Origin of the sequence: Pseudomonas fluorescens (assembly GCF_019212185.1) — a bacterium.
Lineage (GTDB): Bacteria > Pseudomonadota > Gammaproteobacteria > Pseudomonadales > Pseudomonadaceae > Aquipseudomonas.
The window spans coordinates 292501-350171 of record NZ_CP078138.1; the positions used below are offsets into that span (position 1 = coordinate 292501).

Below are 57671 nucleotides of genomic sequence, written 5' to 3' on the forward strand. Positions count from 1 at the left end.
TAGGATGATGCGGTAGAGGAGCGTTCTGTAAGCCTGTGAAGGTGAGTTGAGAAGCTTGCTGGAGGTATCAGAAGTGCGAATGCTGACATGAGTAACGACAATGGGTGTGAAAAACACCCACGCCGAAAGACCAAGGTTTCCTGCGCAACGTTAATCGACGCAGGGTTAGTCGGTCCCTAAGGCGAGGCTGAAAAGCGTAGTCGATGGAAAACAGGTTAATATTCCTGTACTTCTGGTTATTGCGATGGAGGGACGGAGAAGGCTAGGCCAGCTTGGCGTTGGTTGTCCAAGTTTAAGGTGGTAGGCTGGAATCTTAGGTAAATCCGGGATTCTAAGGCCGAGAGCTGATGACGAGTTGTCTTTAGACGACGAAGTGGTTGATGCCATGCTTCCAAGAAAAGCTTCTAAGCTTCAGGTAACCAGGAACCGTACCCCAAACCGACACAGGTGGTTGGGTAGAGAATACCAAGGCGCTTGAGAGAACTCGGGTGAAGGAACTAGGCAAAATGGCACCGTAACTTCGGGAGAAGGTGCGCCGGTGAGGGTGAAGTACTTGCTACGTAAGCCCACGCCGGTCGAAGATACCAGGCCGCTGCGACTGTTTATTAAAAACACAGCACTCTGCAAACACGAAAGTGGACGTATAGGGTGTGACGCCTGCCCGGTGCCGGAAGGTTAATTGATGGGGTTAGCTAACGCGAAGCTCTTGATCGAAGCCCCGGTAAACGGCGGCCGTAACTATAACGGTCCTAAGGTAGCGAAATTCCTTGTCGGGTAAGTTCCGACCTGCACGAATGGCGTAACGATGGCGGCGCTGTCTCCACCCGAGACTCAGTGAAATTGAAATCGCTGTGAAGATGCAGTGTATCCGCGGCTAGACGGAAAGACCCCGTGAACCTTTACTATAGCTTTGCACTGGACTTTGAATTTGCTTGTGTAGGATAGGTGGGAGGCTTTGAAGCGTGGACGCCAGTCTGCGTGGAGCCATCCTTGAAATACCACCCTGGCAACTTTGAGGTTCTAACTCAGGTCCGTTATCCGGATCGAGGACAGTGTATGGTGGGTAGTTTGACTGGGGCGGTCTCCTCCTAAAGAGTAACGGAGGAGTACGAAGGTGCGCTCAGACCGGTCGGAAATCGGTCGTAGAGTATAAAGGCAAAAGCGCGCTTGACTGCGAGACAGACACGTCGAGCAGGTACGAAAGTAGGTCTTAGTGATCCGGTGGTTCTGTATGGAAGGGCCATCGCTCAACGGATAAAAGGTACTCCGGGGATAACAGGCTGATACCGCCCAAGAGTTCATATCGACGGCGGTGTTTGGCACCTCGATGTCGGCTCATCACATCCTGGGGCTGAAGCCGGTCCCAAGGGTATGGCTGTTCGCCATTTAAAGTGGTACGCGAGCTGGGTTTAGAACGTCGTGAGACAGTTCGGTCCCTATCTGCCGTGGACGTTTGAGATTTGAGAGGGGCTGCTCCTAGTACGAGAGGACCGGAGTGGACGAACCTCTGGTGTTCCGGTTGTCACGCCAGTGGCATTGCCGGGTAGCTATGTTCGGAATAGATAACCGCTGAAAGCATCTAAGCGGGAAACTAGCCTCAAGATGAGATCTCACTGGAACCTTGAGTTCCCTGAAGGGCCGTCGAAGACTACGACGTTGATAGGTTGGGTGTGTAAGCGCTGTGAGGCGTTGAGCTAACCAATACTAATTGCCCGTGAGGCTTGACCATATAACACCCAAGCAATTTGACTACTCGAAAGAGCATCAGATTGCGGTGTATGAAGACGAAGACACCGAAAGTTTGCAGTACACAAATTGATCACATACCCGATTTGCTGAAACGTCGAAAGACGGTTCGGTACCCGAATTTCTTGACGACCATAGAGCATTGGAACCACCTGATCCCATCCCGAACTCAGCAGTGAAACGATGCATCGCCGATGGTAGTGTGGGGTTTCCCCATGTGAGAGTAGGTCATCGTCAAGATTAAATTCCGAAACCCCTATCTGCGAATGCAGGTAGGGGTTTTGTTTTAGTAGAAGTCACCAATTTTACTGGCACGTTGTTTCACAACGGATCAGTCACAGAATTTCTTGACGACCATAGAGCATTGGAACCACCTGATCCCATCCCGAACTCAGCAGTGAAACGATGCATCGCCGATGGTAGTGTGGGGTTTCCCCATGTGAGAGTAGGTCATCGTCAAGATTGAATTCCGAAACCCCTGTCTGCATTGCAGACAGGGGTTTTGTCGTTTCAAGGCCGAAAATTTCCCCACCCTCCAAGAAGAACCCTGTCGAGCGCTCTAGCGCAGCGATCCAAGGGGTTTTCAAAGATTGCATAGATCCCAACACAAAAGCCTAAGTTTTCCCGGGTTGGTGCCGAAAGACTGTGGGAGACATGCGCGCACCAAAGTAGAGCAGCCCCAGAGCGGCCTATGAGCTCATTCGGAACGCATCCCTACTCTTTGCATGAGAAGTCCCCTGACATGAATCTCAAGTTCAGCCATAAAATCCTCCTGGCCGCTTCAGGCGTAGTGGTCTTGGCATTTGCCTTGTTCACCTTGTACAACGATTACCTGCAGCGCAAGACCATCCAGCAGAACCTGGATTCCTCGGTCCAGCAGGCGGGCGCACTGACCGCCAGTAGCGTGCAGAACTGGCTCAGCGGGCGCATTCTGGTACTCGAAAGCCTGGCGCAGAACGTCGCTCACCAGGGCGCCAGTGCTGATCTGCCAGGGCTGGTCGACCAATCCGCCTTCACCTCGAACTTTCAGTTCACTTACGTGGGTCAGGTCAACGGTGCATTCACCCAGCGCCCCGACGCAAAAATGCCTGATGGCTACGATCCTCGCCAGCGTCCCTGGTACAAGCAGGCCGTCGCTGCCGATCGCACCATGCTCACCCCACCTTACATGGCGGCTGTAGGCGGGTTGGTAGTGACCATCGCCATGCCAGTGAAAAAACACGGCGAATTGCTCGGCGTGGTGGGTGGTGATTTGAGTCTGGAGACCCTGGTCAACATCATCAATGCGGTAGATTTTGGCGGCATCGGCCATGCATTTTTGGTCAGTGCAGACGGCCAGGTGATCGTCAGCCCGGATAAAGCCCAAGTGATGAAAAATCTTAAGGACATTTACCCGGGTGCCAATGTGCAGATCGGCCAGGGCACTCAGGACGTGCGACTCAATCAGCAAGAGCGGATTCTGTCCTTTACCCCGGTCAACGGCTTGCCCAATGCGAAGTGGTACATCGGCCTGTCGATCGATCGGGACAAGGCCTACGCTGCGTTAGGACAATTCCGTACCTCAGCATTGATTGCCATGTTTGTCGCCGTGAGCGCGATTGCCGTGCTGCTCAGCCTGTTGATTCAGGTACTTATGCGGCCGCTGACCACCATGGGCCGCGCCATGCAGGATATTGCTCAGGGTGAGGGCGATCTGACCCGGCGCCTTGCGGTGCAAAGCAAAGACGAGTTCGGTGAGTTAGGCGGTGCTTTCAACCAGTTCGTAGAGCGTATTCACGCCTCGATCAGTGAAGTCTCATCCGCCACGCGGCAGGTGCATGATCTGTCACAACGGGTGATGGCATCGTCTAACGCCTCGCTGGTCGGCTCTGATGAGCAAAGCGCGCGGACCAACAGTGTCGCCGCGGCTATCAATGAGCTGGGCGCTGCCACCCAGGAAATCGCCCGTAACGCCGCCGATGCCTCGCAACACGCCAGCGGTGCCAGCGATCAGGCAGATGATGGGCGGCAGGTGGTGGAGCAGACCATACGGGCGATGACCGAGTTGTCGCAGAAGATCAGCCTGTCTTGCACGCAGATCGAGACCCTCAACGCCAGCACCGACAACATCGGGCATATCCTCGACGTGATCAAGGGCATCTCCCAGCAGACCAACCTGCTGGCCCTCAACGCAGCGATTGAGGCGGCACGAGCCGGGGAGGCCGGGCGTGGCTTTGCCGTGGTGGCAGACGAGGTACGTAACCTCGCCCATCGCACCCAGGAGTCGGCGGAGGAAATCCACAAGATGATTACCTCGCTGCAGGTGGGTTCGCGCGAAGCGGTGTCGACCATGAATGCCAGCCAGGCTTCCAGCGAGCAAAGCGTCGAAGTGGCGAATCAGGCAGGTGAGCGGCTGGTCAGCGTCACTCAGCGCATCACTGAGATCGACGGCATGAACCAGTCGGTTGCCGCCGCGACCGAAGAGCAAACCGCCGTGGTCGAAACCCTCAACGTCGACATCAATCAGATCAACCTGCTGAACCAGCAAGGGGTGGCCAATCTCAACGAAACCCTCAAGGATTGCGACGCACTGTCTCTGCAGGCCGGGCGCCTGAAGCAGTTGGTGGACAGCTTCAAGATTTGACGGATTTCTGTCCTGCCGGCTCAAGGCTGTTGAGGTAGCGTGTGATGACCTCAACAGCACGGTTCAGGTGATGTGTCAGCTTCGCGACGCACAAGTCGATGTCACGGGCTTGTGCGATGCGCAGCAGCTCGCGGTGATCGTCCTGAGTGAGTTTGCCCAGGCCCATGGCGCCAAGGTTGAAACGCAGGAAGCGTTCTTCCTCCCACAGTCCTGTTTCGATCAGGCTCAACAGCCTGCGATTGGGCGCTTTGCGATACAGGGCCATATGAAATAGACGATTGAGGCGACCGATTTCGGCATAGTCCGTCTCCTTGTCCAGGCAGTCGATGTGCCTGGCGGCTTCAGCGAAATCCTCTTCATCGAGCAATGGGATCGACAGTCGCAACGCCTCGCACTCCAGCAGGATGCGCAGTGCATAGGTCTCGGCGGCATCCCCTTCGACCAGCGGTGCCACTACCGCGCCTTTGTGGGCAACCACATGCAGCAATGATTGCGCTTCCAGTTGGCGCAAGGCTTCGCGCACCGGCATGCGACTGACGCCAAACAGGTCTGCCAGGTCTTGTTGGCGCAGGGCCATACCGCAGGGCAGGCGACCATCGAGAATGGCCGAGCGCAATGTTTCTTCAATTACCGCGCGCGCCAAATGCGCGGGGATGGGGCCGCTGACCGTAATGCTACTGAGAGGGTTGGGCTTTTGCGCCACGACAGCGGTCTCCGACGGCAATAAATTGGATCCAATGCACACTAGTGGCTGGATAATGGCTTGTCAAACGGCTGCGACAGCGCCTTTCCCGGACGATTTATGCGGCTCACTCCTACTGTGAATAAACACCTCGCGTTTACTCTGTGAACGCCTGATAAGTTTAGCTCGCGGGGGGGCTGATTGCAGTGTGCCATTGTCTTTTGCCAGTCCAGGCTGCACCATCCATCGATTGTCCGTCGCCCTTCGGAATCACTGCATTGCTGGCACGTTTTGCTTTCCCTCGGACCTTGCGTTGGCTGTGCTCGGCACTGCTGATTGGCATCGTCATGCTGGGTGCCTTGCAGGCCGACTGGGACTTCTCGCTGATCAGTCGGCGCGCTGAAGCGTTATATGGTCCATTGGGGGACGGCAAGCAGCGGATCGACGCCTGGCAGCATCTACTGGCCACCCAAAAGCAAACACCGGAGCTGGAGCAGCTCAAGGTCGTGAACCTGTTCTTCAACAAGCAGATGCGTTATGTGGAGGATATCGACCTGTGGCGTCAGGTGGATTACTGGGAAACACCGATTGAAGGGTTGTGGAAGGGCGCCGGCGACTGCGAGGACTATGCCATTGCCAAGTACTTCAGCCTGCGTCACCTAGGGGTATCCAGTGACAAGTTGCGTATTACCTACGTCAAGGCCCTGCGCCAGAACCGTGCGCACATGGTCCTGACTTATTACGCCAGTCCCGACGCCATGCCGTTGGTACTCGACAGCCTGGTCGACACGATTTTGCCCGCCAGTCAGCGTACCGACCTGCTGCCGGTCTACTCCTTCAATGCCGAAGGGCTATGGCTGTCAGGCAAGGGTAACCAAAAGGTTGGCGACACCAAGCGCCTGTCCCGTTGGCAGGATGTGTTGAAGAAAATGCAGGCCGAAGGATTTCCGGCCGAGACGACTCACTAGGAGCATGCACGCGGATGTCTTTGTTCAAACAGTTGTTGATCGCTATCTGCCTGTTTCTGGTGGTGGCCTTTACCGGCAGCTTCATGGTCAGCCTGGAAAGCTCGCGGACCCAGTACGTCAATCAACTTCGTTCGCACGCCCAGGATGCGGCCACGGCCCTGGCGTTGTCACTGACGCCGAACATCGACGACCCGGCGATGGTTGAGCTGTTGGTCAGCTCGATCTTCGACAGCGGTTATTACGCGAGCATCCGAGTGGTGGACCTCAAGACCGACACGGCCATCGTCGAGCGCAGCGGGGCGCCTGACGTCAGCACGGTGCCACAGTGGTTCGTGCGCCTGATAGGCCTGGAGCCGGCGGGTGGCGATGCCTTGGTCAGTCGTGGCTGGGAGCAGGCGGCCAGGGTCGAGGTGGTCAGCCATCCGATGTTCGCCGTGGCCAAGCTTTGGCAGAGCGCCTTGGGTAGCCTGGGCTGGTTGCTGCTGTGTGGGGCGGTCAGTGCGGTGTTGGGGGCGTTGTTGTTGCGCCGCCAGCTCAAGCCGCTGGACTACATGGTCAAGCAGTCGCACGCCATTGCCCGGCGCGAGTTCCTCAGCCTGCCCGAGCTGCCGCGCACCCCCGAGCTGCGACGGGTGGTGCAGGCGATGAATCAGATGGTGGAAAAGCTCAAGGCGTTGTTCCAGGAACAGGCCGAGCGCAGCGAAAAACTGCGTGCCGAATCCTACCAGGACAACCTCACGGGGCTGGCCAACCGGCGTTATTTCGAGATGCAGCTCAATGCCCGCGTAAGCAATGCCGAGCAGGCCAGTTCAGGCTATTTGCTGCTGCTGCGGGTCAAGGACCTGGCTGGGCTCAATCAGCGCTTGGGCGGGCAGCGCACTGACCAGTTGCTGCAGGCGGTCGGTGAACAACTGACGCGCACCTGTGCCAAATACCCGGAAACCCAGAACCTGATTACGCGCATCCGCGGTGGCGAGTTCGCCGTGTTGGCGCCGGGCCTCGTCCGCGAAGAAGCCCTGCAACTGGCGCAGGGTCTGGACAGTGCCTTGGCCAGCCTGCACGCCACCGGCGCAACGGATGTGGCATCGGTGGCGGCAATCGGCCTCGCGCCGTTCGCCCATGGCGATACCCCGCAAGCGGTCTTGACCCTTGCCGACCAGGCCCTGTCACAAGCGGAAGGCGAGGGTGAGTCGAACTGGGCCTGCCTGGATCACCAAGCGGCGGCGACGGTCGCGGATGACCACCATACCTGGCACAGGCTGCTTGACCAGGCGCTCAATCATCAGCGCTTCCAGCTGTACTTCCAGCCTGTGGTCGCCAGCCAGGATCCGCAGTTGGTACTGCATTACAAAGTGTTGTCGCGACTGCTCGATGAGCAGGGCCAGACCATTCCAGCAGGACGTTTCCTGCCATGGCTGGAGCGCTTTGGCTGGACCGCGCGCCTCGATCGCCTGATGCTCGCAGGGGTGTTGCAGCAAATGGCCGGGCATAGCGAGTCGCTGGCGTTGAACCTGTCGGCGGCGACCCTGGCGGATCCGCAGGCGCTGAACAAGGTGTTCGAGATGTTGCGTCAGCATTCGGACCTGGGATCGCGCCTGACCCTGGAAATCGGCGAGGAGCAATTACCCGATCAAGCGGTGCTCGAACAGTTGACCCAGCGTCTGCGGGAGCTGGGCTTCTCCCTCAGTCTGCAGCGCTTTGGCGGGCGTTTCAGCATGATCGGCAACCTTTCGCGGCTCGGTTTGGCGTACCTGAAAATCGATGGCAGTTACATCCGCGCCATTGATCAGGAAAGTGACAAGCGCCTGTTCATCGAAGCCATCCAGCGCGCCGCCCACAGCATCGACTTGCCGCTGATTGCCGAGCGCGTCGAGACCGCAGGTGAGCTGCAGGTGATTCGCGAGATGGGGCTGTTTGGCGTGCAGGGGCAACTATTCGGCGAGCCGAAACCCTGGCAGTGAACGTGACGCAGGGCGCCCCCTCATAGAGCGAGGGCGCACCAGGCGTCAGATCAGACCTTTTTCGTCTTCATTGATCAGATGGCTCAAGCCGCCCAGAGCTTCACGCGCCTGGGTGCGGTCCATCAACTTGGCCTGTGCCGCCGGCGGCAGGTCGGTGACGCGAATCACCCCTTTGCTGGTCAGCACCTGAATCAGGTCGTCGAGTACCCGGATCATCTCCAGGTCACTCTGCTTGAGTTGCTTGAGACTGGTTTCCACTACTTCGTTGCTGAACCAGGTCTGGATATCGTGGTGGTTGGCGGGCAGTGTTTCCGTCGCCTCGGCGTAAGGCGCCGCCTCCACGCGCACCAGCGAGCCCTGTGCATCACGTTGCACGTAGAACATCGAGAATCCCTCATGAATGAACCAGCGTCGCGCCGTTGGCAGCATAGGCCAACGCAGGCGAGTATGCGGTGCTTCGCGGCAATCGTCACTCAAACACCTGGAGACCGCCCTTGCGAGCGGTCTCCACGGGCCTGATCAACTGTTGTTATGGTCAATCTTGATGGTTGGATCGAGACCGACCACCAGTGAATTGACACTCTGACCCGACCAGTTGTTACCTTCCAGTTTGATCGTCACGTCGGCGTTGGCAATGCCGCCAGCGGCATTGAGCTTACCTTCGGAACTGACCTGCAACGTCGACACCCCTTCAACCGTGGTGATCTTCAGGAAGTTGTCGATGGTGCTCGCCGACTCGCCCTGCAGCAGATCACGCAGGTCAATGCGATCGCCCTCGCTGGCTTTGAAGTCCTTGATCACGTCGTTGCCGGTATCACCTTGACGCCAGACAAAGGTATCGGCACCCGAACCGCCGATCAGAATGTCATTGCCTGTGCCGCCGATCAGGGTGTCGGTGCCGGTGCCGCCGAGCAGGATGTCATTGCCCTTGCCACCGTCGATGTAGTCGTTGCCGCCCTGGCCGAAGATGATGTCGTTACCGGCACCGCCCAGCAGGTTGTCGATGCCGTCGTGCGAGCCGGACACATCGAACGTGTTGTAGTGTTCGGTGATGTACTGGTGCACGGTGCTGGCGGTGACTTTGCTGATATCGACCTTGGTTTCCTGGGCAACGAACGCCTGCATCGCCTGGTAACCCTCGCCGGCAATGCCGTTGAAGCTCACCAGGTCACCGAAGATGATGTCGTTGCCATCGCCGGCATTGACCGTGTCGGCACCCGGCAAGGTCGCCTCGGTGTGACCGAGGATGGCATTGGCCAGATTGCTCGGATCGATGTTGGTTTGCGGCTTGCCATCGGTGTCGAACGGACTCAGGTCGGAAGTCTTGATGGCACCGTTCAGGCCGATCGCTTCGACCGATGACAGTTTGCTGAGCAACAGGAAGCTGCTGCTGGCGTTAGAGGCTGTACTGTCGTCGGTGTAGCTGCCTCCGCCATAGGTGGAGGAAATTTCATAGGTGCCGTCACCCTGCGCGCGAATGGTGCCGATGGTGCCGTCTTTTTCCCAATTACCGTTCGAGTCCTCGACCCACTTGTTGACCCTGCCGCTGCTGGTAATCAACTGACGGCTAATGCCGCCCAGGGTGATGTAAGCGGTATCGCCCAACTTGTAGTTATTGACGTTGAGGTAGTCATCCAGTCTGCCGTCAACGGCTTTGGAGTTCTTGTAATCCACCACGATCGGGTTGGTCGACTCGTTACCCTGGTAATAGGTCGGCTTACCGTCAGTGATGAAGTAGGTGAGGTTGGTGGCGCCGGTATTGCCCTTGGCAACCGTGCTCTGGAAGAAGTTGGCCGTGGTTTTGAACACGTCCTCGTAGTTGGTGGCGCCACCGGACGCCATCGATCTGACGACCGCCTGCAGTTGATCCAGCGCGCCGGAATCATTCAGGTTGACGGTGACAGTGGTGTTCACCGTGTCATCGAAGGTCGCCAGGAAGATGTTGACCGTCCCCGACGTGTTCGCCCCAAGGCTGGCTTTGAGCGCGCTGAACATCTGGATCAGCGAGTTTTTCGCTGCCGAGATCGAGCTATCCATACTGCCGGAGGTGTCGACCATGAATGCAATATTGTAGTTCTTGCCCTGAACCACGTTCAGGCCAGCGACGTCGGCAACGATGATGTCGTTGCTGTCGGTGCCCGTAATATTGTCGTCTTTGGTCGTACCCACCATTGGGTTGTACGTCGCCGGGAAGATGGTCACCGGCAGCGTCGCCGAGGTCGGCGCCGAGCCGCCCAGCGATTCGGTCGAAGTCGACGTCACCGTCAGGTTGAACGAGGTGCTGAGGTACGGCGGCGGGGTGATGGTCAGCGAGCCGAGACTCCAGCCAGTGACATTCGCCTCGCCATTGCTTGCGGTAGCGGTGAAGGTGTGACCCGCGCCATCGCTGAGCACGGAGCCAGCCGGAATCCCGCCGATCTTCACGCTCAGACTTTCCGAGCCGTCACGGTCGGTCAGTTCGGTGGTGATCGCCGACAGTTTGATGCTGCCGCCTTCCGGCCCGGTGTTGAGCTTATAGCCGTCGTAATATCCCTCGCCATTGTTGCCATGCAGGTCGGAGACTGTCACGCCGGCGTTGATCAGGTCGTTGACCCCGGTGTAGATCGGCACGCCGGCATTGTTCAGGTTAAGCGTCGGACCGTTGTCGACTTTGAGGTTGACGTCATAGCTGCCCGGGCCGCTCTGGTTGTGGTGGTAGATGTCCAGGGTGTAGTAGCCGCTGGTGGTCGGCGTGTACGAACCGCTGATCGAGCCGCCGGCACCCCACAGGGCGCTGGCCACGTTTTGCCCGCCAATGGTGATCAGCAGGCTGTCGTCGGCGCTGCCGGTGAAGGTGTAGACCTTGCCGGCCTCGAGGTAGATCAGGCCCGAGGTTTTCGAGGCGATACCCGCTGTCACGCTGCTTTCCTGCACATCGCTCACGGTGGTTTTGCTGTTGGCGGTACCCGCCGCGTCGATCACCGATTTCAGGGTATTGGTCGGCGCACCGCTGCCCGCACCGTTGTACCCGGTGTTGAGGGCGGTGAGGCCGGTCCAGGTCTCCTTGATCAGGCCTGTCGAGTTGACGTTGGTACCGGCGATGCTCAGGGTCGGCGCATCGGCTTGCGGGGTGATGTCGACTTTCAGGGTCGCTTCGCTGCCCAGGTTGAAGCTGTCTGTTGGCTTGAACTTGATCTGCGCATAGTCCGCGTTCTGGTTGCCCACACCGTTGCCGCCGTAACCGTCGACACCCGATTCGTTGAGGGCAGGCTTGAACGTCAGCTTGCCGGCCTGAATATCAGCCTGGCTGATGGTCTGGCCTGCGGTGACTGCGACACCGTTGAACAACAGGCTGCCATTGGCCGGCAGTCCTGTAATGGTGACACCCAGCGGGGTATCGCCATCGACGTCGCTGACATTGAAATTGCCCCAGTTCAGGGTCAGGGTCGTGTCTTCGACGCCGGTGACCGCACCGCCAGTGGCCATCGGCGCGTGGTCGATATCGAGGATGTCGGTTTTGACGCTATCTTCGCCCACCACCAGCTTTTCAAAGCCGCCGCCACTGAACGAATCAATGGTGACCTTGAAGTTTTCGGTGCCTTCGACCACATGGTCAGCGATGGTCCTGATGTCGAAGTTGACGCTGCTGGCGCCGGCCGGAATCTTGACCTGGAGCACACCTTGGTAATCGCTGCCATTGGCCGCGGTGCCGCTGTACTTGAGGTTAACCGTCACCTCAGTTTGCGACTTGTTCGTCAGGTTCAGCGTGTAGTGCGCGTTTTGGCCCTCAACGACCGACTTGTCACCGCTGATGCTCAGGACGGTCTGGTCGGCTTCTCCCGCCGGTTCGTCGCTGACGGTGACGGTGATTGGCGTTTTGTTCAACACCAGGTTTTCGTAGTTGTGAGTGCCAGTCACCTCTTCGATTTTATTGACCACGCTCACCGGCTGGTTGGTGTAAACGTTGTCCTTGGTCGTTGCGGTGTAGCTACCGCTGGCAGAACCTGCTGGCACGTTAATGAAGTTACCGTCGCTGAGCTTGAAGGTCAGGCCTCCGTGGTTCTTCAGTTCCAGGCCATTGGTGTTGGTCAGGGTCACGGTATAGGTGACCTGCCCACCTTCGGCGACGGAGGTTTTGTCCACGCTCAGGTTGGCTACGACATCGCTGGTGGTGTCGTTGATCTGCACCACACCCGGCACTTTGCTCAGTTGCAGGTCTTCGAAGACCTTGCCCGGAACGCTGGCGCCGGTGATGGACACACTCAGCGGACCGCCGTCCAGGTAGACATCTTCGCCCTGGATCGGGGCGGTGTAGATCGCCGAAGTCTGGCCGGCCTTGATGGTGACGCTGGCGTCGCCGCTCAGCCTGACGACCAGATCATCCTTCAACACTTGGTTGATGCTGACGGTGAAGGTCGGGTTGGCGTTTTCGAACACAGGGCCGTTGCCGGCGATGCTGACTGTCACGGTGTCGGTGGTGTCGTTGATCTGCACCACGCCTGGCACTTTGCTCAGTTGCAGGTCTTCGAAGACCTGATCCTTCACGGTTGCGCTGTCGATGGTGACGCTCAGCGGACCGCCGTCTTTGTAGACGTCATCGCCCTGGATTGGCGCGGTGTAGATCGCGCTGGTATCACCGGCTTTAACGGTGACGGTGCCGCCGTTGCTGAGTTTGACGGTCAGATCGTCCTTCAACGCTTGGTTGAGGGTGATGGTGAAGGTTGGGTTGGCGTTTTCGAATACGTCGCCGTTGCCTTTGATGCTCACGGTGACGGTATCTGTGGTGTCGTTGATCTGCACCACGCCTTCAAATCGCATGTCTGTTGAGAAGTGCGGTGAATGGTGAAGTCTTGGGTGGACGTTTTCGAATACGAACCGCCAGTTAGCCATTTGATGCTCACGGTGACGGTAATCTGTGAGTGTCGTATGATACCTTCCCCACGCCTGGCTCTTTGCACCAGATTGCAGGTCTTCGAAGACCTTGCCTGGACATTAACAGCTCTAAGCGCCTGTCGGAGACGGGTCAGGCACCCGTGAGCCGCCATCTTTTGTAAGATCGTCACTCTCGTGCCACTAGAAATTTGGTGGCGTCTGATAGATCGCGCTAGGTCTGGAGCGCGGCCAGTTGAGGACATGGAAGCAGCTGCCAGTTGAACCAGACAGCGCTCCAGAATTCTCTGACGACCAGGAGTCATCCTTCACCACAACACCTGGACTATTCTGATGGCTTGACGAGGTGAAAAACGTCCGGGTGCTCGTATTTTCACGACAATACGTAGCTCGCCGAGCGTTAAACCAGGCGATGCTGACGGTCACAGTGTCGGTGCGGTGAGAAAACATTTGACATCATGACACCAAACGCCCCTGGTTCTTTGCTCAATAGCAGGGATACATATCTGCGAAAAAGTACGCAAATGAGGTCCCTTCACAAGTTGTGAGCGTCATTGCGGTGACTAGTAACCATCTCAAAGATTAATTCGGCACGAGAGTCCGTCTTTCTTTGTTAATAGACGTCGTCGAGCCCATAGACTAGAGGCGCGGTAATGAGATCGCGCTGGATCGCCAGCTTTAAACGGTTGACGGCACTTGCCGCCGTATGCTGACACAAAGCTTTAGATCGGTCATAAAATCAATCCTTCCAACGCCTGTTGAGGTGTCTGCATGGTAAGGAAGGAGCCGTCGGGTTGGCGCTTTCTCTTTTCGAACACTGGACCATGGCCAAATATAGCGAATGCTTCACGGTTTACGGTGTCGGAGTGTCGTTGATCTGCACGACACCTGGTTCTTTGAGCTCAACTGCAGGTCATTCGAAGAACCATGCCTGGCACAGCGAGCGCCCAATCAGTGAATTATGTAAAACGTGTCAGGCACCAGAGGATCCAGCCGGGTGCCGCCGTCTTTGTAGACGTCGTCAATGCGCCCTTGATCGGTGCGCGTATAGATCGCCGAGTATCACATCGGCTTTTGAACGGATGACGTGTGCCTAGTAAAGAAATGCCGTAACTCAGCGTCATCAAACTTGACGGTCAAATCATCCTTTCTAACGCCTGGTTGTTTGAGGTGATTAGAGATGTGTAAATAGGGTGGATTAAGAGGCTTCGAGTAATTTCGAACCACAAGTAGCCATTGCCGCAAGCGATGCCTGATGGTCACGGTTGAGTCGGTGGTGCTCCGTTGATACCGCACCCAAAGGCCCGGTTCTTTTCAGCTACAGATTTTGCAGGCTTACGAGACCTGATCCTTAAACATCCCAGCTTCGGTGATGGTGACGCGCTCAGCGGGCCGCCGATTCTTTGTAGACGTCATCCAGATCACGCCTTGGATATCGGTTTAGCGGTGTAGATCGCGCTGGTACGACCCGGCACTTTGACAGGTGACATGGCTGCCACCGTTGCTCAGCTTGTGACTGGTCAGAATCATCCTTCAACGCCTGGTAGAGGTGATGGGTGAAAGGTCGGATTGGCGTTTTCGCGAATACGCCGCCGTTGACCTTTGATGCTCCACTCATAACAGTTCGTCAACGGTGTCGGTGTGTCGTTGCACATGCACTTTGTACAGACCCACGCCTGGTTCTTTGACTCAGGTACTGCAGGTCTTGAAGACCTTCGCCTGGCACAGAACAGGCATCCCGGTGACGGGTCAGGCTCAGCGGGCCGCCATCTTTGTAGACCGTCATCCGCCTGGATTGGCGCGGTGTAGAATCAGCCAAGTACCGCCGGCCTTTAGACGGTAACTGTCGTACCGCCGTTGCCTCAACTTGACGGTCAAATCACCTTCATAACGCCTGGTTCGAGGGTGATGGTTGAAAGTGATTCGCGTTTGTGTCCGAACACAGGCAAATGCCAGCGATGCTGACCGGTCAACGCGGTGTCGGTGTGTCGTTGATATCTGGTACGAACACCTGCGATTCTTTGTCTCAAATGCACGAGTTCTTACGAAAGACCTGATCCTCACGGTTGCGCTGTCGATGGAGACAGCTCAGCGGCAAGACCGCCGTCCTTGTAAGACGTCGTCCGCCCTGGACTGGCGCGGTGTTAGACCAGCTCGAAGTCTCACACAGGCATATTAACGGAAACCAGTAACCGCCGTTGCCTCAACTTGCGACGGTCAACTCGCGTCCTTCAAACGCTTGGTTGAGGGTGCGACAGAAGGTTGGTTGGCGCGTTTTCGCACACAATCGTCGCCTGTTGCCATTTGGATGCTCACGTGACGGTATCTGTGGTGTCGTTGATCTGCACCACGCCCGGTTCTTTGCCACAAGCTGCAGGTTCTTCGAAGACCTGATCCTTAACAGTCGCTTCAGGTGATGGTACGCTCAGCGGAACCCGCCGTCCTTTGCGCGTAGACGTCGTCTCCCTGGACTGGCGTCGGTAAAGATCAGGCGCTGGTATACACCAGGCTTGACGGCGTACCGTACCAACCATTGCCAGACTTGAAGGTCAAGTCCCGTCGGGCGAGAGCTCTGTTGATGCTGACAGGAAGGTGAGATTGTGGCGTTTTCGAACACAGGACCATCCTGCGCCAGCCGATGCTGACGGTGACGGCTATCTGTGGTGTCCCGTTGATCTGCACGACACCTGGATTTCTTAGCTCAGTTGCCAGATATCTTCCGAAGGCCGTGAATCCTTCACCGGAATGCGCTAGTCGAATCGGCATGACGCGTCAGCGGGCCGCCGTCTTTGTAGACGCGTCGCCTTGGATCGGTGCGGTGTAGATCGCGCTGGTATCACCGGCTTTAAAACGGTGACGGATGGGCCGCCGTTGCTGATTTGACGGTCAAATCATCCTTCAACGCCTGGTTGAGTGTTATGCTGAAGTTGGATTGGCGTTTCGAATACATGACCGTTACCGGCGAATGCTGACGTCACGGTGGGTCGGTGGTGTCATTGATCTGCAACCACGCCCGGTTCTATGCTCAGTTGCAGTCTTCGAAGACCTGGTCCTTTCAACGTTGCGCTGTCGATGGTGACGCTCAGCGGAGCCCGCCGTCTTGTAGACGTCATCATCGCCTTGGATCGGTGCGGTGTAGATCGCGCTGGGAGCACCGGCTTTGACGGTAAACCGTACCGAGCATTGCATCAGCTTGATGGTCAAATCGTTCGGCGAGAGGCTCTGTTTGATGGCTGACAAGTGAACGACGGGTTGGCGTATATTCGAACAACGAGGATCCTGTTACCTGGAGATGCGACGACAATCGGTTCCCGTGGTGTCGTTTGATTCTTTGCACACTGCCTGGTTTCTTTGCTCAGATAGATTGCAAGATCTTCGAAGACTCTGAATCCATTCACGGATAGCCGCTGTCGAAGTGTCGATCGCTCAGCACGGACCCGCCGTCTTTGTGCGTCAAGACGTCGAGTCGCCCTGGATTGGCGCGGTAGTAGATCGCGCTGGATATCACCGGCTTTAACGTACAACGGACAAAAGTGCCGAGCCGTTGCTTGTGTTTGAGAACGGTGAGGTACATCCATTCAAAGCTCCTTGTTCGAATGCGACATTGAAGTTGGGTTAGGCGTTTTTCCGAACACAGAGCCCGTCATGCCAGACGGATGCTGACACGGTGACGGTGTCGGTGTTCGTTGATCTGCAAACCACGCCCGTTTCTTTTGCTCAGTTGCGCAGGTCTTCGAAGACCTGGATCCCCCCACTCACACCAGTGGGGACGTCGTGTGATAGTCAGGGCAACACAAGCGGCCGCCGCGTTCTTTGTAGACGTCGTCGCTTGCGATCGGTGCGGTAAAGATCGCCGCAGGTATCCACCGCTTTGATCGTACCCAGTACCGCCCATTGCTACAGAACTACTGATGGTCAAGTCGTCTGCGAGAGCTCATGTGATGCTGACAGTGAAGGTTGAATATGGCGTTTTTCGCGAATACGTCGCCATTGCCAAGCGATGCTGACCTGTCACGGGTGTCCGGTGGTGTCGTTGATCTGCACCACGCCTTGGTACTTTGCTCAGATTTGTAGGCGATCTTCGAAGACCTTGCCTTGCACAGAATCATCGGTGACAGGTCAGGCTCAGAGCGGGCCGCCCGTCTTTGTAGACGGCTTCGTCGGCCTTGGCGATCGGTGCGGTGTAAGATCGCGAGCGCCGGTATCACCGGCTTTAAACACGGTGCGGAGCCGCGCCGTTGCCTGGAGTCACATGACGGTGAGTCATCCTTCAACGCCCTGGTTAACTTCTGAAAAAAACCCACTCAATGAAACGTCGGGTTTGGCGTTTCGAACACTGGACGCGTTGCCAAACGATGTGACAGTGACGGTGTCGCGGTGGTGTCGTTGATCTGACACTACACCTGTTCATTGCTACCCAGTTGCAGATAATCTTCGAAGGCCTGATAATCCTTCACGGATGCTGCGCTGTCGATGGTAACGCTCAGCGGCCGCCTCTTTGTAGACGTCTCGCCTTGAACTGGGAGGCGGTATAGATCGGCGCTAGTTTCGCCAAGCATTTAAACGGTGACGGTGCCTGCCCGACCTCAACTTGACGGTCAGATCATCCTTCAACACAACGCTGGTTCTGAGGGTGATGGTAAAAGTCGGATTGAGCGTTTCGAACACAGACCATTGACCAGCGATGCTCCACCGTCACGGTGTCGGTGTGCGTCATTTGATCTGGCACCACATATCAACGCCATGGCTCAGAATGCTCAGTTGCAGGTCTTCGAAGACCTGGTCCTTAACATCGCTTCAGTCAGATCGGCATGACGAGCTCAGCGGACCGGCCGTCTTTTGTAGACGTCGTCGCCCTGGACTTTGGCGCGGTATAGATCGCGCTACAGTATCTACCCGGCTTGAACGGTGACGAGTGACCACCGTTGCCTGATGTTTGACAGGTTCAATATCATCCTTTCAACGCCTGGTCTTGAGGTGTGTGATGCCCTGAAAGCTATTGCCATTGGAGGGCGTATCGGCCAACACAGGACCCATTGCAAGGCTCAAGTCGATGCTGAGCTGTCACGGTAGTCGGTGTGTCGATTGATCTGCACCAACGCCTGGCTGACGTTTGCTCAGCTTGCAGGTCTTCGAAGACCTGGTCCTTCACGGTTGCGCAGTCGATGGTGACTGCTCACAAGCGGACCGCCGATCTTTTGTAGGACGAGTCGTCGACCTATGGATCGGTGCGCGTTGTAAGGTACGCCGAAGTATCCCACCGGCTTTGACGGTGACGTGTGCCAACCGTGTTGCATCATCTTGACGGTCAGATCGAGACAATTCAACGCCTGTTTGAGCGGTGACTGGTGAAGTTGGGTTGGCGTTTCAGAATACGGTCGCCGTTAAAAAATCCGGGATCCTGACTGACGGTATACACCAGTGGTCGTGGTGTCATTGAATCTGTACGACACCTGTAGTTCCTTTGACTCCAAACAGCAGGTCTCTCGAAGACCTGATCACTCTCAACGGTTGCGCTGTCGATAGTAACGCACAGCGGGCCGCCGTTCTTTGATAGACGTCCGACGCCTGAAAACTGGTGGCGGTAATAGGATCAGCGCTGGTATCACTCGGCTGTTAAACGGTAACACGAGTCTTGCCGCGCGTTGCTACACATTGACGGTGAGCGTCATCTCCTTCAACGCCTGGTTATGCTAGACAGGTGACAGGTTGGGTTGGCGTTTATTCGCAACACTGTGAACCATTGCCAAAGCGATGCTGTACGTTCACGGTGTCCGGTGGTAGTCCATTGAATCTGCACCGACGCCTGGCTCTAAATAGCTCAGTTGACAGGTCTTCGAAGACCTGGTCTTCAACGTTTGCAGAGCTTTGCTCACCGAAGGTGTCGCTCAGCTGGACCCGCTCTGTCTTTGTAGAGCTGCCTCGGTCGTCGGCCCTGGATCTGGCGCGGTATAGATTTCTGCCGAAGTCTCACCGGCTGTTTGACGGTGACGGTGCCAACCGTTGCTGAATTTGACGGTACAAATCATACCTTCAACCGCCTGGTTAGAAGGGTGATGGTGAAGGTCGGTCTGGCTGATCTCTAACGAACGACAGGACCAATTGACACTCAACAATGCTCACCGACCACGGTGTCCATCGGTGCTCGTTGATACTGCACGACACCTCTGGTTTCTTTGCTCTAGTTTGCATTTCTTCGAAGACCTTGCCTGGACACACGCTCGCGTCGGGTGACGGTCAGGCACACGAGCCGCACTAGCCGTCTTTGTAGACTCATCGCCCTGAGATCGGTGCGGTATAGATCGCCGAAGTCTCCACCGGCTTTAACGGTGACAGGTGCCAACGGCCGTTGCAGAGCTTGACGGTCAAATCATCCTTCCACACCCTTGGTTGAAGAGGGTGATGGTGAAGGTCGGAGATTCTGGCGTTTTCGAGCCCCACACTGGAACACATTGCCATCGAATGCTGACGAGACGGTGTCGGTGGTTCCCGTTGATCTGCACCACGGCCTGAGCTCTTGCTCAGGTTGCAGGTCTTCGAAGACCTAATCCTTAACAGCGCTTCGGTTGATGGTAACGCACAGCGGCCAGCCGTCTATTGTAGACATCGTCGCCTTGGACTGGCTGCGGTATAGAGATCCGCTGCTGGTTTTCGCCACTTTAACGGTGACCGGTAGCCACCGCACTGCGCCTTGAGTTTGACGGTCAATCGTCCTTCAACGCCTGGTTCTGATCTGACGGTTGAAGGTATGACATTCGGCGATTTTCACAAAACACTGGACCATTGCCAGCGAATGCTGACTGTGGACCGGTGTCCACAGTGTCGTTGACATCTGCACTCACAGCCTGGTTCTTTGCTCAGACTTCAGTTGCAGGTCTTTCGAAGAACCTGATACCTTCACGGTTTCGCTGTCACGATACGAATACACGCTCAGCGGACCGCCAATCTTTTGTAGACGTCGTCTCCCCATTGGAACTTGCGCGGATTATAGATCGGCCGAAGATCAATCACTACCTACTTTCTTTGAACGGTGACGGGTGACCGCACCGTTGGGTAGAGCATTTTAGACGGTCAGATCTATCCTTCAAAAACCGCCTGGTTGATGTCTGACATACCGTGAAAGGCGTATGGATACGCGTTTTCAAACACAGGACCATTGCCAGCGGATGCTGAACGGTCCGACGGTGTCGTGGTGGTCGTTGATCTGCACGACACCTGGTTTCTTTGCTCAACTACAGGTCTTGCGAAGACCCTGGTCCTACACATTGCTGTCGGTGATAGTCAGGCTCAGCCGGGCCGCCCGTCCTTTGTAGACCGTCTGTCGCCTTGAAGCTATACTGTGGCGGTATAGATCCGCTGGTATCACCGCTTTAACGGTAACCGTGCCGCCGCGTTGCTATTCAGCTTGACGTGAGGTCAAATTCCTTCTCACACGCCTGGTTGATGCTGACAGTGAAGGTTGGTAGGCGTTTTTTCGAAACACTGGCTGCTGGACCATTGCCAGCTGATGCTGACGGTCACGGTGTCGGTGGTGTCATTGATCAGCAACCACGCCCTTGCAGCGACTTGTGCTCAGATTGCAGGTCTTCGAAGACTCTGGTCCTTCACCGATTGCGCTGTCGCGATGGTGACGCTTCAGCGGACCGCCGTCTTTGTAGACGATGAAGTCGTCCACACTGGAATCGGTGCGGAGTATTAGATCGCCGAAGTACTCACCGGCTTTGACGGTGACGGAGTGCCGAGCCGATGTTGCTGATTATTGACGCGTACAAGAATATCGTCCTTCAACGCCTGAGTTGAAGGTGATGCGAGTGAAATGGTTGGGTGGCGAGTTTTTGGAACTACGTCCGCCGTTACACTGCGATGCTGACGGTCACCACGTGTCGGTGGTTCCATTGATCTGTACGGACACCTGGTTCGTTTGCTCAAACGCAGGTCTTCGAGACCTATCCTTCACGGTTGCCGCTGTCGATAGTAAACACCATCAGCGGGCCGAACCGTCATTTAGTAGAGACGTCGAGTCGCCTTGAACTGGGGCGACGGTAAGAGATTCGCGCTGGATATCACCCGCCTTTAACGGTAACCGTGACCGCCGATGCACAGCTTGAACGGTGAGGTCAACCTTCCTACGCCTTGGTTGAGTGCTGACAGTGAAGGTTGGTATTGGGCGTTTTCGAACATGCAGGTACCATTGCCAGCTATGACTGACGGGATCTGTCACGGTGTCCGAGTGGTTTCATTGATCTTCACCCAACGCCTGGTCTTTGCTCAGCTGAAAAGTTGCAGTCTTTCGTAACCTGGTCCTTTCACAGTGAGCAGTCGGTTGATAGCATCTAGGCTCAGCGGGCCGCCCGTCTTGTAGACGGTCAGTCTCCCCTGGACTGGCGCGGGTATAGATACGCGCGCTAGGTATCACCGGGCTTGACGTGACAAGTCGTGAGCCACCGTTGCTCCAACTTACGGTCAAGTCGTCGGCGAGAGCTCTGTTGATGCTGACAGTGCGAAAGGTGTCTGCGATTGGCGTTTTTCGAATACGTCGCCGTTAGCCATAGCGGCGGATGCTCACCGTACACAGTTCGGTGTGATCGATTGACAATGTCTGCACCACGCCTGAGTTCTTTGATGCTCAGTGAGCAGATCTTCGAAGACCTTCTGCCTGGCACAGAGGCAATCGGTGACGGTCAGGCTCAGCGGGCCGCCGTCTTTGTAGACGACGTCGCCCTTGGATCGGTGCGGTGTTAGATCGCGGCTGGTATCAACGGACCTTTGATACGGTCAGGCAACGGTGCCACGATTCTGAGTTTGCGACGGTCATGTCATCGCAATCAACGCCTGGATTGAATTGCTGACGGTGAACGTCGGGGGTCTGGCCGTATATACGAACACAGCACTCATTCGCCAGCAGATGCTGACGGTCACGGTGTCGGGTGGTGTGCGTTGATACTGTTACGACAACCTGGTTTCTTTTGGCTCAACTCGCAGGTCACATCGAAAACACTGATCCTTCACAAGTGGCGTTGGTGATAGTCAGGAGGCTTCAGGCGGCGCCGCCATTCTTTGTAGACGTCCTCGCCCCGGAACCGCGCGGTGAAAACATCGCCGAAGTATAACCGGCCTTTGACGGTAGACGTGCCACCGTTGCTAGTTTGACGGTAGAGGTGTCATCCTATCACGCCTGGTTGAGGTGGTGAATTGGTAAGGTTCTGGATTCGCGTTTTCGAACCACAGAGGACCGTTGCCTAGCGATGCTGAGCGGTGACGGTTCTGTGGGAGATCTTTGCATCATCGCACCACGGCCTGGGCTTCTTTGACTCAGTTTGCAGTACTTAACGTAAGTACACCTGATCCTTCACGTTGCGCTAGTCGATAGTAACGCTGCAGCGGGCCGCCAACTCTTTTGCGATAGATACGTCCGTCCTTGCCCGGAACTGGCGCGGTATAGATTCAGATCGCACACACGAAGAATCTACCGGCTTTGACGGTGAGACGGTGCCCACCGTGCTCGAGTTTGACTGTCAAGATCATCCTTCAACGACCTGGTTGATGGCTGACGAAGTGAATAGGTTGGATTCGCGTTTATCAACACATGGACCATTGCCAGCGATGCGACGGTCTCTGGTGTCGAGTGAGGTGTCGTTGATCTGCACGACACCTGGTTCTTTGCTCTAAAGTAATACAACACACAGTGTCTGACGAAAAGACCTGGTCCTTCACAGTATGCGTCGGTTGATAGTCAGGCCTTCAGGAACGGGCCGCCCGTCCTTTTTGTAGACGTCGTACGCACATGAACTGGGCGGTATAGATACGCGCTGGTATCAACCGAGCTTTAGCGTAACCGTACCGCCGTTGCCAACTTTGTAACACGGTCAGATATATCGTCCTTCAACGCTGGTTGAGGGTGATGGTGAAGTTGGGTGGCGTTTTCAGCAACAACAAAGGACCATTGCCAGCGATGCATGACAGACTGATACACACGGGTGTCGGTGTGTGTCGTTTGATATAGCTGCCCACGACACTGGTTCTTTCAGCTCAAACTGCAGGTCGCATCGAAGCAACCTGGTCCTTGCTACGGTTGCGCTGTCGATGGTGGAACGCTCAGACGGGCCGCGCCGTCTTTCGTAGACAGATCGTCGTCTACCCTGGATTGGGCGCGGTGATAGATCGCCACTCAAGGAAAAAGAAAGTCTCGCCGTGCTTTCAACGGTAACCGTACCGCCGTATTGCTCAATCTTGAACGGTCAGATCGTCCTTCAACGCCTGGTTGAGGGTGATGGTGAAGTGGGGTTGGTGGCCGTTTTTCCGAACACAGTACCATTGCCAACGCAGAGAGTGCTGACGGTCACGGGTCGTGGAGTCGTTGCATCTGCACCAACACGCTGGATCTTTGCTCAGTATGCAGGTCTTCGACAAGAACACCTGGTCCTGTCACGGAAAGGCGATTGACCGCTGCGTCGAAAGTGACGCTATCACAGCGGACCGCAGCATTTGTAGACGTCGTCAGCCTTACGAACTGAGGGGCGGTATAGATCGCCGAAGTAATCACCAGCTTTAACAGTAAACCGGTGCCACCGGGTTTGCTGAGTTATTCTTTAGATCGGGGAACGTGAGTCAGAAATCATCCTCAACGCCTGTTGAATGCTGACGGTGAAGTACGGGTTGGCGTTATCGAATTGACGGGTACGTCCGTGCCAGCGATGTGACTGAACGGTCACGGTGGTCGGTGGTGTCGTTTGGATCTGCACACCACGCCCTGCTCTTTGACTACAACTGACTGGTCCTTCGAAGACCTGATACCTTAACAGTCGCTTCGGTGATTGTGTAACAGCGCTCTCGTGCCGCCGTCTTTGTAGACCGTCGAGTCCTCCACGGACTGGAGACGCGGTATAGATCGCGCTGAGTATCACCGCTTTGTACGTAACCGTACCACCATATGCTGATTTGACGGTCAATCGTCCTTGCCAACAAAACGCTTGGTCTGAGGGTGATGGTGAAGGTTGGGGTTGGCCGTTTTACGAACACAGGGCCCGTTGCCAGCGATGCATGACAAAGAGACGGTGTCCACGGTGTCGTTGATCTGCTACCACACCTGGTTCTTTGCTCAACTGCCAGGTCTTCGGAAGACCTGATCACTTCTACACGTTGCGGCTGTACGATGGTGACGCTCACAGCGGGCCGCCGTCTTTTGTAGACGTCGTTCGCCCTTGGATCGGCGCGAGTGTAGATCGCCGAAGTCTCACTCCACCGCGGCTTGAAACCGGTAACCGTGAGCCCACCACAGTTGCTGAGGTTTGACGTCAGCTCGCTCCTTCAACGCCTTGGTTGAGGGTGATGGTACGAAAGGTCGTATTGGCTGTTTTCGAACACAGGGCCGTTCCAGCGTTGCTGACAGTGACGGGTGTCCACGGAGTGTCAGTCATGCTATCTGCACCACAACCTGGTTCATTGCTCAACGCAGGTCTTCGAAGACCTGATCCTTTCATTCACGGTTGCGGCTGTCGATGTGACGCTCAGCGGGCCCGCCGTCTTTGTATACGTCGTCGCCTTGGATCGGCGACGGTGTAGAATCGCCGAAGTCCTCAAACCGGCTTTACGGTAACCGTTCCACCGTTGCTGAGTTTCTGACGGTCCATCGTCCTATTCATTCACGCTTCGGTTGAGGGTGATGAGTGAAAGTGTCACGAGGATTGGGGCGTTTTTTTTCGACACACTATGGGCCGTTGCCAGCGATTGCTGACAGTGCGACGGTGTCCACGGTGTCGTTTGATCTGCACCACAACATGGAATTCTTTGCTCAACTTGCAGGATCACTTCGAAAGACACTGATCCTTCAACAGGTTGCGCTGTCGATGGTTGAGACGCTCAGCGGGGGACAGCACCTCAGGCCGCGCGCCCGCTCGTACTTTGTAGACTCCGTCGCCTTAGAGGATCGGCGCGGTTGTAGATCGCCGAGAAGTCTACATCACCCAGGCTTTAACGGTAACCTGTGCCAACCGTTGCAGGAGATTTTGACGTCCAAATCATCCTTCAAACGTCCCACATCTTGGTTGATGGTGATGAGGTGAAGGTCCGCGATATGGTCGAGTTTTCCAAAACACTGGACCATTGACACAGCGATGCATGACGGTCACGGTGTCCGGTGGTGTCATCTTGCATCTGACACCACGCCCCTGTTTTCTTTGCTCAGTATGCAGGACTTCCGAAGACCTGACCTTCACAGTCTGGCGGTCGGTGATAGTCAGGCTCAGCGGCCCCGTCTTTCGAGAAATACGTGGTCCGGTAATTCCCCTGGACGGCACGCGGTACTAGACTACGCGCTGGTATCACCGGCTTTGAGACGGTGACGGTGCACACTCGTTGCCTGGAGCTTTGTACGGTAACAATATCCATCCTTCAAAGAACGCCTGGTTGATGCTGACAGTGACAAGGTTGGGTTGCGGGCGTTTTCGAATACTACGTCGCCCGTAACAGCGGCGATGAGCTGACGGTCACAGTGTTCTTTCGGCCTGTCATTGATCTGCACCACACCCTTGTGCATTCTTGCTCAGCTGCACGAAGTCTTACTAAGACCTGGGTCCTTCACAGTGGCGTCGAGTGATACGCATCAGGCTCAGCGGTCCGCCGTCCTTATTAGAACGTCGTCTACCCAGGACTCGGCGCGGTATAGACGGCGCTGAGTATCACCGGCTTTGACTGTGTGCACGGTGCCCACCGTTGACTGATGTTTTGTACGGTCAAATCATCCTTCAACTGCCTGGTTGATATGCTAGACAAATGAAAGATTTGCGGTTGGCGTTTTTCGAAATACGTCGCCGTTAATTCCGGCGATGCTGAACGGTCACAGTGTCGGTTGGTCGGATCCATTGAATCTGCACCACAAACCTGGTCTTTGCTTTCAGCTGCAGGTCTTCGCGAAGACTTTGCTTGGCAACAGAAGCATTCGGTGATGGTGACGCTCAGACGGGGCCGCCGTCTTTGATAGACGTCATCGACCTTGGACTTGGTCGCCGGTTATAGAGCGCGCTTGGTATCACCGCACCGAGCTCTACTGACGGTGAACGGTGTGCCACACCGTTGCTGAGTTTGAACGGTCAAATCATCCTTTCAATCGCCTGGTTGAAGTGATGGCGAGAAATGTCGAGGTATGGCGTTTCAGAACACACAGGACCATTGCCCGGCAATGCTCAATCTCGTCACGAAGTGTCCACGGTGGTCTGTTGATCTGCACGAACAACGCGGTCTTGTCTTTGCTCATTGCAGGTCTTCGAAGACCTTGCCCTGGCACAGAACTCATCGGTGACACGGTCCAGGCTCGCGGGCCAGCCGTCTTTGTAGACGTCGATCGCCCTGGATATGGTAGCGGTGTAAATCCGACCGTATTCTCGCCCGGCTTTAAAAACGGTGACGGTGCCAACCGTTGCTGAGTTTGACGATGAGCAGTCATCCTTCAACGCCTGGGTTGAAGCAGACATTGAAGGATTGGGTTGGCGTTTTCGAATACGTCGCCGTTTACCAGGCGATGCTGACGGTCACAACAGTGTCCTGTGGTGTCCATTAGCAACCTGTACCGCACACACACTGGTTCTGTTCTGCTCAACTGCAGGTCTTCGAATACCTTGCCTGGCACAGAATCAACGTGACGCGGTCAGGCACAGCGAGAGCCGCCGTCTTCTGTTAGAAACCATCATCGCCCTGAGATTGCGACATTCGCGTAGATAACGCCGCAAGATCTCGCCGGACTTTATACGGCAACACGTACCCAGAGCGCCCGTTGCTCGAGCTAGACTGTCAGAGTCGACCTTACAAACTCTTGAGATTGAGGGTGATGGTAGAAGGTTTTGGTTGGCGTTTTCAAACACAGGACCGTTGCCAGCGATGCTGACGGTGAACGCGGTGCTCGGTGGTGTCGTTTGATCAGCACCACGCCTGAGTTACTTTGCTCAGCTGCAGGTCTTCGAAGACCTGATCCTTCACGTTGCGCTGTCGAATGGTGACGCTGCAGCGCGACGGGCCTCCGTCTATGTAGACGTTCGTCGCCCTGGATTTGGCGCGGTGTAAATCAGCGACTGGTATCACCATGGCTTTGACGGTGAGACGGAGTGTCCGCAGTTGCTGAGTTTGACGGTCAATCACCTCCTTCAACGCCTGGTACAGGATGCTGACTGGATGAACGTCGGGTTGGCGTTTTCAACTCACAGGACCGTTTACCAAAACGCACGCGATTGCTGACGTCCGGATGTCACGTGGTGTCGTTGAATCTGGCGTACGACCCTGGTTCCTTTGCCACTGCACAGTCTTCGAAGACCTGATACCTTCAACGTTGCGCTGGTCGATGGTGACGCTCATCGGACCACGCCGAAGTCTTATGTAGACGTCGTCGCCTGCGACTGAGGGCGCGGTATAGATCGGCGCTGAGTATCACCGGCTAAAACGGGACGGTGCCGCCGTTGCTCAAAACTTGACGGTCAGATCGTCGGCGAGAGCTCCTGTTGATGCTGACAAGTGAAGGCGTATTGACGTTTTCCAAAAACACACAGACCATTGCCAGCGATGCTGACTGTCAAGGGTGTTCGGTGGTGTCGTTGACATCTACACGACACCTGGTTCTCTTGCTCAGTTGCAGTCTTATTCCGAGAACCTCATGGTGCCTTCACGTTGCCGCATGTCGATTGTGAACGCTCAGCGGACCGCCGTCTTTGTAGACGTCGTCCGCCCTGGATCAGGTGTTCGGGTCCATAGAACGCGACGCTGGTATCACCCGGCTTTGATCGGTGACGGTAGCCAGCGCCGTTTGAGCTGAGATTGACGGTCAGATCATCCTTCAACGCCTGTTGATAGCATGAACAAGTGAAGGTTGGGTTGGCCGTTTTTCCGAATACGTCGCCGTTACCGAGCGGCGATGCTGACGGTCACAGTGTCGGTGGTGTCATTCTGATCTGTACACACCTGTTCTTTGCTCAACTGCAGGTCTTCGAAGACTTTGCCTGGAACAAGAAAGCAATCGGTGCAATGGGTTAACGCTCAGCGGGCCGACCGATCTTTGTATAGGTCGTCGAGCCCTGGATCGGTTCGCCGGTATAGATCGCGCTGGTATCACCGAGGCATTTGAGCGGTGACGGTGGCCGCGCCGTTGCTCAACTTGACGGCTCAGATCGATCCCCCCCCCCCCACCCTTCAACGCTTGGTTGAAGGGGGAATGGTGAAGGTCGGCGTTGGCGTTTTCGAACACTGGACCATTGCCAGCCGATGTCGACGGTGACAGGTTGAGCGGTGCGGTGTCGTTGATTCTGCACCACGCCTGGCTCTTTTGCTCAGTTGCAGGTCTTCGAAGACCTGATGCACTTAACAGCATCGCATTCGGTGATGGTAACGCTTCCAAGCGGGCCAGCCGCGTCTTTTATAGACGTCATACGCCAGTGGATCGGTGCGGTTGTAGATCGCCGAAGTCCTCCTCACCGGCTGTGACGGTGAGAACTCGCTTGTGCCACCAGTACGCCTGAGTTTGACGGTGGAGGACCATTCCTTCACAAAAACGCCTGATTGAGGTGATGGGTGAAGGTTGGAGGTTATGGCGTTTTTTCGAATAACGTCGCCGTTGCCACGGCAAATGCTCACCGTATACGGGCGTTTCCACTGGTGTACGTGATCGGCACGACACCTGGTTCTTTGTTGCGCTACAGATTTTGCAGATCTTCGAAGGCCTATCCTTCACGGTTGCGCTGTTCGATGGTAACGCTCAGCGGGGCCGCGTCTTTGTAGACGGTGTCGTCGCCTTGAACATGGGGCGGTATGAGAGATCGAACAAGCATGCGAAAGTATCACCGACTTTCGACGGTAAACACGTACCGGCCATATTGGCCTCTCATCTTTATGATGGTCTAAGTCGATTCGGCGAGAAAGCACTGTTCGATGCTAGAACAGTGAATGTTGAATGGCGTTTATCAGAAACACGTTCCCCCCGCCATTGCTCCAGCAGATGCTGAACTGTCACGCAGTGTCGCGGTGGTGTCACGTTGACTGCACCACGCCTTGGTCTTATGCTCCAATTTAGGTCTTCCGAAGACCTTGCCTGGCACAGAAGCATCGAGTGACGGTCGAGGCTCAGCGGGCACGCCGTCTTTGTAGACCGTCCGTCGTGCCTTGGATCGGTGCGGTGTAGATCGCGCGGTCATCAAACCTAGCTTTCACACAAACGGTATGACGGTGCCGCCGCGTTGCTTGAGTTTACGTGTGGAGGTCATCCTTCAAACGCCTGGTTGAAATGCTTGACAAGTGAACGTACGAGATTGGCCCGTTTATCTCGAACACTGGACCGTGTTCGACCAACGATGCTGGCTGACGGTCACGGTGTCCGGTGGTGTCGTTGATCAGCTCCACGCCATGGTTCTTTGCTCAACTGCAGGTCTTTGATAGACCTGGTCCTTCCCACGTAGCGCTTCGATGGTAACGCTCAGGCGGAACCGCCCAGTCTTTGTAGACGTCCGTCGCCCTGGATTTGGCGCGGTGTTAGATCGCGCTGTATCATCACCAGCTTAGACGGTAAACCGAGTAGCCACCGTTGTGCTCACACTTGACGGTCAGATCGTCCTTCAACGCTGGTTGAGGCAGTTACTGATGAAGTTCGGCATTGGCCGTTTTCAAACACTGAAACCATTGCCAAGTTGCGATGCTGACCGGTGACGTGTCGGTGGTGTCATTGATACTGTACGACACCAGGGTTCTTTGCTCAGCAATTGCGGTCTTCTGAAGACCTTGCCTAGGTCACGCATACGCGTCGGTGACGTTCAGCTCCAGTCGAGACCGCCGTCTTTCGTCAAGACGTCGTCGCCCTTGGATCGGTGCGTTTGATAGATCCGCCGAAGTATCACCGCTTTTGACGTAACAACGTGCCCACCGTTGCTGAGGAGTTTGCGGGACGGTGAGGTTCATCCTATCAAACGCCTGGTTGTAATGCGACCTAGTGAAAGGTTGGGGTTGCGTGCCGTTTTTCGAATACGCCGTCGCCGTTACCGGCGATGCTGCACAGTCACAGTGTTCGTGGTGTCCAATGATCTGCACCACAGCCCGGTTCTTTGCTCATTTGCAGTTCTTCGAAGAACCTTGCCTGGCACAGAGGCAACAGGTGACGGTCAGAGCTCAGCGGACCGCTCGTCGATTAGACGTCACGCCGCTGGATTGCGCGTGGTAGATTCGCAGCGAAGTAATCACCGGCATTAGAGGTGACGGTGCCAGCCGTTGCTCACTTGGAGCGGTGAGATCATCATCCTTCAAACGCCTGGTTTGAATGGCTGACGGTGAACGTCGGGTTGGCGTTTTTCGAACACTGCACCGATTGCCAGCGATAGCTGATCGGTGACGGTATCGTGTTGTGTCGATGAATCTTCACAACGCCCTGTTCTTGGTGCTCAGATTGCAGGACTTCGAAGACCGACGTCCTTCACGGTTGTCGCTGTCGATGGTGACGCTCATCGGGCCGCCCAGTATTTGTAGACGGTCGTCGACCACTTGGATTGGCGCCGGTGTAATCGCGCGCTGGTATCCAACCGCTTTGACGGTAACCGATGCCACACCCGTTGCACAACTTGACGGTCATAATCGTCCTTCAAACGCCTGGTTGAGGGTGATTGCACAGAACAGGTCGGATTGGCGTTTTCCAAACACTGACCAATGCCAGCGAATGCGACGGTGACGAGTAGTCGTGGTGTCATTGATACTGTACGACACCTGGTTCTTTGCTTCAGCATTGCAGGTCTATCGCGAAGACCTTGCCTGCACGAGGGCTCGCGTCGGTGTACAGGATCAGGCTCAGCGGACACGCCGTCCTTTGTAGACGGTCGTCGCCCTGGATCGGTGCGGTATAGAACGACCGAATCTCACCGGCTATTGACGGTGACGGTGCCGCCGTTTTGCTGAGCTATTGACGGTCAGATCAATTCTTCAACGCCTTGTTGAGAGTGATGGTAAGGACGGATGGCGTTTCGACAACTGCAACCGTCTCTTGCCCAACAGCGAGATGCTGACGGTCACGGTGTCGGTGGTGTCGTTATGATCTGCACCACGAGAGAACCTGTGTTCTTGCTCAAAACTGCAGTCTTTTTTCGAAGACCTTGGTCCTTCAACGGTTGCCGCTGTCCGATGTGTTACGCTCAGCGGACCACGACCGATCTTTGTAGACGTCGTCGCCCTGGAATGGCGAGCGGTGTAGATCGGCGCTGGTATCACCCGGCTTGACGGTAAACCGTGCCACGCGTTGCTCAACTGACGGTCAGATCGACCTTTTCAACGCCTGGTTTGAGGTGAAGGTGAAGGTCGGATTGGCGTTTTCAAAACAGCTGGAACCATTGCCAGCGTGATGCTGACGGATGACGGTGTGTCGGTGGTGTCAATAACTTGATCTGTATCGACACCTGGTTCTTTGCTCTAGATGGCAAGTCTTCCGAAGACATTGCCGGCACGCTCGCGATCCGCGGTGACGGTCAGGCTCAGCGGAACCGCCAGTCCTTTGTAGACGGTCGTCGAGCCTTGGATCGGTGCGTCTGTCAAAGAATCGCCGAAGATACACCGGCTTCTTGAACGGTAACCGTCGCGCAAACCGATGCAGAGTTTTTGACGGTGAGGTCATCCTTCAACGTCACTGTTCTCTGGATGCTTACAGTGAAGGTTGGGTTGGCTATTTCGATTACGTCGCCTTACCGCGCGATGCTGACGTGGTCACAGTGTCGTGGGTTGTCATTGATCCTTGCACCACGCCCGGTTTCCTCTTGTGTCTCAGTTCGCAGGTCTTCGAAGACCTTGCCTGAGCACAGAGGCATCGGTGACGGTCCAGGCTCAGCAGCGGACCGCCGTCTTGTAGACGTCCATCGCCCTGATTACGCGACGTTTAGACGATCAGAGTATCACCGGCTTTGACGGTGAGCACGGTTGCCCCAGCCGTGGCTCAATCTTGACGGTGCACAGAAATCATCCTTCAACGCCTGGTTGATGCTGAACGGTGAACGTCGGGTTGGCGGTATCGAACACTGGACCGTTGCTAGCGATGCTGACGGTGACGGTATCGTGTGTCAGTTGTCTGCACCACAGCCTGGTTCTTTGCATCATAGACAGGTTCTTCTATCGAAGACCTGATCCTTCAACGGGTTGCGCTGTCGATGGTGAACGCTCCAAGCGGGCCGCCGCGTCTATTAGTAGACAGGTACGTCTCCCTGGAACTGCGCGGTAATATATCGCGCTGGTATCACCGGCTTTAACGGTGACACGTGCCGCCTAGTTGCTGAGTTTGACGGTCAATCACTCTTCAACGCTGGTTGATGCTGAGACAGTGAAGGTTTAGGTTGGCGTATTCGACACACAAGGGCCGTTGCCATCGATGCTGACGGTCACGGTGTCGCGGTGTGTGCGTTGATCTGCAAACCACGCCTGGTATCTATTGCTCAGATTGCAGGTTTCGAAGACCTGATCCTCACGGTTGCGCTGTCGAGTGGTGACGCTCAGCGGGCCGCCGTCTTTGTAACGATCGTCTCCCTGGACTGGAGCGCGGTATACATCGCGCTGGTATCACCACCGGCTTTTAACGTGACGGTGGCCGCCGTTGCTGGAGTTTGACGGTCAGATCCATATCCTTCAACGCCTGGTTGACTGCTGACAGAGAAGTCGGATTGGCGTTTTCAAACACTGGACCATTGCCCACAGCGATGCTGACGGTCCACGGTGTCGGTGGTGTCAATGTCTGCACCAACGCCTGTTCTTAGCTCAGCTTGCAGGTCTTCCGAAGGCCTGATCCTTCACGGTTGCGCTGTCGATGGTGACGCTCGAGCGGGCCCGCCGATCTTTGTAGAACGTCATCGCCCCTGGATTGGCGCGGTGTAAAACGCCGAAGTAATCACCGGCTTATGACGGTGACGGGCCGCCCGTTAGCTCAACTTGACGGTCAAACATCCAATCAAACGCCTGGTTAAGGTGATGGAGGAAAGACTGGTTTGCGTTTTCAAACACAGGACCACATTGCCAAAGCGATGCTGAACGGTGGACGGTGTCGGTGGTGTCGTTGAATCTGCACTACAACACCTGGTTCTTTGCTCAAACAGCAGGTCTTCGAAGACCTGTCCTTTCCACGTTCAGCCTGTCGATGTGACGCCTCAGCTGACCACGACCGTCCTTTGATAGACTCGTCGCCCTGGACTGTGCGCGGTCATCAAGATCCGCGCATGGTAATCACTCGGCTTTAAACTGTACGACGGTGCCAGCAGGGGGGGGGCCGTTAGCTGAGTTTGACTGTCAAATCATCCTTACAAACGCCTGGTTGAGTGGATAGGTAAAAGTCGCGGTTAGGCGTTTTCGACAACAGGACGTTGCCACGATGCTCGACGGTCGACGGTATCGAGGTGGTGTCCGTTGAACTGCACCACGATCCTATGTTCTTATTGCTCAGCACTTGCAGACTTCGAACGAACCTGCCTGGCACCTCAAGCGTCGGTGACCGGTCAGGCTCAGCGGACCGCCGGTCCTTTGTAGACGTCATGCAGCCTTGGCGAATCTGGTGCGGTGTAATCCAGCGCTGGTATCACCGGCTTTGACGGTGACGGGGTGCACACAACGAGTTGATGACAGTCTGACGGTCAGCCTCATCCTTCAACGCCTGGTTGCGAGGGTGATGGTAAGGTCGGATTGGCGTTTTCGAACAACTGGAACGCGTTGCCGAGCGAAGCTAGAACGGTCACGGTGATCGGTGGTGCTCATTGATCTGCACCACGCCCGGCCACTCTTTGCTCAGCTTGCAGGTCTTCGAAGACCTATCCTTAAACAGTCGCTTCGCGGTGATAGGTTACGCCTAGCGGGCCGCCGTCTTGTATACGTACCGTCACACTTGAACTGGGGCGGTATAGATCGCCGAAGATAATCAACCGGCTTTTAACAGTAACCGTGCCACCGTTGCTGAGCTTGACGGTCAAGTCGTCGGCGAAGCTCTGGCGTGATCGCGCTGAACATGTGAAGGTTCTGGAGTGGCGTTTTCGAATACTCGTCGCCGTTTAAAAAAAAAACCGGCGATAGCTGACGGTCAACAGTGGTCGTGGTGTCATTGACTTTACGACATCCTGGTTTTTTGCGCTCAACTGCAGGTCTTCGAAACCTTGCTGGCACAGAAGCATCGGTGACGAGTCAGGCTCAGCGGGGGCGCCATCTTTGCGAGACGTCGTCGGACCGCTGAACTGGGCGCGGTGTAGATCTCATCGCCGAAGTCTCACCGGCTTTAACAGTAACCGTGCCACCGTTGCTCAACTTGACGGTCAGATCAGATCCCTACAACGCCTGGTTGATTGCTGATGGTGAAGGTTGGATTGCTGCGTTTTTTCGAACACAGGACCATTGCCAGCGATGCGCTCCACGGTCCACGGTGTCACCACAGTGCGTTCGTTGACCACTGCACCACGCCTGGTTCGCTTGTGCGCTCCTATATTGCAGATCCTTCGAAGACCCTGGTCCTTCACGTTTGCGCTGTCGATGTACGCACAGCGGACCGCCGTCTTTGTAGACGGTACGTACGCCCTGGATCTGGCGCGGTGTAAGATCCGCTGCGAATCACCCTGCTTTGACGGTAACCAGTGAGCCGCCGATTGCGCAACTTGACGGTCAAGTCGTCGTGCGAGAGCTCTGTTATGCTGACACTATGAAGGTTTGGATTGAGGAGCGTTTTCGAATACGTCGCCATTGCCTGGCAATGCTGACAGTGACGGTGTTCCGTGGTGTCGGTTGATCTCACCACGCCTAGCTCTTCATGCTACATTGTGCAGGTTTCTTCCGAAGACACTGGTCCTTCACAGTGGCGTCGGTGATAGTCAGGCACATTCACAGGCGGGCCGCCGTCTATGTTAGACTGTGTACGTCCAGCTCTAGGACATCGGTGCGGTGTAAACACTCGCCGTAGTCTCGCCGGGCTTTAAACGGTGACGGTGCCGAGCCGTTGCTGACTAATGACGAGCAAATCATCCATCGAGAAACGGCCTTTTTTTGGTGATGTGAATGTCGGAATAGGGCGTTTTCGAATAACGATCAGGTCCGTGATTACCGGCAATGCTAGACGCTCACTACGTCGAGCGAGTCGCTGATTAGTTGGTAACCGCTAGGCGATGGGTGCTTAAGGGCACCTAGATTTCAATAGCTGCCGTGCCGGTGGTGCCAGAGATATGCGCGTGCTAATAGGTGCTAAGCGCCCAGTTGACCGTACACACAATGGCCGGTGTATCAACGACTCACAAGTGTGGCCATTCTTTAAAAAAAACAACCGGCCTACGATTAACAATAGACCCGAAGCCATTGCTCAAGGTTCACGGTCAACGGCGTGCCAGCCAGGTTGGTCAGAGTCGCGGTGTAGGTGATACGACGAGCCGCCTTCGGTAATAGCAAACACCCGTAGAGCGGCATCAAGAGTACAGAACCGGTAGCATCCTCGCGAGTCGCTGAATAGATATGAAACAAACAGGAGCAGTGCTTGGTCACCAGATTTCAACAAGTTCCGGCCGAGTAGATGCCGGAACTAGGAGTGATGCTAGACGTGGAGCCAATTGATCGTACACATGCATTGGCAGGGTGTCGACAACGACAGTGCCGATTAGATTTTACCGGCCGCAATCACAATAGACACCGCGACCATTGCTCAATGTCATACAGGTCATCGTGCGGACTGCCACTACACGAGATTAGTCAGCGTGGCGGCTGTAGGTGGATCGAGCCGCCTTCGGTAATTGCACCCCCAGTAGCGGTCAATGTCAGAAGCCGGTGAGCGTCCAGCGAGTCACTGTATGGTGGTAGACAAGGCTGGGGTAGAGCTACGTCACCAGGTTTTCAAAGTTACCGCGGATTGGTGCCCGGCGTAAATCGGTCGTGCATGACAAGTGGAGGCCATTGACGCTTACCACCATCTTGGTCTGTGTATCGACGACCACGTGCCGGTTGTTTTTCCCCTTCAATCACAATGACCGGAGCCATTGCTTCAAGTTCACGGTCATCGCGGTCCGTGCAGGGATTAGTCAGCGTGAGCGGGGGGGTGAGTAAGTGATCTGGCCCGACACTTCGGTGATAGCAACTCCGTAGCGTCAAGGAGTCTAGAGCGCCCGGTGTGCGTCCAGCGAGCGTCACTGAAATCCGTAACTGCTGGTGTGGTGCCTCGGCACCCAAGGTTCTCGAAATTACACGCCGTGGTGCTAGGTAATCGTCGTGCTGACAGAGGAGCCATTGACGTACACATCATTGGCTGGTGTCTCGACAACACAGTGCCGGTAGTTTTACCGGCCTCAATCACAATGAACCGAGCCATGCTCCAGGTCACGTCATCGCCCGTGCCACAGCCGGATTGGTCAAGGTCGCGGTGTAGGTGATCGAGCTGCCTTCGGTAAGGCAACCAGGTAGCGGTCAAGGACAGACCGGTACATCCCAGCGAGTCACTGAAAAGGTGGTGACAGCACGTGTGGTGCCGGTACCAAAATGTTTTCGAAGTTGCCGCCGGTAGTCGGCCAGTGATGGTGGCGTGCTGACAGTGCTGCATCTGACACGTAAACATCGTTGGCCGGGGTATCGACGGACGACGGTGCCAGGGAAGTCCTTGCCCCGTTCAATCACAATAGACCGAGCCATTGCTCAAAGGCGTCCACGGTCCATCGCTGTCTGCCACGGCAGGCGATTAGTCACGTGGCGGTGTAGTGATCTGGACCAGCCTCGTGATAGTAACACGTAGCGGTCAAGGTCAGCCGGTGGCGTCACATCGAGTCACTGATAGACGTAACGTAAACGGCTGGTATGTAAGTAGGCTCGGCAACCAGTTCTCCGAAATCTACCCGCCGGTGGTGCTGGTAATCGCAACGTGCTGACTAGTGGACGCCATTAGACGTACACATCACTTGCTGGGGTAACAACGACCACAGGTGTCCGCCGGAACGCTTGCCCACGCTTCAAAATGACGATTAGCGAAACCGAGCCATTGCTCAAGGTCACGGATCATCGACGTGCCGGGCTGATTCGGTCAGGGGTCGCGGTGTAGTTAAGATGAACTCAGAAGCACGCCCTTCGGTAATCATCACACCGTACGGTCAAGGTCAGGCCCGGTGGCGTCCAGTCCAAGTCATCTGATGCGGGGAAGACGGACTGGGGTGATGCTCAGGCACCCAGTTCTTCACAAAGTTTATCTACGCCGGTGGGGTAGCCTGAGGTAAGTGGTGGTACGACGGTCGGAGCCAGTAAATGACATGATAGACATCGTTGAGCTGGGGTGTCGTAACAGAGCACGGTGCCTGGAGATCTTGCGCACCGCTTCAATCACAATGCACCGAGCCATGTTGCTCAAGGTCACGGTCCAATCAGCGAGTCGTTGGCCCGGCGTGGATTGGTCAGGGTCGCGTGTAGGTGATCGCGAGTAGCCGCCTTCTGAAAATGGCAACCGGTAGCGGTACAATGTCAGGCACGGTTTGCGTCCAGCCGAGTCCTGATGGATAGGTTATAGACGGCTGGAAGGTAGTACGCTCGGGACCCAGGTTTTCAAAGAGTTACCGCGGATGGTGCCTGGAAAAGGTGGTACACTGACGGTGGAGCCTGTGACGCGATAAGACATCGTTTGGGCTGGGTAATCGACGACGAAACGGTGCCGGAGAAGTCTTAAACCCCGCCACAACTCACAATGACCGAGCATTGCTCAAGGTCACGGTCATAACGCGGTGCTAGGCTGGATAGTCAGGAGTCGCGGTGTAGAGTGATCTATGCCGCCTTCGTAACAATGGCACCGGTATCAAGGTACCAAAGGATCCAGATGCCGGTGCGTCCAGCGAGTCCACTGATGGTGGTGACGGCCTGGGAAAGTGCTCGGGACCCAAGGTTTTTTGCAGAAAGTTTACCAGCCGGTAGATCGGCCGGTAATCGTCGTACTGACAATGAGCCATTGACGTAGACGTCGTTGGCGCCGGGGTAACGACGACCACGGTTGCCGGAAGTCATTTGCCCGCCTCATCACAATGAAAAATCCGAGCCATTGCTCAAGTCACGGGTCATCACGGCGCATGCCACACACTTGGTCAAGGGGTCGCGGTAAAATAGGTGATACAGGCCGCCTTCGAAATAAGGCGCCCGTGAGCGGTCAAGGTCAGATCTGGTAGCGTCCAGCGAGTCACTGATGGTGAGCGTGACGGCTGGGGTAGTGCTCGGATACCGATCACAAGTAATTTCAAAGTTACTCCGGCCGGTGTTGCCGGTAATCGTCGTAGCTGATGGTGGAGCCATTAGACTATACTCCGTTGGCGCGGGTTAAATCGACGACTGACAGTGCCGGTAGTATAAACCGGCCTCAATCACAATTGAACCGAGCCATTGCTCAAGGTCCAAAGGTCATCGGCGTAACCGGCCGCGATTGGCGCATCAAGGTCGCGTGTGGAGAGCGTGATCTGGCCCGCCTCGGTGAATGCCGCTGTTAGCGGTACAAACGCGTCAGAACCGGTACGAATCAGGAGTGAATCATGAAGTTATAACGGCTGGCGTGGTGCTGGCACCAAGATTTTTCAAAGTTGCCTGCCGGTTAGTGCCGTAATGGATGTAGCTCGACGGTCGCGGGCCATGTACGTACAACATCATTGGCAAGGGGTAACGCCGACGATACAGTGCCGGAACTCTTGCCCGCTTCAAATCACACAATGACCGACCATTGCTCAAGGTCACGTCAACGGGTGCCGGCTGGAATATGGTCAGGGTTCGCACGTGTAGGTGATCGAGACTGCCTTCGGTAATAGCGCCGGTCACGGTCAAGGTCCAGACCGGTGGCGTCCAGCGAGAGTCCGCCACCTAAGTAGATGACGGCTGGGGGTCAGTGCTGCGGACACCAGGTTTTTCAAAGTTACCGCCGGAAGTGCCGGTAATGGTGGTACTTGACGTGGAGCCTTGACGTATACGTCGTTTGGCCAGGGGTATCGACGACGACACGTGCCGGAAGTCTGCCCGCAATTCAATCAAAATGACACGAGCATTGCTCAAAGGCACGGGTCATCGCGGTACCAGCAGGATTGGTACCAGCGTGTCGGTGTAGGTGAACGAGCCGCCTTCGTAAACAGCGGCCAGGTAGCGGTCAAGGTCATACCGGTAGCGTCCACGAGCGAGTTCCGCTGATGGTGGTGACGGCTATGGGTATTGCTTGGGACCGAAGGTTCTCGAATTACCAGCCGGTGGTGCGGTAATCGCGTCGTACTGACGGAGGAGACCATTACAACGTAAACATCATTGGGACCGTTGTATCAACGACAACAGATTCACGGAAGTCTTGCCCCTTCATTGACGATGACCGAGCCATTGTCTCAAGTCATCGGGTCATCGCGGTACCAGCAGAGATTAGTCAGCGAGGCGGTGTAAAGATGATCTGGCCGCCTATCGGTAATGGCAACCGGTAGCGGTCAAGGTCACAGAGCCAGTTGCAGTCCAAGCGAATCCACTGATAGTCGTAAACGGCCGGTGTGGTGCTAGGACACCAATGTTCTCGCAAATTACCGCCGGTAAAGTGCCCGTAATGGTGGTACAGTAGACGGTGACCATGACGTATACGTCGTCTGGCACAGGGGCTATCGACGACGTAACAGTGCCAAGAAGTCTTAGCCCGCTTCAACATAAATCACAATGACCGAGCCATTGCTCAAGGTCACGGTCAACGCGGTGCCGGCTGGATTGGTCAAGGTCGCGGTGTAAGTGATCTGGCCGCCTTCGGTAATGGCACCGGTAGCGGTCAAGGTCAGGCCGGTGGCGTCCAGCGAGTCACTGATGGTTGTGACGGCTGGGGTAGTGCTCGGCACCAGATTTTCAAAGTTGCCGCCGGTAGTGCCGGTAATGGAGGTGCTGACGGTGGAGCCATTGACGTATACGTCGTTGGCCGGGGTATCGACGACGACGGTGCCGGAAGTTTTGCCCGCTTCAATCACAATGACCGAGCCATTGCTCAAGGTCACGGTCATCGGCGTACCGGCCGGATTGGTCAGGGTCGCGGTGTAAGTGATCTGGCCGCCTTCGGTGATGCCGCTGGTAGCGGTCAACGTCAGACCGGTCGAATCAGGTGAATCAGTGATGGTAGTAACGGCTGGCGTGGTGCCAGGCACCAGATTTTCAAAGTTACCGCCGGTGGCACCAGTAATGGTGGTACTGACAGTACTGCCATTGTTGTAAACATCATTAGCCGGCGTATCTACAACGACGGTGCCAGTGGTTTTACCCGGCTCGATGGTAATGACCGAGCCATTGCTCAAGGTCACGGTCACCGGTGTCTGCGCCGGATTGGTCAGCGTGGCGGTGTAGGTAATCTGACCGCCCTCGGTGATCGTCGGCTGCGCGGTCAGGGTGACGGTGGTGGTGTCGATGGTGTCCGTGATCTGGGTGACAGCGGGTGCCGGGTCGACGGTTACTACCTGGTTACCGCCGCCTGTGGTGCCGGTGACGGTGACAGTAATTTGCGATGGGTCGACGTAGACGCTGTCATTGGGCGTCAGCGGCACGTTGACGCTGCCGGTGACCTGGCCGGCCGGGATGACGATGGTCGCGCCGTTGGACAGGGTGATGGTCAGATCGGTCAGTGGCGCGCGGGTGACGTTGGCGGTGTAGACCAATATGCCGCCGGCTTCGGTGATGGTCGGCGTGGCGCTCAGCGTTAGGACCGAGCCCGGTGCGGCGGTGTTGTCATTGCCGTTGTTGTTGACCTGTGGGCCGTTGGTTTCTTCAACGGCGGTGAAGGCCGAGTTGATGCCTGCGGTCGGGAAGCCAATGGTGGGATCAACCCGTCCGGCAGTGGCTTCGAGCATCACAAAACTGTGGCCACCACCGGCATCGCCGCCGCTGCCTGACGCGGACTGGCCCGCTGCCGTGGCTTCCAGCTCGGTGGTCGGGTCGGCGCCGGCGACGATCGCTTGTTGCAGTTCCTCAACCGACGGCGCGGCTTGCGCAGTGGCTTGTGCCAGGTCAGTGCTGGAGTCCGGGGCGCTGGCGCTCCATTGCGTGTCACGGCCCAAATCAAGCAGACGACCGTCCGCCAATTCCAGAGTGACGGCTCCCGCCAGGCCAGTGTCCAACTGGTCGCCTACGAACAGTCGATCGCCTTCAATCAAAACGCGTCGAGTGCCCTCTGGGGACACCGCGAAAACTTGACCAACAATGCTTTTGACGATGGCAACAACACTGCTCATTGAAGACTCTCCGATGTTCCGTTCAGTAGGCTTCCATTGATCTGAAGGGCCTCTTGCCCATTCAGCCTGGATGTACTTGGAAAATAATAGACGTACAAATGACGCTCTTTTTCGTCAATAATTTGGCTATAACTTTTCGCAATTAACTCAATGCCAAACTATTGACCTTATTGGAGGCATCCTAAACAATCGCCCAAGTAATGTCACATTGATATTTACGCGGCGACCTGACCTACAGCATGTATTTCAGTTAATAGTTTTGAGCGTTACGACATACGGTTATTCCGGTTGCCATTTTCCGCCGCAGCCCGCCTTTTTTGCTGTGATTCGAGACATGAAGTCCTGGGAAATTCTTTTATGCTTTCGCACTTGTTCAAAGCTCTACCTTTCGCACTCGCCGCCAGTTTCGTACAAGCTCAAACCCTCCCCCAAGCCATGCAACAGGCACTGGATGTCCATCCGGAAATCCAGGCAGGCGTGAACAGTCGTTTGGCCGCGGATTATCAATTAAGAGCGGCTGAAGGGGGATACCTGCCGAAGGTCGATCTGCTCGGCGGTTATGGCCGTGAAGGTACTGACAGTCCTTCTACCCGGTCGGGAACGGGGCGTAATGATTGGGAAACTCTGAACCGGGGTGAGTCAAGTTTACGTCTGCAGCAGATGGTTTTTGACGGTTTTGCGACGTCCAGCGAAGTTGGGCGTCAACAAGCCACCGTTAATTCCCGTGCCTATTCGTTGTTGGGCACCTCCGAGCGCACCGCGCTGACCGTTGCCCAGGTTTATCTCGACGTGCTGAGCCGCCGGGAGTTCGTGCAACTGGCTGAAGACAATCTGCGCAACCACGAGCGGATCTTTGACCAGATCCGCCTGCGCACCGAGCGCGGCGTCGGTCGTACCGCCGACCGCGACCAGGCGGAAGCCCGTCTGGCCCAGGCCCGCAACAACCTGATCACCGAACAGACCAACCTCGCGGATGCCCAGACCAACTTCCTCAGCGCCGTCGGCCAGATGCCCGACCAATTGGAGCGTCCTGCGCCGTTCCTGGCCATGTTGCCGGCCGACCTGAATGAAGCGCGCCAGCAGATGCTGGATAACAGCCCGATCCTGCGCTCCGCGGAGTCGGACATCGTCGCGGCGGAAAAGCAGTACGACACCGCCAAGTCGACTTTTTACCCGCGCTTTGATGCCGAGTTGGGACGTTCCGCCGATAACGACATCGATGGCTCGGACGGTCACAGCAATGAGTGGCAGGCCATGTTGCGCATGCGATTCAACCTGTATGCCGGCGGCAGCAACAAGGCCGACCTGGAATCCAAGGCCTATCTGTCCAACCAGGCATTGGATGTGCGCAACAACGCCTTGCGCGTATTGAATGAAGAGTTAGGTCTGGCCTGGAACGCCTTGAACAACGCCAACGCCCAGGTGCCAATCGCGCAGAAATACGTCGACTACAGCACCAGCGTGCGCAGCGCCTACCAGCAGCAGTTCAGCCTTGGCGAACGAACCCTGCTTGACTTGCTCGACAGTGAAAACGAGTTGTTCAACGCTTCCCGCCGCCTGGTGGAAATCAAGAACATTCAGTTATTTACTCAATATCGAATCAAGGCGACCATGGGCGAGTTGCTCAAGAGCCAGGGAGTGGTCGCACCGATGGCCTCCGTCGTACAGAACGACGTGAAGCCAAAAGTTCAGCTACCTGGCATGAATTGAGCTTTATTTAATCTTCAATTGATAGCCAAGAGTATCGAGCGTGGAATCAGAAGCCAGTCGAGTTCATCTCAGTCATGATCCACGCGCCTCGCACGATGATCCGTTACTCGACGGATTGTTGGCGCTGTGCATGCTGCACCAGAAACCTGCCAGCGCGGCGATGCTGACCACCGGTCTGCCATTGCCCAAGCAGCGCCTGAGCGTCGAGCTGCTGCCACGCGCCGCCGCGCGTGCCGGCCTGCAAGGGCGGGTGCTGCAACGCAAGCTGGATAAGATTCCATCGATCGCCATGCCGGCACTGCTGTTGCTCAAGGATGACCGTAGTGCGGTCCTGTTGGGTTGGCACGGCGACGATCAGGCGCGATTGCTGCTCAGCGAAAGCGACGGCGGCGAAGTCCTGGTCAGCCGCGAGCTGCTGGCCGACGATTACACCGGCCAGGCGTTCTTCGCCCAGCCACAGCATAAATTTGACGTTAACCACGGCACCCTGATCCCGCGTGCGCGCTCGTGGTTCCGCGACACCCTCAAGCGCTCGCGCTGGCTTTACGCCGATGCGATTGCCGCGAGTTTCCTGATCAACATCATCGCCATGGCCGCGCCCCTGTTCGTGATGAACGTCTATGACCGTGTAGTGCCCAACCAGGCCGAGGCGACCCTGTGGGTGCTGGTGGTCGGGATAACCGGCGCCTATATGTTCGACCTGATCCTCAAGAGCTTGCGCAGTTTGTGCCTGGACCTGGCCGGCAAGAAAACCGACCTGATCATTTCAGCCACGCTGTTTGAGCGGATTGTCGGCATGTCGATGAAATACCGTCCCGCCCGGGTCGGTAGCTTTGCGCAGAACATCCATGAGTTTCAGAGCCTGCGCGACTTCCTCGCGTCGCTGACACTCACCAGCCTGATCGACCTGCCGTTTACCCTGCTGATCTTCCTGGTGATCGCCCTGTTGGGTGGGCACCTGGTATGGATCCCGGTGCTGGCATTCCCGATCGCCCTGCTCATTGGCTATATGTTGCAGAAGCCGTTGCAGGCGACCATGGAGCGCACCATGGCGCTCGGCGCCGAGCGCCAGTCGAGCCTGATCGAGACCCTCTCCGGCCTCGACGCGGTCAAGGTCAACAACGCCGAGAGCGAGCGCCAGTACCAGTGGGAGCAGACCATCGGCACCCTCAGCCGTCTGGAGCTGCGGGTCAAAATGCTCTCCGGGCTGTCGATCAACATCACTCTGCTGATCCAGCAATTGGCCGGGGTGATCATGATCGCCTTCGGGGTCTACCAGATCATCGCCGGCAACCTCAGCATGGGTGGCCTGATCGCCTGCTACATGCTCAGTGGCCGCGCCCTCAGCCCCCTGGCTTCGCTGTCCGGCTTGCTGACCCGCTATCAACAGGCCAAGGTCACCATGAGCTCGGTCGACCATATGATGGAGTTGCCGCAAGAGCGCAACTTTGACGAGCGCCCACTGAGCCGCCAGGTGGTGCAGGGCGCCATCGAGTGCCGACAATTGAACTTCACCTACCCGGGCCAGCAAACCCCGGCGTTGAAAAACATCAACCTGGTGATCAAGCCCGGCGAGAAAATCGGCATCATCGGCCGCAGTGGTTCGGGCAAGAGCTCCCTGGCCAAACTGCTGGTCGGCCTTTACCAGCCGGACGAAGGTGCCTTGCTGGTGGACGGCGTGGACATTCGGCAGATCGACGTCAGCGAATTGCGCCACAACATCGGCTACGTTCCGCAAGATATCCAGCTGCTGGCCGGCACCCTGCGTGACAACCTGGTGTCCGGTGCGCGCTACATGGAAGACGAACTAGTGCTGCAGGCCGCTGAGTTGGCAGGTGTGCACGAATTTGCCCGCCTGCACCCGCAAGGCTATGAGCTGCAAGTCGGTGAGCGTGGGCAAAATCTCTCCGGCGGTCAGCGCCAGAACGTGGCCATGGCCCGGGCGTTGCTGCTCAACCCGCCGATCCTGCTGCTCGACGAGCCGACCAGCGCGATGGACAACACCGGTGAAGAACGCTTGAAACAACGCCTGCAGTCGGTGATCGAGAGCAAAACCGTGCTACTGGTCACACACCGGGCCTCACTGCTGTCGCTGGTTGACCGGTTGCTGGTGATCGACCGCGGGCAGATTCTCGCCGATGGCCCAAAAGCCGTGGTTATGGAAGCTTTGAAGAAGGGGCAGATCAGTGTTGCTTAAGTCCGGCGTGCGCGACTCGATCCGCAGTTACTTCAAAGGCTCCGACTCACTCGATGGCCAGCCTTTGCCCGAGGTAAAGAAAGCCCTGATCGAAGACGCCCCAAGGGTGGTCCGCTTGACCATCTGGGGCATCATCGCCTTCTTCCTGTTCATGTTGTTGTGGGCCAACTTCGCTGTGATCGACGAAGTCACCCGTGGCGATGGCAAGGCCATTCCATCCTCCAAGCTGCAGAAAATCCAGAACCTGGAAGGCGGTATCGTCTCCGAGCTGTTCGTCCGCGAAGGGCAAATCGTCGAGGCCGGTGCGCCGCTGATTCGCCTGGATGACACGCGGTTTGTCTCCAACGCCGGCGAAACCGAGGCTGATCGTCTGTCCATGTTGCTGCGTGTGGAGCGTTTGAGCGCGGAGGTCGATGATCGCCCGCTGGCGTTTGCCGCCGATGTAATGAAGGCGGTGCCGGTGCAGGCCGCCAGTGAAGAGTCGTTGTACATCAGCCGCCGCCAGCAACTGCACGATGAAATCGGCGGCTTGCAAGAGCAGTTGATCCAGCGTCAGCAAGAGCTGCGCGAGTTCATTTCCAAACAAGCGCAATACCGTCAGGCCCTGAGTCTGCAGCGCCAGGAAATCAACATGTCCGAGCCGCTGGTGGCGCAAGGTGCGGTATCGCCTGTGGAAGTGCTGCGCCTCAAGCGCGCCGAAGTCGAGACCCGCGGCCAACTGGACGCGACCACCCTGGCGATTCCCCGCGCCGAGTCGGCGATCAAGGAAGTACAACGCAAGATCGACGAAACCCGTGGCAAGTTCCGCAGTGAGGCGCTGACCCAACTGAACGAGGCGCGCACCGAACTGAACAAGGCGCAAGCCACTGGCAAGGCCCTGGAAGACCGCGTCAGCCGGACGCTGGTGACCTCGCCGGTACGGGGCATCGTCAAGCAGTTGCTGGTCAATACCATTGGCGGGGTGATCCAGCCCGGCAGCGATATGGTGGAAATCGTGCCGCTGGACGACACCCTGTTGGTGGAGGCGAAGATCCGTCCGCAGGACATCGCGTTCCTGCACCCGGGCCAGGAAGCCGTGGTCAAGTTCACCGCCTATGACTACACCATCTATGGCGGCCTCAAGGCCAAGCTGGAAAAGATCGGCGCCGACACCATCACCGACGAAGACAAGAAAACCACCTACTACATGATCACCCTGCGCACCGAACGCAGCCATCTGGGCACCGATGAGAAACCGCTGCTGATCATCCCCGGCATGGTTGCCTCGGTGGACATCATCACCGGCAAGAAAACCATCCTCAGTTATTTGCTCAAGCCGATCATCAAGGCAAGGGCGGAGGCGTTGCATGAGCGCTAAGCGCTAAGCCTCAAGCTTGGAGCTTGGCAGATGAGAATGGTTGTCCTTTGGTGTTGAGGTGCGCGACAATCGCCGCCTTTGTTTCGGCGCCTCAAAAAGGATTTCCATGCGTCTTCTCCTCCTCGGTGCAGCGCTGCTGTGCTCGCTGAATGCATCTGCTGCATTCCCGCCCTCGGCCGACACCGCCTACCTGCCCAAGCCGGCTTATCCGGCGGCGATGGGCACGGTGTCGGGTAATGTGCGGGTCAGCCTGAATATCCATAACGACGGCTCGGTCACGGACGTAAAAGTCCTCAGTGCGACTCATGAGGCGTTCGGCCTGGCAGCGAAAGCGGCGGTCGAGCAGTGGCGATTCCAGCCCTGGAAGGTCGGCAAGGATGCCCCGGCGGTCGTCGATGCGCAGAACACGCTGATTTTTGAACCGGGGCTCAGCACTCAGTCGCCGGACAATCCGTACACCGCCATTCACAGCATGCTGTTCCAGACCTGCGAGATGCTCAATGACGAGCTGGCAACCTACCGCAGTCGCTATCCTGGCCAGCCTCTGAGCACTGCCCCGACATTCTCCCGGACCACCGCCGCGTTGTTGTACCCGGTGTTTGCCAATGCGCGCAAAGCCGAGGAGGGCACGACCCTGAACCTGGAATTGCTCGGCGCCTTGCCCCAGGTGGTGCAGCGTTGTCATGACCATCCGAAGGCGCTGTACGGCACCTTGTTGCCAAAAAATGTGCAAAAGGCCTTCGACATTTCCGGCTAGCCAACACGGCCAGGAGTGCGCTTGAATCAGTCTCCACCCGCCATGAGTGCTTACCATGCAACTCCCGGACATGAACCTGTTGGTCGCCCTCGATGCGCTGCTTGATGAAGGCAGCGTCGTCGGTGCCGCGCGGCGGATGAACCTGAGCCCGGCGGCCATGAGCCGGACCCTGACCCGGGTGCGCGAAGCCCTCGGCGACCCGATCCTGGTGCGCGCCGGGCGGGGCTTGGTGCCGACGCCCAAGGCCCTGGAATTGCGCGCCCAGGTGCGCGACCTGGTGGAGCAGGCGGCGCTGCTGTTTCGTTCCGCTGATGACGTCGACCTGAGCACCTTGCGTCGGCGCTTCAGTGTGCGTGCCAACGACTTTTTCGTCGGCGTCTACGGCGGTCACCTCATCGATACCCTGGACCGTCAGGCGCCTCATTGCGAACTGCGCTTTGTCCCGGAAGGCGATGGCGACGACGAAGCGCTGCGCGAAGGGCGCATCGACCTGATGATCAGCAACACGCGCCCGCGTACTCCGGAAGTGAAGGTGCAGAACCTGTTCACGACGCACTTCGTCGGCCTGGTGCGCGAAGGGCATCCCCTGCTGGACGGCGAAATCACCGCCGAGCGCTACGCCAGTTTTTCCCATATCAGCATGTCCCGCCGCGGCATCGCTCGCGGGCCGATCGACACCGCGCTGCAAGCCTTGGGCCTGGAGCGGCGGGTGGCGTTGATTGCCCCAAGCTTCCACGCGGCGATGTTTGTCCTGCCCGATTCCGACCTGATTCTGCCGGTGCCCAAGGAGGCCTTGCGCAGCGTCGCGCGCCTGGGGCTGCGCCTGCGCTCGTTCACCCTGCCGATCCCCTTGCCGACGATGATGCTGACCCAGGCCTGGCATCCGCGTTACGACAAGGACCCGGCCCATCGCTGGTTGCGCGAAACGATCAAAAGCAGCTGCGATGCGACCTGGCTGGCGACGCAACCGGACTGACCAGCAATGCGTGCGTCTGACGCACTTATAAGCTGTCGATAAGTCAGTTTTCGTCAGCTGTCGCACTTCTTAAACTGCTCCGGTATTTCTGTAATCCGGAGCGGTTCTTCCAATGACTTCCCTCGCTGTTCCCGCCACGCTCGAAGCGGCCAGCGCACCCAAGGCGGTTGCCCCGCCGAGCTTCGGCCCACGGATCATCATCGGTCTGGTGGGCGTGCTGCTGGCGGTACTGGTGTCGGGCCTGAACGAAATGGTGACCAAGGTCGCCCTGGCCGACATTCGTGGTGCCATGGCCATCGGCTACGACGAGGGCACCTGGCTGGTCGCCAGCTACGCCGCGACTTCGGTGGCGGCCATGGCGTTCGCACCCTGGTGTGCGGTGACCTTCTCCCTGCGTCGTTTCACCCTGTGTGCGATTGGCCTGTTCACTCTGCTGGGCCTGTTGATCCCGTTCGCCCCGACTTACGAAAGTCTGCTGCTGTTGCGCACGGTGCAGGGACTGGCCGGTGGCGCCTTGCCGCCGATGCTGATGACCGTCGCCCTGCGCTTTCTGCCGGCCAACGTCAAACTCTACGGCCTGGCCGGCTACGCCTTGACCGCCACCTTCGGCCCGGGCCTGGGCACGCCTTTGGCCGGGCTGTGGACCGAGTACGTCAGCTGGCACTGGACCTTCTGGCAGATCATCGTGCCGAGTCTGCTGGCGATGGCTGCAGTGGCCTACGGCTTGCCCCAGGATCCGCTGCGCCTGGAGCGCCTCAAGCATTTCAACTGGCGCGGGCTGCTGCTGGGCTTTCCGGCGATCTGCATGCTGGTGATCGGCATCCTGCAAGGCAATCGCCTGGACTGGTTCGAGTCGAGCCTGATTTGCTGGCTGCTGGGCGGCGGCCTGCTGTTACTGGTGCTGTTCCTGTGCAACGAATGGTCGCAGCCGGTGCCGTTCTTCAAGCTGCAGATGCTCGGTATCCGCAACCTCAGCTTCGCCTTGATGACCCTGGCCGGGGTGCTGGTGGTGTTACTGGCGGTGATCATTATTCCTTCCAGCTACCTGGCGCAGGTGCAGGGTTATCGGCCGATCCAGACCGCACCGATCATGCTGCTGATGGCGGCGCCGCAGCTCATTGCGCTGCCATTGGTCGCGGCCCTGTGCAACCTGCGTTGGGTCGATTGCCGCTGGGTGCTGGGGATCGGCCTGAGCATGTTGGCACTGTCGTGCATCGGCGGCTCGCACCTGACCTCGGTGTGGATTCGCGACGACTTCTATGTGCTGCAACTGCTGCAGATCTTCGGCCAGCCGATGTCGGTGCTGCCATTGCTGATGCTCTCCACCGGCAGCATCAGTCCGCTGGAAGGGCCGTTCGCCTCGGCCTGGTTCAACACGGTCAAGGGCCTGGCGGCGGTGATTGCCACCGGCGTGCTGGAGGCGCTGACCACGGCGCGCCTGCATTTCCACTCGACGATGCTGGTCGACAGTCTGGGCAATTCGCCGCTGGTCGATGGCGACAGCGCCACGCTTGCCCGGCGTCTGCACCAGCAAGCCGTGGTCCTGACTTCTTCCGACTTGTACCTGTGCATGGCCGGGGTCGCGCTGGCGCTGATCCTGCTGATTTTCTGGCTGCCGACGCGGATCTATCCACCGCGCGCGCCGACCTGACTAAAACAGAAGGTTTGTTTATGACGATTTCATCCAGGCAAAAACTCACCGGTGCTACGGCCGCAGTGCTTGCCGTAGGCGCCTTGGTTTACCTGCTGGCGCCCGGCGTCTTTGGCCGCACACCCCAGCAAAGTACCAATGATGCGTTTGTCAGCGCCGACTTCACCCTGGTCGCGCCGCGCGTGGCCGGGTTCATTAAAGAGGTGCTGGTGGAGGATAACCAGCAGGTCAAGGCCGGGCAGTTGCTCGCGCTGATCGACGACCGCGACCTGCGCGCCGCCGCCGAGGCTGCCGACGCCGACACGCTGGTGGCCGCAGCCCAATTGCAGAACGCCCGGGCAACTCTCGAACGTCAGGCATCAGTCATTGCCCAGGCGCAGGCCACGGTGGTTGCCGCCAAGGCGGAAATGGCCTTCGCCGATCACGAATTGAACCGCTACAACCATCTGGCAGGCGTCGGTGCCGGCACGGTGCAGAATGCCCAGCAAGCCCGCACTCGCATCGACCAGGCCGCCGCGCGTCTGGCCAACGCCACAGCAGTGCTGGCGGCGGAGCGCAAGCAGGTGGAAATCCTCAGCGCCCAGCGCGACGCGGCCGAAGGCGGGCTCAAGCGCGCCCACGCCGCCCTGGAAATAGCCAGCTATGAGCTGTCCTATACGCGCATCGTCGCGCCGGTGGATGGCATGGTCGGTGAGCGCGCCGTGCGGGTTGGCGCCTATGTCACGCCGGGCAGCAAGATCCTCGCCGTGGTGCCGTTGGCGCAGGCCTATGTGATCGGTAACTTTCAGGAAACCCAACTGACTGACGTGCAGCCGGGACAGGGGGTAGTCGTGCGTGTCGACAGCCTGGGCGGTGAGGCGCTGACCGGGCGGGTCGAGAGCATCGCGCCGGCCACTGGGGTGACCTTTGCCGCCGTTAAACCGGACAACGCCACGGGTAACTTCACCAAGGTCGTGCAGCGTATTCCGGTGAAAATCATGCTCGACCCGGGTCAGCCGATGGCCCAGCGCCTGCGGGTGGGGATGTCGGTGGAGGCGAGCATTGATACGGTGGCTGTCAAGGCGAATGAGGTTGTTCAGCGATGAAGATATCCGTTGATTGTGCCGACGCCTTCGCGAGCAGGCTCGCTCCCGCAGTTGATCTCGGCAGTTCGCACATTCTTTGTTCAGACGCAGATCCAGTGTGGGAGCGAGCCTGCTCGCGATGGGGCCTGAAGCCGCGCCTCACACTGTGTGCCTTGCTCATGTTGAGTGTGTCAGCCTGCACCGTCGGCCCGGACTTCCAGAAACCCGAGACGCAGCCACAAACCGAATGGTCCAAACCATCACAAGCCGCCGCCAGTCAGGTAACGGCCGAGGCAATGGACGAGCGCTGGTGGGAGGTATTCCAGGATGCGCAACTCTCAGCCCTCAGCCGTCGCGCGTTGACCGACAACCTCGACCTGCAGTTGGCCAGCGCCCGCTTGCAACAGAGCCGCGCCGTGCGCCAGGTGATCACCGCCGAGCAATACCCCAACAGCAGCGTCAGCGGCAACTACGGGCGCAAACGCAACAGCGGCGAGGGCTTGAGCGATCCGTCCGGGCACAACGGCGATTCTGCCTTCAACCTGTGGGAGGCGGGTTTCTCGGCCTCCTGGGAACTGGATTTCTGGGGCCGGGTGCGGCGCCAGACCGAAGCCGCCGACGCCAGCCTCGAAGTGGCGGAGAACGATCGCCGCGGGGTGCTGCTATCAGTGCTGGCGGAAACTGCCCAGGACTACATTCAGCTGCGCGGTGTGCAGAGCACCCGCGCCGTCACCGAGCAGAACCTCGAGGTCGCCCGGCATAGCCTGAAGTTGTCGCAACTGCGCCTGGCGGATGGCGTGGCGACCGATCTGGACGTCGCCGAAGCGGCAGCCCAGGTGGCGGCCATTGAAGCGCGGTTGCCGGCGCTGCAACAGCGTCAAGCGCAACTGATCAATGCCTTGAGCCTATTAATGGGCGAGCGCCCGCAGGCGTTGCAGGCCCAGTTGGCGCAAGACGGTCCGGTGCCGCAGACGCCGCGTCAGGTCGCCATCGGCTTGCCGTCGCAACTGGCCGAGCGACGTCCGGACATCCGCCAGGCCGAAGCCCGCCTGCATGCCGCCACCGCCAACATTGGCGTAGCCAAGGGCGATTTTTACCCGCGCATCACCTTGTCCGGCAGCCTCGGCTCCCAGGCCATGCAACTGAGTGATTTCGGCTCCTGGGGCTCGCGCCAGTTCGCCATCGGCCCACAGCTCAGCCTACCGCTGTTTGACGGCGGACGCCTGCGCGGCATGCTGCAACTGCGTGAGGCACAACAGCAGGAAGCGGCGCTCGCCTATCAACAAACCGTGCTGCGGGCCTGGCATGAAATCGACGACCAGTTGACCCGCTACAACGCCAGCCAACTGCGCCGCGACAGCCTGGCCGAAGCCGTGCGGCAGAACCAGATCGCGCTGCGCACTGCACAGCAGCAATACGTCGAAGGCGTGGTGGATTTCGTCAACGTCCTGACCGTGCAGGGTGAGTTGCTGGCGACTCAGGAGCAATGGGTGGAAAGCGCGACCGGTGTGTCGCTGGCGATGGTCGATCTGTACAAAGCGCTGGGCGGCGGTTGGCAGTCGGTCTACCCAACCGGCATGGGTAGGAGCGAGCCTGCTCGCGAAAAAGGTTAACGATAACGCGTACATCACGGTTGTACGCGGCGTCTTTTCCCCTCATTCCCGACCCGACAAATCCGCCATGCCCTTGAGCAACTCGATCGGCAGCGGAAAGACAATGGTCGAGCTTTTGTCGCCGGCAATCGAACTCAAGGTCTGCATGTAGCGCAGTTGCATCGCACCCGGCTGGCGCCCGAGCATTTCGGCGGCCTGCATGAGTTTTTCCGAGGCCTGCAGTTCGCCCTCGGCATGGATCACCTTGGCCCGCCGCTCGCGCTCGGCCTCGGCCTGTTTGGCGATGGCGCGGATCATCGATTCGTTGAGATCGACGTGCTTGATCTCGACATTGGCGACCTTGATCCCCCAGGCATCAGTTTGGGTGTCGAGGGCTTGCTGGATATCGACATTCAAGCGCTCGCGCTCGGCCAGTAACTCGTCCAGCTCGTGCTTGCCGAGCACCGCACGCAAGGTGGTCTGGGCCAGTTGGCTGGTAGCGGCGAGAAAGTCCTCGACCTGGATGATTGCTTTCTGCGGATCGAGCACGCGAAAGTACAGCACCGCGTTGACCTTCACCGAGACGTTATCGCGGGTGATTACATCCTGTGGCGGCACATCCAGCACGATGGTGCGCAAATCGACCCGGACCATTTGCTGGACCACCGGAATCAACAGGATCAACCCCGGTCCCTTGACCTGCCAGAAACGCCCGAGCTGGAACACCACGGCCCGTTCGTACTCGCGCAGGATGCGGAAGGTCGAGCCCGCCAGTGCAATCAGCAGCACCAGCAGCGCGGCAAAACCCAATTGTAGGCCCATGATCATTCTCCCAGCGCCGGCGCGTCAGTGGCGGCCACTTCGAGCACCAGCCCCTTACGTGCGATCACCTGTACCCGTTGGCCCGGTAGCAGCGGTGTGGTACTGCGCACTTGCCAGCGTTCGCCCTGCAGGTGCACCCAGCCGTGATAGGCACTGCCCGGCTGTAGGGCGAGCACCGGGGTGACGCTGCCGAACAGCTCGGTATCGCCGCTCACCGCGTGGCGCGGCCGGGTTCTAAAGGCATGGATCAGCAAGGCGATCAGCAACAGCGCGCTGACCACCGCCAGGCCGGTGATCAGCGGCGTGGGAATCTCGGCATTGCTCAGCATCACCGCACCGATCACGAACATCACAATCCCGGCCAGGCCGACCACGCCGTAATTAGGCAACAGGGCCTCGGCCACCAGAAATGCCACGCCGAACAGCATCAACCAGACGGCGAACGGATTGCCCGCCATCAGCGTCACTGCATCAGTAGCGAGCGCCGAGGTGCTCAAGCCCGATAACAGCGCAACCACACACCAGCCACGAATATTCACTTCGACCCTCCGGGAGAGTCATCCGTCAACGAGCCGGAAGAAGGCTCTCTTTACAGTCTAGTAGAGCCTTGGGTTGAACGAATTTTGATCAGCCGGGGTCGAGTCTTCCAGTGGGCGGATTTTCCGTCGTCGACGGCCATCCGACCTAGACTTCGAAAGGCGAGCCAAGGCCTCTCCCGTCAATCCCCAACGAAAGGAGCTCCCTCATGGAAAAACCAACCCACAGCCTGCCCAGCCTGTTCAAGCAACTCGGCCTGCCGGATGACGCCGAGAGCATCGACAAATTCATAGCCAGCCATTCCCCGCTCAAGCCGGAACTGCATCTGGCGGATGCGTTTTTCTGGTCCGAAGGTCAGAAACAGTTCCTGCGAGACGAAATTCGCGAAGATGCTGATTGGGCTGAGGTGGTGGACCAGTTGAATCTGTTGTTGCGTAAGGGGCGGGGGCAGTAGGGCGGAGAGGGCTATGCTCAAGCGGCTTTTATGACGATCGTCCTGAAACGGTCAGCAAGCCAGAATAGCGACTCGAACTGAGGAGTTGATTGTGCAAAGTGTTCTGGCTGATGTGGCGATAGGCTTCGACGAGCTAACAAATTTCCCGGTAATTTGTTTCAAAACTTGACTGAAATTCCCCGCCAATGTCATATTGATAGTTAGCAAACTAACAGTGTGCGAAGCCCCCCGTGCCTCAGACCCTCGACACCCTTCACATGAATATCAGCAGCGCCATGGTGGTCGCCTCGCGGCATTGGCGCAAAGTCTGCCAGACCACCCTGGTCAATTTCGGCATTTCCGAAGCCTGTGCCGTGCCGTTGTTGATGATCGGCCGGCTCGGTGAAGGAGTGCGACAGGTGACGGTGGCGCAGGCGGCCGGGATGGAGAGTCCGTCGCTGGTGCGCCTGCTCGATCAATTGTGTCAGGCCGGTTATGTCTGCCGCACTGAAGACCCCCGTGATCGCCGCGCCAAGTGTCTGAGCCTGACCGACAGCGGGCGGGTGCTGGTGCAGGCGGTCGAGGTGGAACTGGTGCGCCTGCGCCGCGAGGTGCTGCAGGGCATCGATACCGCCGATCTGGAAGCGGCGTTGCGGGTGATTCGCGCATTTGAAAGCGCCGAACAGCCAGCGGTGACCCAGCCTTGAATGGATTTTTCAGCGGTCTGCCACCGGCCCGTGACTGGTTCTACGGCGTGCGCACGTTCGCCGCGTCGATGATTGCCCTGTACATCGCCATGCTCATGCAAATGCCCCGCCCCTATTGGGCGATGGCCACGGTGTACATCGTTTCCAGCCCATTCGTCGGCCCCACCAGCTCGAAGGCGCTGTACCGGGCCATCGGTACGTTTACCGGTGCGGCGGCGGCTTTGCTGTTCGTCCCGATGTTTGTGCAGAGCCCCTATGTGTTGGTGGTGGTCATTGCGCTGTGGACCGGCATCCTGTTGTTCCTGTCCATGCATCTGCGCACCGCCAACAGTTACGCGCTGATGCTCGCCGGGTACACCTTGCCGCTGATCGCCCTGCCAGTGGTGGATAACCCGCTGGCGGTGTGGGACGTGGCCGAGGCGCGCACTGAAGAGATTTTCCTCGGCATCATCTGCGCGGCGGTGGTCGGCAGCCTGTTCTGGCCTCGGCGTCTGGCGCCAGTGCTCGATGATGCGGTCATCAAGTGGTTTGGCGCGGCAGTGACCTACAGCCAACGCTTCCTCAGCCGTGACGTCCAGCCCGAAGAAGTCAGCGCGCTGCGCGCCTCGATGGTGGCGACCTTCAACACCCTGGAACTGATGATCGGCCAGTTGCCTCACGAAGGCGCACGCCCGCAAACCGTGCGCAACACCAAGGAACTGCGCGGGCGGATGATCCACCTGCTGCCCGTCGTCGACGCCTTGGACGATGCGCTCTACGCCTTGCAACGCCGCACGCCGGACCTGGTGGAAAAGATCCAGCCGATGCTCGCCGCCGCCGAGGAATGGCTTGAGCACCACGACGCTTCGGTCGAGCGCTGGCAGGCGTTGCGCGACCAGTTGGCCGCCCTGCAGCCAAGCCCCGAGGCGCTGGATGAGCGCAAGCAATTGGTGTTTTCCAACGCACTCTATCGGCTCGGCGAATGGATCGACCTGTGGCAGGACTTGCGCAGCTTGCAGCAGGCGATTCACAACGACAGCCAGGACAACTGGCGCGCGGTCTATCGGCATTGGCGGCTGGGCCGGCTGACGCCGTTTCTTGATCGCGGGCTGATGCTCTATTCGGCCGCGTCGACGGTGCTGGCGATCATCGTTGCCTCGGTGTTGTGGATCCTGCTGGGCTGGACTGACGGCGGCAGCGCGGTGATTCTCGCGGCGGTGGCCTGCAGCTTTTTCGCCGCGATGGACGACCCGGCGCCGCAGATCTACCGGTTTTTCTTTTGGACCGCATTGTCGGTGGTGTTCGCCAGCCTTTATCTGTTTCTGATTCTGCCAAACCTGCACGACTTCCCGATGCTGGTCCTGGCGTTTGCCGTGCCCTACATCTGCGTCGGCACCCTGACGGTGCAGCCGGCGTTTTACCTCGGAATGCTGCTGACCATCGTCAACACTTCGTCCTTCATCAGTCTGCAGGGCGTCTACGATGCCGACTTCCTGAGCTTCATCAATTCCAACCTGGCCGGGCCTATCGGCTTGCTGTTTGCCTTTATCTGGACCCTGGTGGCTCGGCCCTTCGGTTCTGAACTGGCGGCCAAGCGCCTGACCCGCTTCAGCTGGCGCGACATCGTTGGCCTGAGCGAACCGGCCAATCTCAATGAGCATCGCTACCTCGGTGTGCAAATGCTCGACCGCCTGATGCAGCACCTGCCGCGCCTGGCGATGATCGGTCAGGACACCGGCGTGGCCCTGCGCGAAGTGCGTGTGGCGCTGAACCTGCTGGACTTGCTCGCCTACGCGCCACGAGTGAGCGGTCCGGCGAATGCCCTGGTACGCCAGGTGGTGGCCGAGGTCGGCGATTACTTCAAGGCTTGCCTGAAAGCCGGTGAACGCTTGCCGGCCCCGGCACCCCTGCAGATGACCATGGACCGCGCACGCCGCGCGCTCAACAGCCAGGCGCTGGCCGGTGACGACGACACCCGCCTGAATCTGCTGCACGCCCTCAGTGGCCTGCGTCTGGCGCTGTTGCCGGGCGTGGCCTTCATCGGCGCCGGCGAGACCGAGGAACTGCTTCCCCATGGAATCGACGGAGCGCCTTTATGATCGGTGACTTGGATGTCAGCGGGGTATTCCTGCCTACGCTACTGGTGCTGATGGGCATCACCTACCTGCTGTATTTGCTGGTGCACGGCCTGCTGACGCGCCTGCACTTTTATCGTCTGGTCTGGCACCGGGCTTTGTTCAACGTCGGTCTTTACGCCTTGCTGCTCGGCGCTGTGGACTCACTCAGTCGATACCTGATGACATGAAAAAACCTGTTTTGACCCTGGGTCGCGTGATAGTGACCCTGCTGGTGGTGACCCTGGCCAGCGTCGTGGTGTGGCGCATGATCATGTACTACATGTTCGCGCCCTGGACGCGGGACGGGCACATCCGTGCCGATATCGTGCAGATCGCCCCGGACGTGTCCGGTCTGATCCAGCAAGTGGACGTGCGCGACAACCAGTTGATCAAGCGCGGCCAAGTGCTGTTCACCATTGATCAGGACCGCTTCAAGCTGGCGCTGCGTCAGGCCAAGGCCGCCGTTGCCGACCGCCAGGAAACCCTGGCCCAGGCCCAGCGTGAAGCCAAGCGCAACCGTGGCCTGGGCAACCTGGTGCCGGGCGAGCAACTGGAAGAAAGCCAGTCACGCGTGGCCCGTGCCGAGGTGGCATTGATGGAAGCCCAGGTGGCGGTGGACAGCGCTCAGCTCAACCTCGATCGCTCAGTGATCCGCAGCCCGGTGGACGGCTACGTCAACGATCGCGCACCGCGTTCCCAGGAATTTGTCAGCGCCGGGCGTCCGGTGTTGTCGGTGGTG

General features: G+C 57.7%; 22 protein-coding genes, 3 rRNA genes and 3 pseudogenes (2 of these 28 only partly in view). 21 read left to right on the top strand and 7 right to left on the bottom strand.

The annotated features are described in order from the left end of the window. The 5 genes and pseudogenes from KW062_RS01385 to KW062_RS29150 form a co-directional block, all read left to right on the top strand. Positions 1–1729 (top strand): 23S ribosomal RNA (locus tag KW062_RS01385); it begins 1164 nt to the left of the window's first position. A 141-nt stretch (positions 1730–1870) separates the two neighbouring features. Further along, positions 1871–1986: ribosomal RNA gene (gene rrf / locus KW062_RS01390) — 5S ribosomal RNA — on the top strand. A gap of 106 nt (positions 1987–2092) precedes the next feature. Then, positions 2093–2208 (top strand): 5S ribosomal RNA (rrf, locus tag KW062_RS01395). A gap of 280 nt (positions 2209–2488) precedes the next feature. Continuing rightward, positions 2489–3514, top strand: a pseudogene (locus KW062_RS29145) (HAMP domain-containing protein); the annotation flags it as partial. Between the two features lie 69 nt (positions 3515–3583). Then, complete coding sequence (locus tag KW062_RS29150) at positions 3584–4369, top strand: methyl-accepting chemotaxis protein (protein WP_371321437.1); 786 nt, start codon at positions 3584–3586, stop codon at positions 4367–4369. On the opposite strand, the gene KW062_RS01405 is transcribed toward KW062_RS29150, so the two are convergent. Further along, positions 4359–5072 (bottom strand): GntR family transcriptional regulator, encoded by a 714-nt coding sequence (locus KW062_RS01405; protein ID WP_105756064.1) that lies wholly within the window; start codon positions 5070–5072, stop codon positions 4359–4361. The genes KW062_RS29150 and KW062_RS01405 overlap by 11 nt on opposite strands. A 257-nt stretch (positions 5073–5329) precedes the next feature. On the opposite strand from KW062_RS01405, the gene lapG reads away from it, so the two are divergent. Beyond that, positions 5330–6019, top strand: a complete 690-nt coding sequence (gene lapG / locus KW062_RS01410) for a cysteine protease LapG (protein WP_027619452.1) — start codon at positions 5330–5332, stop codon at positions 6017–6019. 14 nt (positions 6020–6033) lie between these two features. Continuing rightward, complete coding sequence (gene lapD, locus KW062_RS01415; protein WP_105756062.1) at positions 6034–7980, top strand: cyclic di-GMP receptor LapD; 1947 nt, start codon at positions 6034–6036, stop codon at positions 7978–7980. Between the two features lie 45 nt (positions 7981–8025). Here lapD and KW062_RS01420 read toward each other — a convergent pair whose 3' ends face one another. From KW062_RS01420 to KW062_RS01430, 3 genes and pseudogenes are all read right to left on the bottom strand, one after another. After that, positions 8026–8364 (bottom strand): hypothetical protein, encoded by a 339-nt coding sequence (locus KW062_RS01420; protein WP_027619450.1) that lies wholly within the window; start codon positions 8362–8364, stop codon positions 8026–8028. Positions 8365–8499: 135 nt separating this feature from the next. After that, positions 8500–12753: pseudogene (locus KW062_RS01425) on the bottom strand (immunoglobulin-like domain-containing protein); the annotation flags it as partial. 3490 nt (positions 12754–16243) lie between these two features. Continuing rightward, positions 16244–16423, bottom strand: coding sequence for a hypothetical protein (locus KW062_RS01430; RefSeq protein WP_218424815.1), 180 nt, complete (start codon positions 16421–16423; stop codon positions 16244–16246). 15812 nt (positions 16424–32235) lie between these two features. Between KW062_RS01430 and KW062_RS01435 the strand changes: the two genes are divergently transcribed. Beyond that, the gene (locus tag KW062_RS01435) at positions 32236–32448 is read left to right on the top strand and encodes a hypothetical protein (protein WP_218424816.1); all 213 of its coding nucleotides are present in this window, start codon (positions 32236–32238) and stop codon (positions 32446–32448) included. 7022 nt (positions 32449–39470) lie between these two features. Here the strand turns inward: KW062_RS01435 and KW062_RS01440 are convergent. Then, a pseudogene (locus KW062_RS01440) lies at positions 39471–41033 on the bottom strand (retention module-containing protein); the annotation flags it as partial. Between the two features lie 357 nt (positions 41034–41390). Between KW062_RS01440 and KW062_RS01445 the strand changes: the two are divergent. The 8 genes from KW062_RS01445 (at position 41391) to KW062_RS01480 (ending at position 52358) form a co-directional block, all read left to right on the top strand. Then, the gene (locus KW062_RS01445) at positions 41391–42743 is read left to right on the top strand and encodes a TolC family outer membrane protein (protein ID WP_027619383.1); all 1353 of its coding nucleotides are present in this window, start codon (positions 41391–41393) and stop codon (positions 42741–42743) included. A 40-nt stretch (positions 42744–42783) separates the two neighbouring features. Next, positions 42784–44940: a type I secretion system permease/ATPase gene (locus KW062_RS01450; RefSeq protein WP_027619384.1), complete on the top strand. Its 2157-nt coding sequence runs from the start codon at positions 42784–42786 to the stop codon at positions 44938–44940. Then, positions 44930–46297, top strand: a complete 1368-nt coding sequence (locus tag KW062_RS01455; protein ID WP_027619385.1) for an HlyD family type I secretion periplasmic adaptor subunit — start codon at positions 44930–44932, stop codon at positions 46295–46297. Before KW062_RS01450 ends, KW062_RS01455 begins: the two co-directional genes overlap by 11 nt. Positions 46298–46403: 106 nt before the next feature. Beyond that, positions 46404–47054 (top strand): energy transducer TonB family protein, encoded by a 651-nt coding sequence (locus tag KW062_RS01460; protein WP_027619386.1) that lies wholly within the window; start codon positions 46404–46406, stop codon positions 47052–47054. 55 nt (positions 47055–47109) lie between these two features. Then, entirely contained in the window at positions 47110–48030 is a 921-nt protein-coding gene (locus KW062_RS01465; protein ID WP_027619387.1) for a LysR family transcriptional regulator, read from the top strand. Between the two features lie 112 nt (positions 48031–48142). Further along, on the top strand, positions 48143–49681 hold the full coding sequence (locus KW062_RS01470) for an MFS transporter (protein WP_105755887.1): 1539 nt from the start codon (positions 48143–48145) through the stop codon (positions 49679–49681). Between the two features lie 20 nt (positions 49682–49701). Further along, entirely contained in the window at positions 49702–50766 is a 1065-nt protein-coding gene (locus tag KW062_RS01475) for an HlyD family secretion protein (RefSeq protein WP_027619389.1), read from the top strand. Further along, a complete protein-coding gene (locus tag KW062_RS01480; RefSeq protein ID WP_105755886.1) occupies positions 50763–52358 on the top strand; it encodes an efflux transporter outer membrane subunit in 1596 nt (531 codons plus the stop codon). The genes KW062_RS01475 and KW062_RS01480 overlap by 4 nt, the downstream gene beginning before the upstream one ends. A 42-nt stretch (positions 52359–52400) precedes the next feature. Here KW062_RS01480 and KW062_RS01485 read toward each other — a convergent pair whose 3' ends face one another. Beyond that, the gene (locus tag KW062_RS01485) at positions 52401–53159 is read right to left on the bottom strand and encodes a slipin family protein (RefSeq protein ID WP_105755885.1); all 759 of its coding nucleotides are present in this window, start codon (positions 53157–53159) and stop codon (positions 52401–52403) included. A 2-nt stretch (positions 53160–53161) separates the two neighbouring features. After that, on the bottom strand, positions 53162–53698 hold the full coding sequence (locus tag KW062_RS01490) for an NfeD family protein (protein ID WP_027619392.1): 537 nt from the start codon (positions 53696–53698) through the stop codon (positions 53162–53164). 206 nt (positions 53699–53904) lie between these two features. On the opposite strand from KW062_RS01490, the gene KW062_RS01495 reads away from it, so the two are divergent. The 5 genes from KW062_RS01495 to KW062_RS01515 all read left to right on the top strand — a co-directional run. After that, positions 53905–54150 (top strand): DUF2789 domain-containing protein, encoded by a 246-nt coding sequence (locus KW062_RS01495; protein WP_105755884.1) that lies wholly within the window; start codon positions 53905–53907, stop codon positions 54148–54150. Positions 54151–54407: 257 nt separating this feature from the next. Beyond that, a complete protein-coding gene (locus KW062_RS01500; RefSeq protein WP_105755883.1) occupies positions 54408–54836 on the top strand; it encodes a MarR family winged helix-turn-helix transcriptional regulator in 429 nt (142 codons plus the stop codon). Continuing rightward, positions 54833–56914 (top strand): FUSC family protein, encoded by a 2082-nt coding sequence (locus KW062_RS01505; RefSeq protein ID WP_027619395.1) that lies wholly within the window; start codon positions 54833–54835, stop codon positions 56912–56914. The genes KW062_RS01500 and KW062_RS01505 overlap by 4 nt, the downstream gene beginning before the upstream one ends. Next, positions 56911–57120 carry a DUF1656 domain-containing protein gene (locus KW062_RS01510; protein ID WP_027619396.1) on the top strand — a complete coding sequence of 70 codons (210 nt, stop codon included), beginning with the start codon at positions 56911–56913 and terminating at the stop codon, positions 57118–57120. The genes KW062_RS01505 and KW062_RS01510 overlap by 4 nt, the downstream gene beginning before the upstream one ends. After that, positions 57117–57671, top strand: the 5' portion of a protein-coding gene (locus tag KW062_RS01515) for an efflux RND transporter periplasmic adaptor subunit (protein ID WP_105755882.1). It continues 336 nt past the right edge of the window; 555 of the gene's 891 nt are visible here — the first part of the coding sequence; its start codon is at positions 57117–57119; its stop codon lies off the right edge, out of view. Before KW062_RS01510 ends, KW062_RS01515 begins: the two co-directional genes overlap by 4 nt.

What these genes read in the sequence shown, in the direction of transcription:
- KW062_RS01485 (WP_105755885.1), bottom strand. Translation starts at nt 53,159, where the DNA reads ATGGGCCTACAATTGGGTTTTGCCGCGCTGCTGGTGCTGCTGATTGCA.
- KW062_RS01500 (WP_105755883.1), top strand. Translation starts at nt 54,408, where the DNA reads ATGAATATCAGCAGCGCCATGGTGGTCGCCTCGCGGCATTGGCGCAAA.
- KW062_RS01480 (WP_105755886.1), top strand. Translation starts at nt 50,763, where the DNA reads ATGAAGATATCCGTTGATTGTGCCGACGCCTTCGCGAGCAGGCTCGCT.
- KW062_RS01445 (WP_027619383.1), top strand. Translation starts at nt 41,391, where the DNA reads ATGCTTTCGCACTTGTTCAAAGCTCTACCTTTCGCACTCGCCGCCAGT.
- KW062_RS01470 (WP_105755887.1), top strand. Translation starts at nt 48,143, where the DNA reads ATGACTTCCCTCGCTGTTCCCGCCACGCTCGAAGCGGCCAGCGCACCC.
- KW062_RS01420 (WP_027619450.1), bottom strand. Translation starts at nt 8,364, where the DNA reads ATGTTCTACGTGCAACGTGATGCACAGGGCTCGCTGGTGCGCGTGGAG.
- KW062_RS01430 (WP_218424815.1), bottom strand. Translation starts at nt 16,423, where the DNA reads ATGTACCTCACCGTTCTCAAACACAAGCAACGGCTCGGCACTTTTGTC.
- KW062_RS29150 (WP_371321437.1), top strand. Translation starts at nt 3,584, where the DNA reads ATGGCATCGTCTAACGCCTCGCTGGTCGGCTCTGATGAGCAAAGCGCG.
- KW062_RS01465 (WP_027619387.1), top strand. Translation starts at nt 47,110, where the DNA reads ATGCAACTCCCGGACATGAACCTGTTGGTCGCCCTCGATGCGCTGCTT.
- KW062_RS01495 (WP_105755884.1), top strand. Translation starts at nt 53,905, where the DNA reads ATGGAAAAACCAACCCACAGCCTGCCCAGCCTGTTCAAGCAACTCGGC.
- KW062_RS01460 (WP_027619386.1), top strand. Translation starts at nt 46,404, where the DNA reads ATGCGTCTTCTCCTCCTCGGTGCAGCGCTGCTGTGCTCGCTGAATGCA.
- KW062_RS01510 (WP_027619396.1), top strand. Translation starts at nt 56,911, where the DNA reads ATGATCGGTGACTTGGATGTCAGCGGGGTATTCCTGCCTACGCTACTG.
- lapD (WP_105756062.1), top strand. Translation starts at nt 6,034, where the DNA reads ATGTCTTTGTTCAAACAGTTGTTGATCGCTATCTGCCTGTTTCTGGTG.
- KW062_RS01475 (WP_027619389.1), top strand. Translation starts at nt 49,702, where the DNA reads ATGACGATTTCATCCAGGCAAAAACTCACCGGTGCTACGGCCGCAGTG.